44 protein-coding genes and 1 tRNA gene are annotated in these 47,101 nt (G+C 36.2%); 25 read left to right on the forward strand and 20 right to left on the reverse strand.

The genetic code is table 11. From position 1 onward, the window contains the following. Positions 1-849, reverse strand: coding sequence for a pantoate--beta-alanine ligase (gene panC, locus QWT87_RS17110; RefSeq protein WP_302717488.1), 849 nt, complete (start codon positions 847-849; stop codon positions 1-3). 180 nt (positions 850-1,029) lie between these two features. On the opposite strand from panC, the gene QWT87_RS17115 reads away from it, so the two are divergent. From QWT87_RS17115 to QWT87_RS17155, 9 genes are all read left to right on the forward strand, one after another. Continuing rightward, positions 1,030-1,800 (forward strand): glycogen/starch synthase, encoded by a 771-nt coding sequence (locus tag QWT87_RS17115; protein WP_116098756.1) that lies wholly within the window; start codon positions 1,030-1,032, stop codon positions 1,798-1,800. Positions 1,801-1,814: 14 nt separating this feature from the next. Beyond that, positions 1,815-3,407, forward strand: a complete 1,593-nt coding sequence (locus QWT87_RS17120) for a DUF4270 family protein (RefSeq protein ID WP_302717491.1) — start codon at positions 1,815-1,817, stop codon at positions 3,405-3,407. 23 nt (positions 3,408-3,430) lie between these two features. After that, on the forward strand, positions 3,431-5,284 hold the full coding sequence (gene glmS / locus QWT87_RS17125; protein WP_302717492.1) for a glutamine--fructose-6-phosphate transaminase (isomerizing): 1,854 nt from the start codon (positions 3,431-3,433) through the stop codon (positions 5,282-5,284). A 108-nt stretch (positions 5,285-5,392) separates the two neighbouring features. After that, positions 5,393-6,811, forward strand: a complete 1,419-nt coding sequence (gene porK / locus QWT87_RS17130; protein WP_116098753.1) for a T9SS ring complex lipoprotein PorK/GldK — start codon at positions 5,393-5,395, stop codon at positions 6,809-6,811. A gap of 57 nt (positions 6,812-6,868) precedes the next feature. Next, a complete protein-coding gene (porL, locus tag QWT87_RS17135) occupies positions 6,869-7,558 on the forward strand; it encodes a type IX secretion system motor protein PorL/GldL (protein ID WP_087711710.1) in 690 nt (229 codons plus the stop codon). 53 nt (positions 7,559-7,611) lie between these two features. Further along, the gene (gene porM / locus QWT87_RS17140; protein ID WP_116098751.1) at positions 7,612-9,201 is read left to right on the forward strand and encodes a type IX secretion system motor protein PorM/GldM; all 1,590 of its coding nucleotides are present in this window, start codon (positions 7,612-7,614) and stop codon (positions 9,199-9,201) included. A gap of 9 nt (positions 9,202-9,210) precedes the next feature. Further along, positions 9,211-10,149, forward strand: a complete 939-nt coding sequence (gene porN, locus QWT87_RS17145; protein ID WP_087711706.1) for a type IX secretion system ring subunit PorN/GldN — start codon at positions 9,211-9,213, stop codon at positions 10,147-10,149. 55 nt (positions 10,150-10,204) lie between these two features. Continuing rightward, entirely contained in the window at positions 10,205-11,248 is a 1,044-nt protein-coding gene (locus QWT87_RS17150; RefSeq protein ID WP_302717494.1) for an NAD(P)/FAD-dependent oxidoreductase, read from the forward strand. Between the two features lie 174 nt (positions 11,249-11,422). After that, positions 11,423-11,680: a SemiSWEET transporter gene (locus QWT87_RS17155; RefSeq protein ID WP_087711702.1), complete on the forward strand. Its 258-nt coding sequence runs from the start codon at positions 11,423-11,425 to the stop codon at positions 11,678-11,680. Between the two features lie 55 nt (positions 11,681-11,735). On the opposite strand, the gene QWT87_RS17160 is transcribed toward QWT87_RS17155, so the two are convergent. The 3 genes from QWT87_RS17160 to QWT87_RS17170 form a co-directional block, all read right to left on the reverse strand. Next, positions 11,736-12,185, reverse strand: a complete 450-nt coding sequence (locus QWT87_RS17160; protein WP_302717497.1) for an META domain-containing protein — start codon at positions 12,183-12,185, stop codon at positions 11,736-11,738. 18 nt (positions 12,186-12,203) lie between these two features. Next, positions 12,204-12,608, reverse strand: a complete 405-nt coding sequence (locus QWT87_RS17165) for a hypothetical protein (protein ID WP_273073948.1) — start codon at positions 12,606-12,608, stop codon at positions 12,204-12,206. A gap of 258 nt (positions 12,609-12,866) precedes the next feature. Then, positions 12,867-13,739, reverse strand: a complete 873-nt coding sequence (locus QWT87_RS17170) for a hypothetical protein (protein ID WP_302717501.1) — start codon at positions 13,737-13,739, stop codon at positions 12,867-12,869. Positions 13,740-14,151: 412 nt separating this feature from the next. On the opposite strand from QWT87_RS17170, the gene QWT87_RS17175 reads away from it, so the two are divergent. The 9 genes from QWT87_RS17175 to QWT87_RS17215 all read left to right on the forward strand — a co-directional run bounded on the left by QWT87_RS17175 (position 14,152) and on the right by QWT87_RS17215 (position 26,255). Then, on the forward strand, positions 14,152-14,541 hold the full coding sequence (locus QWT87_RS17175; protein WP_273073946.1) for a hypothetical protein: 390 nt from the start codon (positions 14,152-14,154) through the stop codon (positions 14,539-14,541). A gap of 148 nt (positions 14,542-14,689) precedes the next feature. After that, complete coding sequence (locus tag QWT87_RS17180; protein ID WP_185117468.1) at positions 14,690-15,775, forward strand: efflux RND transporter periplasmic adaptor subunit; 1,086 nt, start codon at positions 14,690-14,692, stop codon at positions 15,773-15,775. Positions 15,776-15,862: 87 nt separating this feature from the next. Further along, positions 15,863-19,057, forward strand: coding sequence for an efflux RND transporter permease subunit (locus QWT87_RS17185; protein WP_302717505.1), 3,195 nt, complete (start codon positions 15,863-15,865; stop codon positions 19,055-19,057). Then, the gene (locus QWT87_RS17190; RefSeq protein ID WP_271160593.1) at positions 19,044-20,489 is read left to right on the forward strand and encodes a TolC family protein; all 1,446 of its coding nucleotides are present in this window, start codon (positions 19,044-19,046) and stop codon (positions 20,487-20,489) included. Before QWT87_RS17185 ends, QWT87_RS17190 begins: the two co-directional genes overlap by 14 nt. Positions 20,490-21,110: 621 nt before the next feature. Next, positions 21,111-22,835 (forward strand): helix-turn-helix domain-containing protein, encoded by a 1,725-nt coding sequence (locus QWT87_RS17195; RefSeq protein WP_302717507.1) that lies wholly within the window; start codon positions 21,111-21,113, stop codon positions 22,833-22,835. A 43-nt stretch (positions 22,836-22,878) separates the two neighbouring features. Then, on the forward strand, positions 22,879-23,205 hold the full coding sequence (locus QWT87_RS17200) for a hypothetical protein (RefSeq protein WP_302717509.1): 327 nt from the start codon (positions 22,879-22,881) through the stop codon (positions 23,203-23,205). Positions 23,206-23,257: 52 nt separating this feature from the next. After that, on the forward strand, positions 23,258-24,790 hold the full coding sequence (locus QWT87_RS17205; RefSeq protein ID WP_302717511.1) for a M20/M25/M40 family metallo-hydrolase: 1,533 nt from the start codon (positions 23,258-23,260) through the stop codon (positions 24,788-24,790). A 221-nt stretch (positions 24,791-25,011) separates the two neighbouring features. Further along, the gene (locus QWT87_RS17210; protein WP_302717513.1) at positions 25,012-25,707 is read left to right on the forward strand and encodes a hypothetical protein; all 696 of its coding nucleotides are present in this window, start codon (positions 25,012-25,014) and stop codon (positions 25,705-25,707) included. Positions 25,708-25,862: 155 nt separating this feature from the next. Further along, positions 25,863-26,255 (forward strand): hypothetical protein, encoded by a 393-nt coding sequence (locus tag QWT87_RS17215; RefSeq protein ID WP_302717515.1) that lies wholly within the window; start codon positions 25,863-25,865, stop codon positions 26,253-26,255. Between the two features lie 198 nt (positions 26,256-26,453). Here QWT87_RS17215 and QWT87_RS17220 read toward each other — a convergent pair. After that, positions 26,454-26,540 (reverse strand) — tRNA-Ser (locus tag QWT87_RS17220). Positions 26,541-26,603: 63 nt separating this feature from the next. Beyond that, positions 26,604-27,617 carry an asparaginase gene (locus QWT87_RS17225; RefSeq protein ID WP_185206534.1) on the reverse strand — a complete coding sequence of 338 codons (1,014 nt, stop codon included), beginning with the start codon at positions 27,615-27,617 and terminating at the stop codon, positions 26,604-26,606. 79 nt (positions 27,618-27,696) lie between these two features. On the opposite strand from QWT87_RS17225, the gene QWT87_RS17230 reads away from it, so the two are divergent. Together QWT87_RS17230 and QWT87_RS17235 are read left to right on the forward strand one after the other, a co-directional pair. Continuing rightward, positions 27,697-28,368, forward strand: a complete 672-nt coding sequence (locus tag QWT87_RS17230; RefSeq protein WP_116100087.1) for a TrmH family RNA methyltransferase — start codon at positions 27,697-27,699, stop codon at positions 28,366-28,368. Then, positions 28,365-28,967 (forward strand): XAC2610-related protein, encoded by a 603-nt coding sequence (locus QWT87_RS17235; RefSeq protein WP_302717518.1) that lies wholly within the window; start codon positions 28,365-28,367, stop codon positions 28,965-28,967. The genes QWT87_RS17230 and QWT87_RS17235 overlap by 4 nt, the downstream gene beginning before the upstream one ends. On the opposite strand, the gene QWT87_RS17240 is transcribed toward QWT87_RS17235, so the two are convergent. Genes QWT87_RS17240 through tsaD form a run of 3 tightly spaced genes read right to left on the reverse strand, consistent with a single transcriptional unit; the run spans position 28,964 to position 31,119 of the window. Then, positions 28,964-29,659 (reverse strand): RsmE family RNA methyltransferase, encoded by a 696-nt coding sequence (locus tag QWT87_RS17240; RefSeq protein WP_302717520.1) that lies wholly within the window; start codon positions 29,657-29,659, stop codon positions 28,964-28,966. The two genes, QWT87_RS17235 and QWT87_RS17240, sit on opposite strands and share 4 nt — an antisense overlap. Positions 29,660-29,701: 42 nt before the next feature. Further along, the gene (locus QWT87_RS17245) at positions 29,702-30,106 is read right to left on the reverse strand and encodes a hypothetical protein (RefSeq protein WP_185206526.1); all 405 of its coding nucleotides are present in this window, start codon (positions 30,104-30,106) and stop codon (positions 29,702-29,704) included. Further along, complete coding sequence (gene tsaD, locus QWT87_RS17250; RefSeq protein ID WP_302717522.1) at positions 30,103-31,119, reverse strand: tRNA (adenosine(37)-N6)-threonylcarbamoyltransferase complex transferase subunit TsaD; 1,017 nt, start codon at positions 31,117-31,119, stop codon at positions 30,103-30,105. The genes QWT87_RS17245 and tsaD overlap by 4 nt, the downstream gene beginning before the upstream one ends. Positions 31,120-31,123: 4 nt before the next feature. Between tsaD and QWT87_RS17255 the strand changes: the two genes are divergently transcribed. From QWT87_RS17255 to QWT87_RS17275, 5 genes are all read left to right on the forward strand, one after another. Next, positions 31,124-35,920 carry a translocation/assembly module TamB gene (locus tag QWT87_RS17255; RefSeq protein ID WP_302717523.1) on the forward strand — a complete coding sequence of 1,599 codons (4,797 nt, stop codon included), beginning with the start codon at positions 31,124-31,126 and terminating at the stop codon, positions 35,918-35,920. Between the two features lie 134 nt (positions 35,921-36,054). Beyond that, positions 36,055-36,525, forward strand: a complete 471-nt coding sequence (locus tag QWT87_RS17260) for an Lrp/AsnC family transcriptional regulator (protein WP_029298841.1) — start codon at positions 36,055-36,057, stop codon at positions 36,523-36,525. 67 nt (positions 36,526-36,592) lie between these two features. Then, the gene (locus tag QWT87_RS17265) at positions 36,593-36,970 is read left to right on the forward strand and encodes a hypothetical protein (protein WP_302717528.1); all 378 of its coding nucleotides are present in this window, start codon (positions 36,593-36,595) and stop codon (positions 36,968-36,970) included. Positions 36,971-37,130: 160 nt separating this feature from the next. Then, on the forward strand, positions 37,131-37,658 hold the full coding sequence (locus QWT87_RS17270) for a TetR/AcrR family transcriptional regulator (RefSeq protein WP_302717530.1): 528 nt from the start codon (positions 37,131-37,133) through the stop codon (positions 37,656-37,658). 2 nt (positions 37,659-37,660) lie between these two features. Beyond that, positions 37,661-38,074, forward strand: a complete 414-nt coding sequence (locus tag QWT87_RS17275; RefSeq protein ID WP_302717532.1) for a nuclear transport factor 2 family protein — start codon at positions 37,661-37,663, stop codon at positions 38,072-38,074. Positions 38,075-38,287: 213 nt separating this feature from the next. Here the strand turns inward: QWT87_RS17275 and QWT87_RS17280 are convergent, their stop codons facing one another. The 11 genes from QWT87_RS17280 to QWT87_RS17330 all read right to left on the reverse strand — a co-directional run bounded on the left by QWT87_RS17280 (position 38,288) and on the right by QWT87_RS17330 (position 46,854). Further along, complete coding sequence (locus QWT87_RS17280; RefSeq protein WP_087707565.1) at positions 38,288-39,235, reverse strand: transketolase family protein; 948 nt, start codon at positions 39,233-39,235, stop codon at positions 38,288-38,290. 54 nt (positions 39,236-39,289) lie between these two features. Continuing rightward, complete coding sequence (locus QWT87_RS17285; protein ID WP_302717534.1) at positions 39,290-40,141, reverse strand: transketolase; 852 nt, start codon at positions 40,139-40,141, stop codon at positions 39,290-39,292. Between the two features lie 398 nt (positions 40,142-40,539). Next, positions 40,540-42,099, reverse strand: coding sequence for a sodium:solute symporter (locus tag QWT87_RS17290; RefSeq protein ID WP_302717536.1), 1,560 nt, complete (start codon positions 42,097-42,099; stop codon positions 40,540-40,542). A 153-nt stretch (positions 42,100-42,252) separates the two neighbouring features. Then, positions 42,253-42,552, reverse strand: a complete 300-nt coding sequence (locus QWT87_RS17295) for a GNAT family N-acetyltransferase (RefSeq protein WP_175608849.1) — start codon at positions 42,550-42,552, stop codon at positions 42,253-42,255. A gap of 1 nt (position 42,553) precedes the next feature. Beyond that, a complete protein-coding gene (locus QWT87_RS17300) occupies positions 42,554-42,952 on the reverse strand; it encodes an OsmC family protein (RefSeq protein ID WP_116098983.1) in 399 nt (132 codons plus the stop codon). After that, positions 42,952-43,170 carry a (4Fe-4S)-binding protein gene (locus tag QWT87_RS17305; protein ID WP_076395681.1) on the reverse strand — a complete coding sequence of 73 codons (219 nt, stop codon included), beginning with the start codon at positions 43,168-43,170 and terminating at the stop codon, positions 42,952-42,954. The genes QWT87_RS17300 and QWT87_RS17305 overlap by 1 nt, the downstream gene beginning before the upstream one ends. 1 nt (position 43,171) lies before the next feature. Then, positions 43,172-43,750, reverse strand: coding sequence for a TMEM175 family protein (locus QWT87_RS17310; protein WP_116098985.1), 579 nt, complete (start codon positions 43,748-43,750; stop codon positions 43,172-43,174). Beyond that, positions 43,750-44,283 (reverse strand): NADPH-dependent FMN reductase, encoded by a 534-nt coding sequence (locus tag QWT87_RS17315; RefSeq protein WP_288460391.1) that lies wholly within the window; start codon positions 44,281-44,283, stop codon positions 43,750-43,752. Before QWT87_RS17315 ends, QWT87_RS17310 begins: the two co-directional genes overlap by 1 nt. Positions 44,284-44,302: 19 nt before the next feature. Further along, positions 44,303-45,205, reverse strand: a complete 903-nt coding sequence (locus tag QWT87_RS17320) for a pirin family protein (RefSeq protein ID WP_302717540.1) — start codon at positions 45,203-45,205, stop codon at positions 44,303-44,305. Between the two features lie 75 nt (positions 45,206-45,280). Continuing rightward, positions 45,281-45,865: a hypothetical protein gene (locus QWT87_RS17325; RefSeq protein WP_302717542.1), complete on the reverse strand. Its 585-nt coding sequence runs from the start codon at positions 45,863-45,865 to the stop codon at positions 45,281-45,283. A 113-nt stretch (positions 45,866-45,978) separates the two neighbouring features. Beyond that, positions 45,979-46,854 (reverse strand): pirin family protein, encoded by an 876-nt coding sequence (locus QWT87_RS17330; RefSeq protein ID WP_302717544.1) that lies wholly within the window; start codon positions 46,852-46,854, stop codon positions 45,979-45,981. Positions 46,855-47,101 lie beyond the last annotated feature (247 nt).

The raw sequence follows: 47,101 nt of genomic DNA on the forward strand, positions 1-47,101 counted from the left end.
TTAATCCAGAGGCATATTGTCGATTAGTCTTACTCCATCCACAACAACTACAATAAATGCACGGAATTTTCGGTCTTTGTAAAAAAAGTCTGTTTCTTTCAGTGTTTCTTCATCGGCGATTAGAAAGTATTCTAATTGCATTCCTCTCTGCTGATCAAAAATATCCTGTACTCTGGCTTTGATTTCCGGAACGGTGATGACTCTGAACCAATCGTTTACTTTTTTAAGTGTTTCATAAATAACAGCAGAGGCTACTCTTCGGTCTTCATGAAGTCTTTGGTTTCGGGAACTTAAAGCAAGTCCGTTCTCTGCTCTGTAAATGGGAACACCCTTGATGTTAATCAGAAGTTTTTTCTTTTCAACCATTTTTTTGATAATTGCCAGTTGCTGGAAATCTTTCTCTCCAAAATAAGCATTGTCAGGTTTTACCTGACTGAAAAGCTCTTCTACGACCGTTCCGACACCGTCAAAATGTCCCGGTCGGGATTTTCCTTCCATTTCATTTTCCAGTCCGTCAAAATCATAATGCTGACTTTCTGTTTTTTCAGGATAAATGTCTGTGACTTCAGGAATGTAAACAGCGTCAACCAAACCTGATTTTTCAAGAATAGAAATATCTCTGTTGATATCTTTTGGATATTTTTCAAGATCTTCCGGATTATTAAATTGAGTAGGATTAACAAAAATTGATGATACCACAAGATCGTTCTCTTCTCTGGCTGCTTTATATAGGGATAAATGTCCGTCGTGAAGGGCTCCCATGGTAGGTGCAAAACCTATCTTTTTGCCCATTTCTTTCTGTCTTTCAATGAAATCCTGAAGAACCTTTTTATTTTTTAGAACTTCCATAGCTTATTTAATAGTAATTCAAAAATACTAAAAATATCATATAATTATGATACATGAAGTCTTAGTTTTAATAATTTGACAAAGGGAATTATCGTAAAAAAATGTTAATTAAAATAATAATGAATGTTTTTTCGTAATTTTGCGCATTAAAGCATTTTTACAAAAATTAGATAGAAGTTTATGCCGAATCAAAAAATACTGTACATTACTACAGAGATGTATCCATATCAGGAAGATACAAATATGGCTGCAGTGGTAAACAAAATGGCACTTAAGATGCACCAAGAAGGCAATGATGTAAGAGTTTTTATGCCAAGATTTGGACAGATAAGTGAAAGGAAATTCCAGCTTCATGAGGTGATCCGACTTTCCGGAATGAATATTATTATTAATGATCTGGATCAGCCTCTTATTATTAAAGTAGCGTCTCTTCCGGGGGAAAGACTTCAGGTTTACTTTATTGATAATGAAGAGTATTTCAAAAGAAAACAATATTATTTTGATGATGAAGGACAGCCTTTTGAGGATAATGATGAAAGAGCAATATTCTTTGCCAGAGGAGTAATTGAAACCATTAAGAAACTGAATTGGGTTCCGGATGTTATTCATCTCAACGGATGGATGGCTTCTTTTGTTCCGATTTATCTGAAAACCTATTACGAAACAGATACTTATTTCAAGGATGCCAAAATCGTTCTTTCATTATACAATGAGAAAGATGCATCTTTAGCTTCCAATATCGACGAAAAACTGAAGTTTGATAATATTTCAGGATTAAAAGCGTTAGATAATCCGAGTGTAAAATCTTTTGTGATCGAAAGCATGAACTACGTAGATTTGGTTGTAAAAGGAGATGAATTTTTAGATGAAGACTTAGATAAAGCTTTCAACGAAAGTTCTACTCCCAAATCGGAATATCTTGACGTAGATTCTATAAATCAAATTTATTAAAAAACACATTTTTAATGATTCATACTATTAAAAAAGCAATCACCGTTTTTTCTATGGTGGTTTTCGGAAGTGCATTACTTTATAATTGTGAGCCGGATGCAGATACATTGGGTGAGCAATTATTCTTAGATGGTGCTGCACAGGGAAATGAAAAATCTTTTGAGGTTACGGCATTTAATATAAATAATAATGATAGTATTCGAAGTGATGCCTCAAAATTAACGTATGCTGTCTTAGGTGCTTTCAATGAAGGACAATTCGGAATGCAGAAAGCTTCTTATCTGACGCAGCTTAGACTGTCAACATACGATCCTGATTTTGGGACAAATGCAGTAGTCGACTCAGTAGTTTTGGTTATGAAACCTAGATACGCTACTGACAGTGTTACAACCAATACAGTAGATGATAGTTATACTTACACTACAGCCGCTGACGGGAGTGTTAATGCTAAAAAAGTAGTAAATACATATCCTGTTTTAAAATTTGGGAAGGCGAAAAAAACATTTAATTTAAGAGTTCATGAAGTAAATACATTCTTAAAAGGTGCTTCTGATAGTGCCAAATCTAATCAGACTTTTAATATAGGCGCAGATTTGGGATCAAAGCAGTTTAAAGGATATGTGAGTTCTGTAGCCATTACAAAAGATGATGGTGGTGCTGCTTTATTTACAGCATCAACTCCGGGAATCAGAATTCCGTTGGATAAAAATTTTTTCCAAAGTAAAATTATAGCTAAGAAAGATCAGCCTGAACTTCAGGATGCTTCAAATTTCATAAGATACTTTAAGGGCCTTAGAATTTCTGTTGACGAAGAAGATGGCTATTTATTCCAGATTTCACATAACGATATGGAGCTTATTATGTACTATAAGTATGATAAAACTGAAAACGGTACAACAACAAGACCACAAACTACATATTCATTTGCTTTAGGGTCCGCTAATACCCATATTGGGCAATATCAATATGACAGAACAGGTTCTGCATGGGCGTCGGCTACAATTGGAAATCAAAGTAATGGTGCTCCAAAACTATTTTTACAAGGAATGGGAGGTCCATCAATAGGTATTAAAATTCCAAATGAAACTATTAATCAGCTTAAGCAATTGTATCAAAACGACAAAGCGGCTATAATTAGTGCTAAAGTGAGAATATATACAGATCCTACAGATTGGAATAATAATTTGGCTAAGCCGAGAGAGTTAACATTGTTAAAAAAATATATAGATCCGGCAAAGATTAATCCGACTACAGGTCTGCCGTCTACAATATCTAATTTTACAGATGATATATTAAATTTAGCGGGTTCTAATAATTATAGTATTTACAAGATTTTTGACTATGATAAAAATCCCACATATTACGATTTTATCGTTACTAAATCAGTAAAAGATCTTGTGGAAGATAGTAATTATGACTCTACTAAAAAGGCTACTATATATTTTAAAATTGATATGGGATCATTCCAGACTAATTCTGATGGAACCAGTTTAGCAGGATACAAATTCACTACAACACCATATAATACAAGTAGAGCTGTTTTTGTGGGGTCGCAGGCAGGAAACCCAAACAGGGTTCAATTAAAAGTAATTTACGGTACAAAATAATTTAAAATACATTTGATAAAAATATGTGCGGAATCGTTGGATACACAGGTTTTCAGGACGCTTACGATATTGTAATTAACGGTCTTAGAAGATTAGAATACAGAGGGTACGATAGTGCCGGAATCGTTCTTGAAAATGCAGAAAATAAACTTGAAGTTGAAAAAACCAAAGGTAAAGTAGATGATTTGGTAAGCATTTCCAGTCAGTTAAAAGGAGTTGCGAAAATTGGTATGGGACATACGCGTTGGGCTACACATGGTGTTCCTAGCGACAGAAATTCTCATCCTCATTTATCAAATAACGGAAAAATAGCACTTGTTCATAATGGCATCATTGAAAATTATGATACGATTAAAACGATGCTTACTGAAAAAGGATTTACATTTAAATCTGAAACAGATACAGAAGTTTTAGTAAATTTAGTACAGTATTTCATGGATTTAAATGCTGACATGGATTTTCCTACCGCAGTAAGATATGCCCTTAATGAAGTATATGGAGCCTACGCAATCACAGTAATGCATGAAGATTTTCCTGGCGTATTGGTTGTAGGAAGATTAGGATCTCCTTTGGCGATAGGAATCGGTGAGAAAGAATATTTTATCGCTTCAGACGCATCACCATTCGTAGAATTCACTAAAGAAGCTATTTATCTTGAAGAAGGTCATATGGCAACAATTTCTCTTGAAAATGGAGTGGACATCAGAACCATAAGCGAAAATTCTAAAATTGAACCGGAAATTCAGGAACTCAAATTAAGTTTAGAGCAGATTGAAAAAGGAGGTTATGAACATTTCATGCTAAAAGAAATTTTCGAACAACCTAAATCGGTTCACGATACGATGAGAGGAAGGCTTCTCGTAGATGAAGGAGTTATAAAAATGGCAGGAATCTGGGATCATATCGAGAAATTTAAAAATGCCAATAGAATCATTATTATTGCTTGCGGAACTTCTTGGCACGCAGGACTTATCGGAGAATACCTGATTGAAGAATATGCAAGAATTCCTGTTGAAGTAGAATATGCTTCTGAATTCAGATACAGAAATCCGATTATTACAGATAAAGATGTTGTTATTGCTATTTCTCAGTCAGGAGAGACTGCAGATACAATGGCAGCTTTAAAATTGGCTAAAGAAAGAGGCGCATTTATTTATGGTATTTGTAATGTCGTAGATTCATCTATTGCAAGAATTACAGACGCTGGATCTTACACGCATGCTGGTCCTGAAATCGGGGTAGCTTCTACAAAAGCATTTACCGCACAGTTAACTATTCTCTCTTTAATAGCTCTGAAATTAGGAAAACATAATGGAAATTTAGGAAATGCTGAATTCATGAGCTTAATTGCTGAACTGGATGCCATTCCAAAAAAAATAGAAGATGTTTTGGGAACGACTCACGAGTTGGTACAAAATATTGCCAAGGACTTTGTAAGTGCAACAAATTTCTTATATTTAGGAAGAGGATACAATTATCCTGCAGCACTTGAAGGTGCTTTAAAATTAAAAGAAATCTCTTATATTCATGCTGAAGGATACCCTGCTGCAGAAATGAAGCACGGTCCTATTGCTTTAATTGATGAAAATATGCCTATTGTTATCATTGCTCCTAAAAAAGGACATTATGATAAAATTGTAAGCAACGTTCAGGAAATTAAGGCAAGAAAAGGAAAAGTTATTGCTGTTGTAAATAAAGGAGATACGCAGGTAAGTGCAATGGCAGACTACGTTATTGAAATTCCGGAAACATCAGAATGTTTTTCTCCAATCGTTGCATCAGTGCCTCTACAATTATTAGCATACTACATTGCAGTGTACAGAGGAGCTAACGTAGATCAGCCAAGAAACCTTGCGAAATCTGTAACTGTGGAATAAAAATTACTTGTAAATAAAATAAATTTAGATTTCTTCCGTTATTTCAAAAAAAATCTTAAAAGTTTCTTAAAAAAATTATATATTTACGGCTTAATTATAAAAATTAACATGAAAAGGATATTTCTTTTATTATTGTCTGCGTCGGTAGCATCGGTATCTTGTTCAGGTGGGGGAGCCTCTTCAGTAGGTAAACCGGGAACAAAAGGAGAATTGATACCTAGAGAAAAAACAAAATCATTTGTTGCAGAAAGACCTTACGGAATGGTAGCTATTCCTGCAGGATCGTTTGTTGCAGGATTAACTGATCAGGATTTCACAAACAGTCCTGAAAAAGCTCCGGCAAAAACTGTTACTGTTTCTTCTTTCTTCATGGATGAAGCAGAAACTACTAATGCGGAATACAGGGTATTTATCAATTATGTAAGAGATTCTATTGCAAGAACTTTATTAGCTGAAGCTGCCGGAGAAGGTGGTGAAGGTAAAGGTAAAGGAACAAGCATCGGAGATTATGCATACCTTGCACAGAAAGAAGAAAATTTAACACCATATCAGGAATATTTAGAAGGACAAGGCGGTGGAAACGAAGGAAACTACGATCCAACGAAAAAAATCGACTGGAAAGTTCCTTTGCACTGGAATACATCTAAATATCCGGATGTAGAATATGCGGAAGTTTTAGAATCAATGTATTTACCAGCTTCTTCAAGAATTGGTAATGAAAGAATCCTTGACGTTAGTAAATTAAAATATACTTACAGATGGGGAGATATGGATGTAGCAATGGCTGAAAAAGAAAGAGGTGTCAACTATCTTAGAAGTGAAAGCATTGCTATTTATCCGGATACAACTGTTTGGGTAAAAGATTTCCATTTTGCTTATAACGAGCCATTGTTTGAGCAGTATTTCTGGCACAAAGCTTACAAAGATTATCCTGTAGTTGGGGTAACTTGGGATCAGGCAAGAGCATACTGTAACTTCAGATCTAAATTGAAATCTGATTATAACGAAAGCTTAAAAAGAAGAAAACAAAGACCATTGCAGTTCAGACTGCCTACAGAAATCGAGTGGGAATATGCTGCAAGAGGTGGAATGCAAAATGCTACTTATCCTTGGGGAGGTCCTTATTTAATGGACGACAGAGGTTGCTACCTGGCAAACTTCAAACCTAAGAGAGGTAACTATATGGAAGACGACAAAAAAGGTACTTATACATATACAGCTCCAGTTAAGAAATTTAAGAAAAATGGGTTTGGGTTATTTGATATGGCTGGAAACGTTTCTGAATGGACATCGTCTGATTACAACAACTCTTCATACGGATTCTCATCTACTTTAAATCCTTCTACGAAAGATTTGGCAGATACTAAGAAATCTATCAGAGGAGGATCTTGGAAAGATGTAGGATATATGCTTATGAACGGTGCAAGAGACTGGGAAAGAAAAGACTCTGCAAGAAGTTATATCGGATTCAGAACTGTACAGGATATTCCTGAAGCTGCTGTTAAACCAAGAAAAGTTAACAGATAATTCAATCACCATTATTTTTCGATAAATTTTATTTAACATTAAAAAAAACTAACTTATATGTTTAAGACTAAAGATGCTTGGATGAATTTCTTCTATTCATTCGGTGCTGCAATTGTAATTCTTGGAGCTTGGCTTAAAATTACTCACATTACCTTGGGACCAATTAACGGAAACATGGCCCTTACAGTGGGACTTATTACGGAAGCTATCATCTTCATCATTTTCGCTTTCGACCCGCCAAAATCTGAGGAGTCTTATGCTTGGGAAAACGTTTATCCTGAATTATTAGATAAACACGCAAACCCAAATCCATTACACTCAAATATATCTAAAAGCAACTCTGCTCAATTTGCTGAATTAGAAAATTCTCTTTCAACCAAATTAGACAAAATGCTTCAGGATGCTAAACTTGATGTTCAGTTATTTGAAAGATTAAGAACAGGAATCGATAAATTTTCAAGTTCTGTAGACCAGATCAACCAGACTGTTGACGTTTCTGCTTCTACTCATAAATATAATGAGCAGTTAAATAAAGCAGCACAGCACATGGAAAGCATGAATGCTTTATATGCAATGCAAATGGAAAGCACTAAAAAACAATCTGAGTTTACTAATAAATATGTAGCAGATATGCAAAAATCTGCTGAACAATCAGAAAAATTCAATCAGGAACTACAAGGTTTAACTTCAAACTTAAACAATCTAAACAGAGTTTATGGCGGTATGTTAACTGCTATGAAGTCTTAATTTCCCAAACCATTTTTAATTTAACTACTTAATCAAAAAACAAAGAAAAGAGAATGGCAGCAGGAAAACAGACACCTCGTCAGAAGATGATCAACCTGATGTATTTGGTGTTCATTGCTATGATGGCCCTAAATATTGATGCGGAAATCATCAGGTCATATTATGACTCTACTAAAGCTCTTAATGAAACAAGAACTTTAACTGAAAGAAAAAACGAAAAGATTTTTGAAAAAACTCTTGAAGCGAAAGCTCAACAGGTTCCGGATACTTATGCGCAGCCATGGGCTCAGTATCAGGTTCTTAGAGACAAGATCAACGTTTTGGTAAAATCTGCTCAGGAAATTAAAGACGTTCTTAAAAAGAAATCAGAATTCCACGATAAAGATGCACAGGGAAAAGATGTTGATGTAAGTGAAAACTTTGCAGCGCTTAATAATAATGAAGCTACAACTGAATATTTCTTTAAAGAAGGAGATGAAAACACACCGTCAAAAGGTGCATTGGAATTAAAAGCAAAAATTGATGATGTAAGAAATTACATTAACGCTACTTTCGGAAACAATCCGCAATTGAAGGATTTGGTTGAAAGAGCTAATAAATCTTTAATTGCCGAATATCCAAAAGGAAAATCTCCAAATGACAAAACTTGGTTCCAAAACAAGTTTTATCATCAGCCGCTAATTGCTGCAATTTCTAATTTGGAAATTATTCAGAATGATGCAAGAAACGTTCAGTCTGATGCATTGGCATTAATGCTACAGGAAAAAGTGGATGCAAGTATCAAATTTACAAGCTATGAAGCTATTGTTTCTGCGCCTGTAGATGTTGTTGCAGGAAAACCGGCTGAAGCAGTTGTAATGTTAGGAAACTATTCAAACAGTAATAAGATCAGTATTTCTGGAGTAAGCAGACAGGAAAATGGAAAAGGTTATGCAAATCTTAATACAAGCGGAATCGGACAAAAAACATTTAGCGGAAACATTACATTAACAGATGCGACAGGAAAAGCTCAGAATTTCCCTTTCACACATACTTATAATGTAATTGCTGGACCACAGGAAGTGAAACTTCAGAAAGGATTATTACTTTCTGCAGATAAGATGAACGTAATGTATAGAAACTTAGATAACCCTGTTTCAGGATCTATCTTAGGCGCTGACAATGCTAAGCTTTCATTATCTGCTCCGGGAGCTACTGTTAAGAGCACAGGTCCTGGTAAATGGGATGTTAGACCAGGTGCAGGAAATATTCTTAAAATAACATTATCTGGAACGGATCCTTATGGAAAATCAATTTCTCAAGTATTCGAATACAGAATTAAAAATGTACCTCCGCCACAAGGACAGATCAGAGGTAAGAATATTCTTACACTACCTGCAACTTCTGTTGAAAATCAGCAACTTCAGGCTGTTATTCCAGACTTTGATTTCCCTGTATCATTTAACGTGACTTCGTTCATGGTAAGAGTTCCGGGTAGAGCATCAATGCAGGTTCAGGGTAATTCATTACAAGGAGCAGCAGGTATGTTCAGAAACTTAAGACCTGGGGATGGCGTTTATATCTTTGATATTAAAGCAACAGCTACTGGATTAGGAAATACAATCGTTCCGAATATTTCACCGGTATTAATTAATGTTCAATAACAAATAATTATGAAAAAATATATTAGCAGTCTTTTAGTAGTAGTTTCGGGATTGATGTTTTCCCAAACTATTCTGAACGCTTCTTCGCCTGAAGAATTCAGAAAAATGAGAGCTGAAAACAAAATGAAAGTTGGAGATACTCTTATTGACAAAAAAGTAAAACCATTGGAATACGGATTTGTTGAAGATAAAGATATCTTAAAGAGTATGTTTGTTTGGGAAGTTATAGACATGAATGACAAGATCAATCAGCCGTTCTATTATAACAACCCTGATGGTTTATTAGCTACAGAAACAAAGTCTCTGTATAAATTATTGCTAGACGGTGCATTAAACGGAGATATTAAAGAAGTATATGACGATGAAAATTTCGTTCAAAGACTTACCCCAGAGCAAATCAAGACAAGATTAGTTGATGTGAGAGTTGATGACGAAGCTATTAATATTTTAAATAGCGGTCGTCAGTTAACAGAGCAGGAGAAAAAAGAACTTACTGATATTTACGAAACTACAACTGAAAAAGTTAAAGTTTTAAAAATCTTCGGTATGTGGTTTATTGATAAAAGAGACGGACAATTGAAGTACAGACCTTTAGGAATTGCTGCAATGGGACCAGATCCGAAATTAATTGGCAGAACAACTCCTGATGGACAGCCTTTACCGGGAGCTAATGATTTAATTGATCTTTTCTGGGTTTATTATCCAAATGCAAGAGATATTTTAGCGAATAATTTTGTATTCAACAGAAAAAATTCGTCTGCAGACTTATCTTTTGATGATCTAATCAACGCAAGAAGATTCTCTTCCGTTATCTTTAAATCTTCAACAGGATTAGGTGATGGAGTTATCAAAGACTACATTCCAAGAGATGCTGATGATCAGATTGAAGAAAGCGACAGAATTAAGGCGCAGATCCTTCAAATGGAAAATGATATGTGGAATTACTAAGATTTCACTTGATAATTATAGAAAACCTGAGTATTTTTACTCAGGTTTTTTTATTATGAAGAATGTAGATTATATTATCGTTGGAGACGGATATGCAGGATTTTTTTTTGCACATCAGTTAATCAGAAACAACAAGACTTTCGTGATGTTTTCTGAAAAAAAGAAGAGTGCTTCACAGGTTTCAGCAGGAATTATAAACCCTGTTGTGCTTAAAAAATTTACCACTTTCTGGAAAGCGCAGGAACAAATTGATTTCCTTAAAAACACTTTGAAAGAAATTGAGAATTACACAGGACAAAACTATCTCATCGATGCACCCATCCACAGAATTTTTCATGATGAAAATGAACAGTCACTTTGGTTAAAGAAATCCGGAAATGATGATCTTTTGAATTTTTTAGATAAAAATTTTGATCGTTTAAACGTTGTAAAAAACGACTTTCTTTCAGGAAAGGTTAATCAGTCTGCAAGATTGAATGTTAATGGATTTTTCACAGGTTTATTTGATTTTTTAGATAAAAGTGGAAAATTAATCAGAGAAAAATTTATTTATTCAGACATAGATGTAGAAAGATCCACTTATCAGGATTTTACTTTCAAGAATATTTTGTTTTGTGAAGGAATGGGAGTGGTACAAAATCCTTTTTTTTCCGATGTTCCTGTAAATCCCAATAAAGGTCACCATATCAAAGTAGAACTTTCAGAAAAAATTACGGAAAATATCACCATCAAGAAAAAGCACTTTCTTTTTCCGGTGAATGATCGGTTGTATTTTTATGGTGGTACTTATGACAGAGAACAGCTCCATCATGAAATTGATGAGTCCGCTGTTGAACAGCTTAAAAAAGGTCTGATGGAATTTTATCCTCATCCTTTTGAAATTAAAGACATCAATTTTGGATTCCGCCCAACCGTAAAAGACAGAAGACCAATTATTGGAAGACATCCTGAACATCACAATTTATATGTTTTCAATGGATTGGGAGCAAGAGGAATTTTAAACGGTTGCTATTTCTCCAAAAGTTTATATGATTTTATTGAAAACAATATTCCTTTACATGAAGAAGTTGATCTAAAAAGGTTTATAATAAAAAGTTAGTATTGAAAATATAAACCTATTACATTAAATTTTCACAAAAAATACTATTTATTGTTTATAAGAACAAATAAATACTAATCAAAAAACATTATCATTTCAACCGGGATCTTAGAAATTTTAAAATTCTTTTAACAATTGACATAATTTTTGCTATATCTGATGTAAACAACAGCTATGAATGAAAATGTTTTAGGAATAATTGCCGGTCTTCTTACCTCAGGATCGATGATTCCACAATTGATAAAGGTAATTAAAGAAAAAAATGCCGATGATCTTTCCTCGGGAATGCTTATCGTTCTTATTTCAGGAGTTTCTCTATGGATCTGGTACGGATTTCTTAAAGATGAACTGCCTATTATTTTAACCAATGCATTTTCGGTAGTTGTAAATGTTACATTACTTATTTACTGTCTTATTTACAAAAATAAATAGTCTAAAATAAAAACACTTCCTTTTGACGGAAGTGTTTTTTCTTACAAATAAGAATTTAATTATTTTTTAAAGTAAATTTTGCCAAAGGAGCCATCCTTGCTTTGTTAAGCGTTAAAGTACTTCCATTCACAGAATAATTATCCGCAGAAAGTAACGCTTGCGTGAATGCACGTTCTGTTTCAAGATCATCGCAGGCAATCATCGTAGATATACCCTGATTGAATTTGATGCGCATTACTTCGGGTTTTATCTCAAAAGTACCTCCAACTCCGTTACAGCCGCCATGACCCTCATATCTCATCGTGGAAGTATTTAGCATAAAATGAGGTATTACCTGAGGATTTTTAATCTGAATAGGTTTACCGTTAAGTTCTGTCAGCTCCCATGTTTTTCCGGTGATGTCAGAATTATTTTCAGAAGTACTGGTTGCAGAAGACTTATTCATGCAGGAAACCGTAAGAGCCACAACCAACAACGAGCAAAAGTAAATGATTAGCTTTTTCATAACTTTAAAATTTTGTGATTAATAAGAAGCCATCTTGGTATTAGACGAAGAAGATTTTTTCTTTTTATGATGGAATAGAACCATATTATAATCTTTTTTCAGGAAAGTGATTTCACCGCGCACATCAGAGTATTGATAGTTTGCGTCTCCTGCCGTAAAATCAGGGAGTTCATCGCTTTTTTTAAGTTCGTAAGATTTACCGTCCAGATGAACCACAACAGTATTTTTCGTCTCATTAAAACCTACTTCCAACTGTTCTCCCGATTCATCTGTATAAACTTCTCGGGTAATTTTATCAGGCTCCTGTTGTATAGCGGTATTATTTTCAGGTTCTACAATTTCCTCTTTTACCTGATTCTTACATGCTGTTTGGATGATGAGTACAAAACCTGTTAACGTAATAATCCGTAATAATTTTTTCATAATAATAAGTGATTTTTAGGTGATTAATTTATAATGCAGTATAAATAATGCTGTAAAATTACAATTTTTTATAGTAATAATATGTTAATTTTTTATAAATTAATTAAAATTTAATGCTTTTTGATGCTATTAAATATTTTATGTTAAATTTAGAAATGCTATTTATCATAATCTGCACAGATCTAAAATTGCTATCATCAAAAATAAAAAAGAGACATTCCGGGAACGTCTCTCAAAATCAGTGGTGTTTTTAGAATCCTATGGCGCTTTAATCTGATCGATTGTGAAAAATGCTTTGGTGGTATTACAGGTTCCGGACGGACAGTTTGTTGCGTTTCCGGCATTTCCGGGAGTAGAAGAACCCATCATATAATACATTTTATAAAATGTTTTATCAGATCCGTCAGTAGTAGTCCAAGAGTATAAACGCTGTTCCGGCATACCTCCGGCATAGGTTTCAGGATCTCCCCAATAAGGATTGGTAGATGCGGTTTGTATCCTTGCACCTGTGGTAGCATCAATAAGAGACGCACTGGAAGTTGCATTATCTCCTGCCCATGCACCTACAGGAAGTCTTAACTGGTTTTGCATATAACCGCCGGCTCCGGACCAAAGATAATGTCCGTTGGATATAATTTCCACTACTCCGGTAGTGTTGTTTCTTATTTGCAGATTTACCTGCGAGAAATTTGTATTTGTAGGGATAAAAGTTCTTACCGAAAATCTTCCGTCCGGTGTGGTTATAGACAGTGCATATCCGGCTCTTCCATTGTCTGAAGTAGAAGTAAGAGGTCCCATTACGGCAATACTTTCCACATTGGCAAGAGCCTGAGAAGAGCCGCTTCCCGAAGACGAAGAATTAAAAACCCTCCATTCAGATCCATTCCAGAAGTAATATCCCGGTGTTATTGTGGGGCCCGTATTGTAAATTAAAAGTCCGGCGGCATTAGGAGCCGATCCAAGCTGCATGGTAGCAGAAGTAAGACTTATTCTGGGACCTAAAATCCCTTTGTTTGTAGAACTCACATCTAAGACGGCAGAAGCGTCTGGAGACGTAGTGTTAATGCCAACTTGCGCAAATGTAAAAAAAGAGGCAAGCAGGAATCCTGAAATAAAGATTTTGTTTTTCATGTTGTAATATTAATGTCAGTTTTAAACAAATAAAATGTGAGAATTTTCAGTGGTATTTTACAGTAAATATAATCAATATTATTTTATTTATGAAAAAAAATAAATAAAAATATTAATTTGTTTAATTTTTATCAATAATATGTGAATTTTATAATAATTTAACAAAGTTGCGAGCTGCTTGTACAACGTAGAAATCGTATTAACGAACTTCACAAATGGTTGATAATTTTTTTTATGATGCTAATTATTTGATAATCATTTTGTTTATATGTTTTTAAGTAGATCCTTTTTTTAATATTTAAACAAATTCAGCGAATTTAAAGAAGTGTTAAATATTGTTAATATGAATAACTTGTCACACAATTGTCTTGAAACATAACAAAACTAAAGTCTACATTTGTGCCTTGAAATCATGAGAAACTATATCGTATACTTTTTGACCACTCTTTTTCTGCTTTTTGTAGTAGAAAGCAAGATCAATGTCAAAACTTTACGAAACGATTACACCCATACTTCTCAGAATTTACCCAAAAAAGCAAACCGTCTAAACCAAACTTACGAAAAGCTGTCAATGCAGCAGGCTTCAGACGATGTAAGCAATACATACACGCTCGAACTTGCCGAAGACGACTTCCAGTTGTCAGATACTTTTCAGGCAATCGCTGTATTTGCAAGTGTCTTTACGCTGGTTTATTTTTTTGGTTTAAAAAGTTTCAAAAAACTAAAATCAGCTATTCATGGCTGTATATCAGAATATTCTTCTGTTAAAAAATTCATTCTGATTCGTTCTATCAGAATTTAAAATCCACATTTTCAAACCCGTTTTCTGCCGATTAGCTATTCGGTGGGAAAATCCTGCGTTATAATTGCTGGCAGTCAATTATTCCGTCGATCCTCTTATTGCCATTTTCATATTTAAAACATTAACGATTTACATAAACTCTAGAATTATGATTAAAAGAGTTGTCGCAAGCATTGCGCTAAGCAGTATTTTATTGTTCACAGGTTGTAACAAGAAAAAAGAAGAAAAAGAAGAAGCCGCTGTTTATCCGGTAACCTCACCCGTTGTGATGGATACTGTGATTGATAAAGAATATGTGGCGCAGATCAGATCTGTAAAGAACATCGAAGTTCGTGCACAGGAAAAAGGTTTTCTTGAGAAAATCTTTGTAGACGAAGGACAGTTTGTTCGTCAGGGACAAACCTTATTCAGAATTATGCCGAAATTGTATCAGGCAGAATTGCTGAAAGCTCAGGCAGAAGTTGCTCAGGCAACAATTGAGCTGAAAAATGCAAGTACACTAGCCAACAACAACATCGTTTCAAAAAACGAAAGAGCCATGGCGAAAGCTAAGCTGGATGCAGCCAATGCTGAAGCAAAACTGGCACAGATTCACCTTTCTTTTACAGACATTAAAGCTCCATTTTCAGGAATTATCGACAGAATTCCTTTGAAACTGGGAAGTCTGGTAGATGAAGGAGATTTATTAACCTCCCTTTCCGATAACAACGATATTTATACCTACTTCAATGTTTCGGAGCCGGAATATCTTAACTATCAGAGAAATGTAGCTTCAAGAGGAAGCAATATGGTGGATCTTGTTATGGCAAACGGAGATGTTTTTCCACAGAAAGGACAGGTTCAGACCATTGAAGGGGAATTTGACAGTGAGACAGGAAATATCGCCTTCAGAGCTAAATTCCCGAATCCGGATAAACTTCTGAGAAACGGAGAAACCGGAAAAGTAAGAATGACGTTACCATTGAAAAATGCTTTAATCATTCCTCAGAAAGCTACCTACGAAATTCAGGATCAGAAATATGTTTTCGTGGTAGACAAGAACGGAGTGGCAAAATCTAAAAATATAAAGATCGCTTATGAGCTTCCTGATGTATACGTTGTGGCTTCAGGGCTTTCAACCGGAGATAAAATCTTACTGGAAGGAGTTCAGAAAGTAAAAGACGATCAGAAAGTTCAGACAAAAGTTCAGGATCCGAAAAAAGTTCTTCAGTCATTAAAATTAAAAGCAGAGTAGAATACGATAATCGATACGTGATCGTGATTATGCAAAAACTTCATAATCATCATTTATCATTCATCATTAATAATTCATCATTATTTTATGTTTAAGAAATTTATTCGCAGACCTGTTCTGTCTATCGTAATCTCTTTGATTATCGTATTTATGGGAGTTTTATCCCTTGTGAAATTACCGGTTACCCAGTTTCCGTCCATTTCTCCGCCCAAAGTAAACATTACGGCGGATTATCCCGGAGCCAACAATGAATTGTTGATTAAATCCGTTGTTATTCCTTTAGAAAGAGGTCTGAATGGGGTTCCCGGAATGAAATATATGACTTCCGATGCCGGAAACGACGGGGAAGCTTCCATTCAGGTGGTTTTCGATTTGGGAACCGATCCGAATGTAGCAGCAGTAAACGTGCAGAACCGTGTTTCTTCGGTGGTTAATAAACTTCCGCCGTTGGTTGTTCGTGAAGGGGTGAAAATTACCCGTGAAGAACCCAATATGCTGATGTACATTAACCTGTACAGTGATGATCCGAAAGCTGACCAGAAATTCCTTTTCAACTATGCAGACATCAATGTAATGTCTGAATTGAGAAGAGTAAGCGGGGTCGGTTTCGCAGATATCTTGGGAACAAGAGAATATGCGATGCGTATCTGGCTGAAACCCGACAGATTAACGGCATACAGCATTTCAGCAGATGAAGTAATGGAATCCCTGAATCAGCAGAGTTTAGAAGCTTCTCCGGGAAAGACAGGAGAAAGTTCAGGGAAGAGATCGCAGTCATTTGAATATATTTTAAAATATCCGGGACGTTTTAATAATGAAAAAGATTACGGAAATATCATTCTTAAAGCAAAACCGGACGGAGAATTCATCAGACTGAAAGATGTTGCCGATATAGAATTCGGATCTTCCATGTATGATATTTATTCTACCTTAAACGGAAAGCCTTCTGCGGCAATCACGGTAAAACAATCGTATGGTTCCAACGCAAGCGACGTTATCAAGAATGTAAAATCTTTGATGGAAGAATTGCAGAAAACCACTTTCCCGAAAGGAATGCATTACGACATCAGTTATGACGTATCAAAATTCCTTGATGCTTCTATTGAAAAAGTAGTTCATACGCTTTTTGAAGCCTTTATTTTGGTGGCTATCGTGGTATTCCTATTTCTGGGAGACTGGCGTTCGACCTTAATTCCTGCTTTGGCGGTTCCGGTTTCGTTGGTGGGTACTTTCGCAGTCATGTCCGCCTTCGGAATTACCTTAAACATGATCTCTCTCTTTGCGCTTGTAATGGCGATCGGGGTCGTGGTGGATGATGCGATTGTGGTTATTGAAGCCGTTCACGCCAAGATGGAGGAGAAGCATTTATCTCCGCTAAAAGCCACTGAAGAAGCAATGCATGAAATCAGCGGGGCAATTATCGCAATTACTCTGGTAATGGCATCCGTATTCATTCCGATTGCCTTCATGTCCGGTCCGGTTGGAGTTTTCTACCGTCAGTTTTCCATCACTATGGCTTCTGCAATTATTCTTTCAGGGGTTGTTGCTTTAACATTAACGCCGGCTTTATGTGCTTTAATTTTAAAAAATAACCACGGAAAAGCAAAAAGAAGAACTCCGATTACTATTTTCCTTGATAAATTCAACGGATTATTTACAAAAGGAGCGAACAAATATGAAGGGATGCTTAATAAAACGGTGAAGAAAAAAACAATCACTTTACCTTTATTATTAGCGTTCTGTGCCTGTACATTCTTTTTAAGCAATTCATTGCCTTCAGGATTTATCCCTGCGGAAGATCAGGGAATGATTTATGCCATTATTCAGACTCCTCCGGGTTCTACACTGGAAAGAACCAACCAGATTGCCAAAGAACTATTAAGAGAATCTGAAGATATCGATGGAGTACAGTCTGTTTCTTCACTGGCAGGTTATGAAATTCTGACGGAAGGTACAGGTTCCAACTCCGGTACTTGCCTTATCAATCTTAAAAGCTGGGAAGACCGTAACGAATCTGCGGCGGAAATCATAGAAAAGCTTGAAGAAAAAGCGAAGAATATTCCGGGTGCAAATATAGAATTCTTCCAGCCGCCTTCCATTCCGGGATACGGTGCAGCAGGTGGTTTCGAGCTTCGTCTGCTCGATAAAGCGGGAAGCGGAGATTATCAAAAAATGGAAAAGGTAAGCAACGACTTCGTAAGAGAACTGAAAAAACGTCCGGAACTGGGTTCTGCGTTTACGTTCTATTCCGCGAGTTTCCCTCAGTATATGTTGAGAGTGGATAATGATCTTGCCGAACAAAAAGGAGTAACGATTGAAAATGCAATGGATAATTTATCCACATTAATCGGTTCGAACTATGAAACCAGCTTCATCCGTTTCGACAGACCTTATAAAGTAATCGTTCAGGCGGGACCTCAATATCGTGCGTTACCTAGTGATCTTTTGAAATTGTATGTTAAAAATGATAAGGAACAAATGGTTCCGTATTCAGATTTTATGCATCTGGAAAAAGTGTACGGTCTTTCCGAGATTACCAGACATAATATGTACAATTCTGCCGAGGTAAGTGGTACTCCTGCTCCGGGGTACAGTTCCGGACAGGCGATTGCAGCCATTAAAGAAGTTGCGGATAAAACCCTTCCGAGAGGTTTCGGGATCGATTGGGCGGGTATTTCTAAGGACGAGGTAAGCCGTGGAAACGAAGCAATTTTCATTTTCTTAGTGTGTTTAGGATTTGTTTATCTCATTCTTTCCGCACAGTACGAAAGTTTCATTCTTCCGTTACCGGTAATTCTATCATTACCGACAGGTATTTTCGGAGCTTTCTTATGTCTGAAATTATTAGGACTGGAAAACAATATTTATGCTCAGGTAGCAATGGTGATGCTGATTGGTCTTTTAGGTAAAAATGCCGTACTGATTGTAGAATTTGCCGTACAGAAAAAAGCGGAAGAAGGAATTCCTGTTGCGCAGGCTGCCATCGAAGGAGCTGCGATCCGTTTCCGTCCGATTCTGATGACTTCATTTGCATTCATCGCTGGTTTAATTCCATTGGTTCTGGCAACAGGACCGGGAGCAATCGGTAACCGTACCATCGGAACCGCTGCAGCAGGAGGGATGCTGATCGGAACTATTTTCGGACTGATGATTATCCCAGGATTGTATTACATCTTCGGAACAATTGCGGAAAAATCGAAACTGGCAAAATATGAAGAGGAAAATCCTTTAACAGAACAAACAGAACCGTACCAACACGATGACAAACATGAAGATTTATAATAAAAGATATATAGCTGCCATTGCCTTATCGCTTGTTTTAGCAGGCTGTAAGGCGCCCATGGCGACCGTGGTAAAAGATGAGGTGAAAGAAAATATTCCTCAGAATTTTAATCAGCAGGATCAGGGTGATGCCAATAATAACAGCGGAACAACACCTTGGAGACAGTTTTTTACAGATCCTAATTTAGTAGCCTTAATAGAAACTGCTTTAAAAAATAATCAGGAGTTAATGATTACTTTGCAGGAAATTGAGATTGCAAAAAGCGGTGTCTTGGCAAAAAAAGGAAGATTAACGCCTACTGTTTCCGCAGGAATCGGCGCGGGTGTGAAAAAAGCAGGACGGTACACCAGCGAAGGAGCAGGTGATGCCACCACAGAAATAGAACCCGGAAAAGAAATGCCGGATCCGTTGGGTAATTTTGAGGGTGGACTGATGGCAAACTGGGAAGTGGATATCTGGAAAAAGCTGAGAACGGAAAAAGAATCTGCGGTAGCACATTATCTTTCAACCGTGGAAGGGAAGAATTTCGTTCTTTCGAACTTAATTGAGGAAGTTGCTGATAATTATTATGAATTATTGGCTCTGGATAATCAGTTGGATATCATTCAGCAGTATACGAAATTGCAGCAGAGAGCTCTGGAAATATCAAAAATTCAGAAGGAAGCTGCGGCAGCTACAGAACTGGCGGTAAAAAAATTCGAGGCGGAACTGGCAAAATCTAAAGCTTCGGAATTTACCATCCGTCAGGAAATTACGGAAAAAGAAAACGAAATCAATGCGCTTTGCGGACGTTTTCCACAGCCGATTGTAAGATCAAAAGGAGATTTCATGTCGATGATTCCTCAGACGGTTTATACGGGAATTCCGTCACAGTTACTGGCAAACCGTCCTGACATCAAACAGGCTGAGCTTGAATTAAAATCATCAAAACTGGATGTGGAAGCAGCCAGAAAAGAGTTTTATCCAAGTCTGGAAATTTCTGCAACGTTAGGATTGGAAGCTTTCAAACCTTCTTATCTGGTTAAATTGCCGGAATCTATGGCAGCAAGTCTGGTAGGAGAATTGGCAGGTCCGCTGATTAATAAAAGTGCCATTAAAGCGAACTTTCAGACAGCGGATGCAAGACAGATTCAGGCGTTGTACGAATATGATAAAACCATTCTGAATGCGTATCTGGATGTTGCCAATTTAATGTCTAAAGTGAAAAACATCGATCAGTATTACAAACTGAAGTCTGAAGAAACACAGGCTTTGGAAAAATCAATAGATATAGCCAATCAGTTATTTAAAAATTCAAGAGCCGATTATCTGGAAGTTCTTCTGAACCAGAGAGATGCTTTGGATGCCAAAATGGAACTGGTGGAAGCTAAACAAAAACAGCTGAGTACAGTTGTTGATATTTACAAGAGCTTAGGCGGAGGCTGGAAGTGATTTGTAAATCCTTAATGTTTTAAAAAGAAAAGAGGCTGCCCATAAGGAACAGTCTCTTTTCGATTAAAACTGAAAACTTTAATAAAAAGGTTCATATTTCAGAACCTCCTTCCCAATTTACCTGTAGGATACAGGACTAATTTATTTCTTCGCGGTTATTGTATTTCAAAAAATGGTTATTAGCTTTTTTTTGAAAAATTAAATTTTAAAAAAACCAGCCTTCCAAAAAAGTAATTTCTCCTGTTAAGGAAGGTGGTAAGATTTATGAATAGAATCATGTTTTTTTATTAGCTTTCAAAATTTATCTGCATGTGCTTTTTTAGGGCTTCTTTTCTATTCAATAGTATATAAAACGGCTTTAATTAATTTTTTTCTATTGTTTTGATTTCCGGTTTCGAAATTATAACCTTGTGGTGAAATAAAAAAACAATTGCGGTCATTATTCATAAATTGAGACAGCGGAATATTTCTGTACTTATTATTTAATTGGTTGATTTTCAATTGATATATTTGTAAAGTAGAAATAATTCTATACCACATTTTAATTCAATAATCTTTGATAAAAAATGATCTATTTTCTGTACTTTTGACGAAGTTTACACATAGGATTATTAAACAGGGGTGAAAAAAAATCTATTTTTTATTCTTTTTATCGGAATTGTTAATTTATTCTTCTCGCAGGAAGGATACAGCGAATATTATAAACTCAGGTTGAAGTATGAAGATTTTCCGGAAAATGACATGAAGGCATTTCCTTTTATAAAGCCATATCTCAATTTGGCAAAAAAGGAAAAGAATTACGAAAAACTGGTTCAGGGATATAAAGATGCGGTATTTTTTTCTTCTTTAAATGAAAATAAACTGAAGTATGCAGACAGCATGATCTGGGCAGCCAACCAGACCAATGAGGATGATCTTAAAATTGTTGCCCATATTGATAAAGGCGTTATTTATTATTACCATTATAAAAAGTTTCAACTTGCTCTTAACGAATATCTTGAGGCTTATAAATATTCAAGAAATACCAGAAATGAATATTTGAAATATCAGAATTTGTATCATATCGGAGTGGTAAAAAGCTATCTCGGCTATTACGAAGATGCTTCACAGGTCTTTACGAAATGCCTTGTTTATTACAGAGAAAAGGCGAAATCCATTACCAAACTTCATCCTAATGAAATTTATAACAATAAAAAAGGCTATCTCAACAGTCTTCATCAGCTTATTATCTGCAACAGGCATCTTGGAAAGTATAAAGAAGTGGATGCTGGTATACAGACCGGACTTTCTGAGGTAGGAGATAATCCAGAATATGCTCTGGAAAAAGGTTATTTCCTTTTGTCGAAAGGAATTTCCGAATACAAGAGAAATCAATTCAAGGAAGCATTAGAAGACTTTAATCAGTCTCTGCCCGTGATCAGAGAAAGCCGCGATTTTGCAAGGCTTTCGGTAAGTTATTTCTACATCGGGAAAACTTATTCCGATCTTAAAAAGACCAAACAATCTATTATTTATTTTAAAAAGATAGATTCCATTTTTCAGAAACATCAGTTTATCCTTCCGGAACTGAGGGAAAATTATGAAATCCTGATCGATTATTCCAAAAAAGAGAAAAACGAGAAGAACCAGCTCTATTACACAAGCCAGTTGCTTCGGGCAGACAGTATTATGTCTAGAGATTTTATTTATCTCTCCCCGAAAATTCATAAAGATTACGATACCGATACTTTACTGGACGAAAAAAATAAACTTCAGAAAATAAATTATCTCGGGACTATTATTATCATTGTATTAATTATCTGGGCAATCGGTCTGGTTGTTCTGCTGACGCGAAGGCATAAAAAATCCAAAGAAATTCAGAAAAAATATATTTTGGTGGAAGAGAAGTTCACGGCAAACCATCAGAAAGAAGAGAAGCCCGAAACCAAAGAACTTCTTCCGCAGATCGAAGAAAAAAAGCTTACGATTACAGAAAATAAGGTAGAAGAACTTCTGAAAAAGCTTAAAACGTTTGAAGATAAAAAGGGGTTTACACAAAAAGGATTAACAATTAGCAAATTAGCCGCCCAACTGGGTACTAATTCCAACTATCTTTCTCAGGTTATTAATGAATATAAAAAAGCGAATTTCAATAAATATTTAAGCGAACTCAGAATCAATTACATCACCAATCTGCTTTTTGAGGATAAAAAATACTTAAAGTACAGCATCGAAACCCTCGCAAAAGAATGCGGAATCGCTTCCCGACAGAATTTTTCAGATCTTTTTTACGAAATCAACGGAATTCGCCCGACAGATTTCATTAAAAAGAGAAAGGAGGAGCTGGAGAATAACAGAGAAGATTAATGCATTGTTTTTATGAAATTCCTGAAACAAAATTTCACTCAAATTGTACTGGGATTCTTTGGGGGCAGTTTTCTGTTTTGGTATTTTAAAACAAATCTTAGATCCCAATTTTTCTAAATACAAATATTTTGAACAGCATTTTAATGGAATTGTAGTGTATGATAAATATGATTATATGAGTCATGCTTATTTGGTCAAAACTTCAGATTACAAAAAGATATATTTAGATGATTTGAATATCATCACGTTAATTGATACCGGAGACTCAATCGTAAAAAATAAAAATGTTACGTATTTTATGCTTTACAAAAAAGACCGCCGCAAAATCTTTTATGATATGTACCTGAAAAAACTGAAAGTTTTAAACTGAAACGCTATTTTAGAAGTAAAATCTTCATTATATTTATATAAAATTAATAATCATGAAGAAGTTTCTTTTAGTCTTTTTGAGTATTATCATCATTCTCATTGCCTTTGTTTTAATCAGAACATTCACCTATCCTTTCAAAAAAACAGATCAGGCAGATTCCGGAGTATGGAAATTTGTAAAGAACGATTCGGTTGTTAAACGTTTTTCCGACGGATTAAAGATCCCAACCGTTTCCACCGGAGAATTAGGGGATTTCGATTATTCTCCTTTTGTAACATTTAAAGAATATCTGAAAAAAGCATATCCTGAAGTTTATAAAAATACAGAATATGTTGAGGTGAATACTTATGGTCTGGTTTTCAGGCTGAAAGGAAGCAATCCAGGTCTCGCTCCCATTATGTTTCTGTCCCATATTGATGTGGTTCCTCCCGGAGATGCGGAGGTGAAAAATACAGCAGAAAATGTTTTCAGACCCAATGATAAACCTTTTCCAGCCATTACAAAAGTTGCTGAAGACTGGGATTTTGCTCCGTTTTCAGGAGCCGTTGCCAATGGAAGAATTTACGGACGCGGAGCAATTGACATGAAAGGAATGCTCTTTTCTCTGATGGAATCCATGAATAATTTAATTAAAAATAAACATACGCCGAAACGCGATATCTATCTGGCTTTCGGATTCGATGAAGAAGTAGGAGGGAAGAAGGGAGCAACACAGATTGCCTCTTATTTTAAGAAAAAAAACATACAGTTTGATGCTGTTTATGATGAAGGCGGGTTAATTTTAGAAAAAGGAAGCATTTCCGGAATCGATTCGGATGTAGCGGTAATCGGCTGTGCCGAAAAAGGTTTTCTTTCTGCCAAAATAAAAGTGAAAGGTTTAGGCGGACATTCGTCGACACCGCCTATGGAAAGTGCGATCGGAAAAGCTGCCGTTATTATGCAGCGACTGGAAGACGATCAGATGAAACCGGTAATTACCCCTTTAATCCAACAGTTTTTTGATAATATAGGAAGTTCCATGTCTTTCCCGAGCAGAATGGCAATCTCCAATCAATGGCTTTTGAAACCGCTTCTTCTTTCTCAGCTTACCAAAAATAATTCTACCAATGCTTTAGTTCGTACGACAACGGCACTTACCATGATGAAAGGAAGTGACGGAACCAATGTACTTTCTCCTGAAGTGGAATTTGTGGTTAATTTCAGGCTGCTTCCTGGAAATACCGTAAAAGATGTAAAAGCGCATATTGCCAAAGCAACCGAAGGTTTTGAGGTGGAAGTGGAAGAAATTGACAATACCAGAGAAGCTTCTGCAGTTTCATCAAGCAATACAAAAGCGTATCAGCTAATTGAACAAGGAGTAAAACAGCTTTATCCGGCAGCTATTGTAACGCCGTATCTTACACTGGGCGGAACGGATGCCTACAAATATCAGATGGTAAGCAAAAACATTTACAGATTTATGCCTGTTAAAATCAATAATTCTGAGCAACAGAGCATTCACAGCACCAATGAATATCTCAGCATCGAAAATTATATGAAGATGATTCATTATTTTGAATTCATTATGACGAATTATGATAAATGATGAATGATGAATGATGAATGATGAATTTTACAATTAAATTTCAGGCAATTGGCATTTGCAATGTTTTCCTGAGCGCGAATCAGTGGAAATATTTTAGATCATATTCGCTTTATAACATCAATCCAAAATCATCAATTCAAAAAAATTTCAAAACTAAAAAATAACACGTCGAGTTTTGTCGCATTACAGCAATAGCTTTGTCTTATCAAAATTACGAAGCTATGGAACTGCCATTATATCTAAGTTTTAAAGAGTTTGAAAATACCTATTACGACAACCTTGAAAAATGGTTTGAAGAATATAAGAATACAAGCGAAACCGACTATCTGAAAGCACTTTCGGATCTGTACAGCCCTTATCTGTATTACAACTTTGCCAACGACAGACTTCAGGCAGATGCTTCCATACAGATTAAAGACTGCTTTTTTCCTTATTACGACAAAATCGGGATTTCTTTCTGTACAACCTGTGAAAACGGAAAGCCTGCCAGAAATTCAAAAAAAATCAATCATCAGTTCGAATGGAAAACCGTTACGATGATGGAATATGCACAGCATATTTTGGATAAAATCAACAGATACTTGTCGAAAAATAACAATAAGGAAGATAAAAGTGTGCTGGATTTTATCAATGATTTTGAGATCATCACTTCGCGTGAAGGAGCGGGATACTGTGTAAACTACAATCAGCATCAGGCGACAATTCCTTTTCTGAAAGCCTATCTTCCGGTTCACGGACAAACGGTAAATATTGCGGTATACAGAGAGTTTCTGTTTTCCGTTGTTCAGATCGCAGAATATATTGATCAGAAATTAAAAGAAGTACAGGCTTTTGAAAGCATGATCTATTCTAAGCTGAAATCAGACGCGAGATTCAAAGTACAGATGAGCCATCAGTTTTTAACGATGTGCAATTAACCAAAACACCAAAACATTCATATAGCTAAATTGTAGTTTGAAATTAGTTGGTACTTTTTCAAACAGAAAATCCCGGTTGAAAAACTGGGATTTTTTTATGATTTCACGTAAAATTTGATTTTTTCTTTTTCCTATATTTGAAAAAAAACTAAACTATGAAAAAACTACTCTTCATTCTTCTTTTTATTCCCTTATTTTCTTATGCACAGACCGAATGGGAATACGTAGGAAACGACATGGATAACAGCGAGTACTATGTAAAGGATTATAAAAAACGAAATCATACAGATTACATTGAAACTTGGTTAAAAATTGTGAGAACCGATAAAATTGTGAAAACAAAAAAAGGAACTATTAAAAAAAGTGGTATCGTTTCACTTGAAAAATATAAATTTAAGTGCGAAGAAAAAACGATGGCTTTAGAAAGTTATGCAGATTATCGAAATGGTATTTTAATAAAATCAGGTAATGGTTTTGGTATTGAAAATGATATTGTTCCGGATTCCATCGGTGAAAGTTTGTTAGATTATCTATGTTCAAAATTTTAATGATTGTCCGCAATTTGTCGTCATTGAAAAACCTTTGAGTTCTTTGCTGAGTAGAACGCCTTTGCGAACTTAAAAATATCCAGTAAGTTTTTAAAAGAAAATCTTCGCGCTCTTCGCGTTAAAAAGAAGTATCATACTAAAACCATAAACTTGAAAAAATAAAAAAGTCTCAGGTAAAACCTAAGACTTTTTATATTGCAGAGAGGAAGGGATTCGAACCCTCGATACAGTTACCCGTATACTACCTTTCCAGGGTAGCTCCTTCAACCACTCGGACACCTCTCTTTGTATTTGAGATTGCAAAAATAGACTATTTTCCGGAATCTGCAAACTCAAAATGCAATTTTATCAGGAAATTTCTCCACAAAGGCTTTGGGAGAAGTTTTCTGCGAAGTTTCCTGTGTAATTCGGGTTGTCTATTAAATGCATTGCTTTGGTAATCGCACTTTCCGCCGTAATATCCGTTCCGCTGATGGCTCCGATTCTTGAAAAAATATTGCTGTTTTCATACTTTCCAAATGAGATTCCGCCTGAAATACACTGACTTACCACCACGATTTCAGTCCCGTTATCTCGGATCTGCTGCAAAGTTTCCACCGTTTTTTCGCTGCTGAAAATGGTTCCCGAACCAAAAACCTGAAGAATAAGAACCTTCATGGTCGGGATTTCTTTAAAGTGATTCAGGTTCATCCCCGGAAAAATTCTCCAGAAAATAACATCTTCCGAAATATAATCGTCTACATGAAATTCTGTATCAGGATTACAGCGGTAAAGATTATCTTTGATAATATTTAAATGTACTCCGGATTGCCCGAGAATAGGGTAGTTTGGACTTGCATAGGCATCAAAATACTCCGCAGAATATTTCAAAGTGCGGTTTCCTCTCAACAGTTTATATTCAAAATAAATCGCCACTTCCTGAATAACCGCTTCGTCATTTTCATACAGACTTGCATAATACAGACTCGTGAGAAGATTTTCTTTCGCGTCGGTCCGTAAATCCCCGATCGGTAGTTGTGAACCCGTTAAAATAACCGGTTTTTTCAGCCCTTTCAGCATAAAACTCAATGCAGAAGCGGTGTAAGACATCGTGTCTGTTCCGTGTAGAATTAAAAATCCGTCGAACTGATGATAATTTTTCTGAATATAATGAGCAATAATTTTCCATTCTTCAGGTCCCATGTCGGAAGAATCCAGCGGTTTTTCAAAAGGATGTACAAAAACTTCGCATTCCATCAGCTTCATTTCTGGCATTTTTTCAAAAATATTTCCGAAATCAAATGCACGGAGACTTCCGCTTTCATAATCTTTTTCCATTCCGATCGTTCCACCGGTATAAATCAACAGGACTTTTCTTTTCATACAGGACTTTTCTTAGATTTTGATCCTCCATTCGCAGGATTCCTCAAATTTACGTTAATTTGCAAAGATTTGAAAATGAATGAAAGATTTACAGCAAACTTTTGAGTATTTAAAGCAGTTTTTAACGGAAGAAAGATTACAGAAGATAGAGCATTTTGCGCCGGAAAGTTCAGATTTTATTCTTCCGGTGGTGGAAGATGTCTATCAGTTCAGGAATGCAGCCGCAATTGTACGTTCTGTGGAAGCGTGCGGTTTTCATAAAGTGGTGGCTTTGCAGGAAGAATACAGTTTTGAACCCAATCTTCGCGTTACAAAAGGCGCAGATACATGGGTGGAAGTGGAAAAAATGCCGAGAAGCATGGAATCTTTTCAGAATATAAAAGACAGAGGCTATAAAATTGTTGCAGTTTCTCTGGAAAATAATGCCAAAATGCTGCCCGAATACGAAATTACAGAACCCATTGCTTTGGTTTTCGGAACTGAAATGGAAGGCGTTTCTCAGGAAATTCTGGATTTTGCCGACGAAACGCTGGCAATTCCGATGTATGGTTTTACCCGAAGTTTTAATGTTTCCGTAGCAGCTTCTATTTGTATGTATGAACTGAAGCAGAAATTATTAAAATCTGATATCGATTATAAACTGAATGAAGAAAAACTCCTGAGGATGAAAATCCGTTGGGCAGTAAACTCCATCAGAAGCGGACAGCAGATTTTTGATAAATATTTAAAAGATAATGGTCTTGAATTATGAGATTAACGGTGCTTTTCATAGTTCTGATAGTGATAGGCTGCAATAAAAAGACTGATAATATACCTCAAGCTAAAATTGCTGTTGATACTTTTTCACAAAATCTCATTGAAAAAGAACCTGAAGATACCACAACGGTTTCCTTTGCAAAAACCTTAACAGGAAACGGATATTCTTATATATTAAAAGGAAGACAGAATATTAATGATGGAATCAATTTTAAATCAATTGATATTTTTCATCAGAAGAAACTTCATCAGAGAATTATTTTTGATACGGTTTCTGTTTTAAATGAATCTGAAGCTTATTTTAATGTAAGTCAGGATGTAAATTTTGACGGATTTAAGGATTTGGAAGTAATAAATCAGGTGGGAAATTACTGGTCTTCATCAAGTTTCTGGCTGTACAATAACAAAACTAAAAAGTACGATTATTACAAGCCAATGGATACGATCGTTAATCCTGTAGTTGATAAAAAAAATAAAACAATTACATCGACTTATCATGTCGGTCCGGTAAACTATTACTATAAAGTATATGAGTGGAAGCATAAAAAGCTAACCATGACGCATTATCAGGAAGGTGAAGATAATGGTTTCTAAATCATCTGATTATAATTCCACGCGGCAACAAAAATTCCAGCGGTTTCTGTTCTCAGTCTCTGATTTCCCAAAGAAACTGCTTTGATATTATTTTCAGCTAAAAAAGAAATCTCTTTTTCAGAAAAGTCTCCTTCCGGACCTATCAAAAAAGTAATCGACTCAAAATGGGGGATGTTTTTAAGTTCAGCGCGCTCCAGATTCTCATGGCAATGCGCAACAAACGTATGTTCGGGATCAATATTTTTAAGAAAATCCTGAATCTTCATTACATCATTAATTATGGGGAAATGAAATCTCAAACTCTGTTTGGATGCGGCAATTGCCTGTTTTTTAATTTTATCCAGATTGATATTTTTCCGTTCAGTTTTTTCTGTCTGAAGAAAAGTAATTTCTGAAATTCCCATCTCCACCGCTTTTTCAACGAAGAATTCAATGCGGTCAATATTTTTCGTCGGAGCAATTGCAATATGAAGTTTCGGACTGAAATCAGGAAGATTATTTTTAATCTCATCCACTTCAATATGGGCTTTTTTACCTTCAATCATCAGTTTTCCGGAAGCAAGGTTTCCTTTTCCGTCTGTTACATGAATGGCTTCACCGTTTTTCATCCGAAGAACTTTTACAATGTGTTGTTGTTCTTCATCGTTAATCGTTACCGCATTTCCCTCAATTTCGCCGTAAAAAAGTTTCATATTTAAATATTTAGAATCTGCCTGAATTTTTCTAACTAATTATTAAAAGTAAGTTTCATTTTCGCTTAAAAATGCCACTCCTGTTTTTATCGTTGTATAAATATCGCCTTCACAATCTCGGTAAGAACAGGTGTAAATTTCCTCAATCCATTTATTGTTCAAGAAAATCAAATTCAGATATTCATTTTTTCGTAAATTATTTTTGATGGATAAATAATCTCCTTCTTTCGGTTCATATTCAAAACTGAAAACATTTTCTGCATTGATCTGTTCAATAATTTCTTCCTTAATATTCTGAACATATCCCGTTTCTGAACTTGCCGGAAAATAATCGGCGAAATCCTCCGATGCTTCATTCTTACCCGTCACCGTTTCTAAGATCCAGTAATATTTTGAATTCTTCTTAGAATGTTTGCCAAGTATTTTTTCCTCTAACAGTATTTTCATAAATCGTATTTTGCCGTTGCTGAAGTTCTCAGATCAGTAAATTCTCCACGCTCAAATTTTAACTGAGCAACCATCGCAATCATCGCCGCGTTATCCGTTGTATATTCAAATTTCGGAATGTAAATATTCCAGCCCAGTTTTTCATGATTGTCCTGCATCGCCGTTCTCAAAGCCGAATTTGCCGAAACTCCTCCCGCAATCGCCACTTCATTAATGTTTAAATCTTTCGCTACCTTTTCCAGTTTGTTCATTAGAATTTCAATAATCGTTTTCTGTACCGAAGCACAAAGATCATTCATGTTATTTTTAATAAAATCGGGATCTTTTTTTACCTCTTTCTGAATAAAATACAGCACCGAAGTCTTAATTCCGCTGAACGAATAATCGTAATTTTCCAGTTTAGGTTTATTGAAGGTAAAAGCATCCGGATTTCCTTCTTTAGCCAGTCTGTCTATAATAGGACCTGCCGGATAATCGAGATCAAATATTTTCCCAATTTTATCAAATGCTTCTCCTGCGGCATCATCAATGGTTTTCCCGATAATTTCCATGTCGAAATAATCTTTCACCAGAACAATCATCGTGTGTCCTCCGCTCACCGTAAGACACAAAAAAGGGAACTTTGGCGGCACAGGATTTGCATCCTCGATGAAATGGGCTAAAATGTGCGCCTGGAGATGGTTTACCTCGATAAGCGGAATATCTAAACTCATTGCCAAAGACTTAGCAAATGAAGTTCCCACAAGAAGAGAACCTAAAAGTCCCGGTCCGCGTGTAAATCCTATCGCAGAAATTGCATTTTGTTGTATATTTGCTTTTGTTAAGGATTTTTCAACAACGGGGATAATATTTTGCTGATGCGCACGCGAAGCCAGCTCAGGAACCACACCGCCATATTCTTTATGGATCGCCTGATTCGCTGCAATATTCGAAAGAATAGAATTTCCCTTGATGATAGCTGCTGATGTATCGTCGCAGGACGATTCAATACCTAAAATTATAGAGTCGCTCATAATAATGGCAAAGTTAGAGAATAATAACGAGAATGAGAACAAAAAATCAGTAGCTGGTAACTTAGGTAATCAGGTACAGAAAGCTGTTGAAAATGCAGAAGGTGTTGTAAAAGAAACAGTTAAGGAAGCGTCTGAACTTGCTTCAGATGCTATTAATCATCCCATTGAGACGGCTGAAGAATTTGGAAAACAAGCGGTAAAAGACGTTACCAGTTATTCATGGTGGGCAAAACTTCTATTGATTCTCTTTTGGCTGGGTTTAGCTTTGGTGGCAGCCATTTTTGTAATTATTAATCTTCCTTCCACAAAACAATGGGCTGCAGATCAGGCGTTACAAATTGTTAATCGCGACTTTAAAGCACAGATGTCAACCGAAAGTGTTGAGGTGAATTTTTTCGGAAATGTAAAAATCAAAGGATTAAAGATCAAAGATTATAAAGGATATGATTTTATCCAGTCCAAAGAATTTATTGCCAATTCCAACTGGCTTTCTTTAGCCTCCAATATTACCAAAAATAATTCTTTAAGCTTCAATTCACTTACTTTAAAGAATGCGGATGTAAAAGTGATAACCTATAAAGGCGACAGTATTTCAAACTTTATCCGTTTTACACAACTATTCGACAGCGGTAAAAAAAGAGATCCCAATAAACCTCCGTTTCAGCTCGATTCCCGATTGCAGATTCTGGATTCTAAAGTTTCCATCGTCAATCTGAATTCTCCGGGTGAAAAAGGAAAATGGTTAACCGCAACCAACTTTAACCTGATTGCCCCGAATGTAAAAGTAAACGGAAGAAATATTTCAGGATCAATCAATAATATGTCTTTCACCACAACAAGATGGGGGAAATCTCATTTTGTGGATACTTTTTCTACCGAGCTTTCCATGACGCCGGAATATCTTTTCCTGAAAGACCTTACTTTAAACACAGATCACTCGCTTTTACAGGTAGATATTAAATTCAACCTTCATGATGACGGTTCGTGGGCAGATTTTGCAGACAAAGTAAAATGGGACATGAACCTAAAACTGGGAAGCCAGTTAAGCGGTTACGATATCAGTTATTTTGTAACGAACTGGGATAATTTTAAACCTTTCAATGTTTCAGGAAAAATGACAGGTCCGCTGAATGATTTTAAGCTGGATAATTTTCTCATTCGAAATCCTGATGTGAATATTGCCACTAAAAAAATGAAGGTCAATAAATTGCTTAAAGGTAATTTTTTAATTGAAACCAACGATCTTTCCGCTGATTTCACCTATAAAGATCTCAAAGCGATGATGCCTTCATTTATCGCTAAAAAAATGAAAAACTTTGCAGATGATTTCGGAAAATTAAAATACAACGGAACCGCAAGTGTAAGTCCTAACCGTGTCTATGTTTCCAACGGAAATCTTATGACGGGAATCGGGCAGGCAAAAATCACGAATTTTTCTTTAACGGAATACAGCTCTTCAATGCCGAAATATGCCGGAATAGCCGAAGTGAAAGATCTTAATACTTCCGTGATTACAAAAAACAAATCGGTAGGATTAATTTCTGGGAAGTTCAATATCAACGGACAGAGTTTCGATGTGAATACAATGAAACTGACAACGAAATCCCAGATTTCGAGCATCGAAATTATGAATAAGGAGATCAATAATCTGTATCTCGACGGATTATTGGATCATAAGAAATACAACGGACTCATCACCGTGAATGATGAACAGGCAAAAGCAACCATAAAAGGATTAATTGATTTCAGCACTTCAAGAATTTCGATGAATGTGAATGCGGATGTTAATTATCTGAACATGAATTATTTTACCAACAAACCCGGAAACCAGATTGTAAGCGGGAAGGTAAATGGTAAAATGGCAATGTCGTCCATCAACGATTTAACACTGGATGTGGAAGCCAGCGGAATTAATTTTGCAACGGCAACTCAGAAATATTCCATTCCGAATGCAAAGCTGAAAACTTTTGTGGAAAACGGAGGTCGTGTAATTGATGTGGATGCCCCGGGAGCTGTTAACGGAAAAATTTCAGGAAGATATAATTTAGGAGATCTTGCCGGAATGGTGGAAAACGGACTCAATAAAATTCTTGTGGGTCCTGCACCGAGAAAAATGTACAGAGGACAGACTTTTGCCATGAATTTTGATGTGCAGCAAGGTTTGGTAAGCTATTTCTTGCCGGATCTTAAAATTCCGCAGGGCGCAAAAGTGGAAGGACAGTACGACGGAAATTCCAATAACCTGATTCTGAATGTAGATGCGGCTTCACTGAAATATATCATGACGAAAACTCAGGAGATTACAGAAGCGGATAAAGCTCTGGCTGCTGCAAATCCTGATTATCAGATCAACGAAAGAGATAATATTACCAGAGACAGCGCGATGGTAGACAGCGTCATGGTAAGAATTAATACGGCAAATCTCAATGAGCAGATTTATGCTAAAATCAACAGGGTTCTGTACAATAAAAATGTTCTTAAAGATATTACCTTAAGTGGAAGAAACGAGAACAATACCATTCTTCATCTGGCAACGAAATTTAAGCACGGAAGTCCGGAAGATGAGCTGGATGATAATCTTAAAGAATATGCCATCAACGTTAACCAGTCTACCAACGCAGGAGGAGATTTTGTGTTCAGGTTCGAGCCTACTGAGGTGAAGTTTAATGACGTAACGTGGGCAATAGATACCAGTCCGGAACTCAACCATTCCATTACCTACCGTAAAAAAGAAGGCGATTTTGATATTCAGAATCTCAGGATTTTTTCAGACAACAGTGCATTGTTTATTAAAGATGCCCAGTTTAAGTCGGCAAAGGATTTTTATGTAGATGCAGAAGTGGATAATTTTGCCATCGAAAAGCTGCTGGATATGCAGGCCGGAGGAAATTCTATGAACATTAAAGGTCTTGCAAACGGAAGTGTGAAGATTAAAATGGATAAAAACACATTGCAGCCTTTGGTGGATATGACGATTGATGATATCATGATGAATGGGAATGATATGGGGGATATTACCATTTCTGCTACCAACAGTTATTCCCTGAATGTATACGATGTAGATATCAAAGTAAATTCCGCAGGAATTATAGGCAATAACAGCCTTCATGTAACAGGAACGGTAAACAACAATACAGCTTCTCCAACTATTGATCTTACCGCAGAAATGCGTGATTTTGATGTTGCTTTTGCGCAGCAGTTCGTGACTTCAGTTTTTGGAAATCTGAGAGGGAAAGCAACCGGAGATCTTAAAATTTCAGGAAAATTCAGCAATCTGGATTACAGCGGCGATATTGCGCTTAAGGGATTCGGGTTAAAACTTTTGTTTACCGGTGTAGATTATTCTTTTGATGATACTGTAATTCCTTTAACCAAAGGTTTGGCGATTCTGAACAGCGTTGAGGTGCATGACGGAAGAACCAATTCTAAAGGGAATATTTCCGGAGCGATACAGTTTGAAACCCTCTCATCGATGGGAGTCAACCTCGTAATGAGAGCCGATAATTTATTAATGCTTAATACCACACAGAAAGATCTGGATTTATTCTGGGGGAGAGTTTACGGACAGGGTGATCTTTATGTAGACGGACCTGTTTCTGGGTTGAGTATTTCCACGCCTAATATGAAAGCTTTAAGCGGAAGTACATTTACTTTCAACTCGGGTTCTACCTCCAACGTTGAAGAATTCAAAATGCTGAAATTTTTAAAAGAAGGAAAAGACGGTCTGGTTACTTTGGATGAAAAGAAAAAATCCGGAGCGAATATGAATATTGATTTTGCTTTGGATGTAGATAAAGGAACCACCGTAAATGTTCTTATTGGAGATGGGGTAGGAAATATCATGGTAAAAGGAGCAGCGGAAAAACTTCGTTTCCAGATGAGCCGACAGGGAAATATTGCCATGAACGGAGCCTATAAAGTAGACAACGGAACTTTTGTTTCTAAAGCGATTCTTAATAAAACCTTCCAGATCGAGAAGGGAAGTAGCATCCGATGGGACGGAGATGCAATGAAACCTGCTTTAGACATCACAGCGAACTATGTAAGAATGGTTTCCAATGCCGGAGAATATCTTAATATGGGAAGTCTTCAGCCGATCAGTGTTCTGCTTCAGGCAAATATTACCCAATCGCTGATTGATCCTAAAATTGATCTTAACGTAACTGCTTTGGATGTTTCCAGCCAGATTAAAGAAACTTTGGCGGCAAAAATGAGTCAGGAAGGAGAAAAAGTACTTCAGTTTGGATCAGTCTTATTGTTGAGTACCTTTAATGTTTCAGAGACAGGAGGAGTGAATGTAAATGTGGGAGATGTAGCACAAAATCAAGGGTATAATTTATTGCTGAAACAATTGGGATCTGTATTGAATACGATGAGCAGCGAATTCCAGATCGACCTGAATTACGTAAAAGGAGACCAGTATTCCAATGTAGGAGACAGAGCGAATGCAGGAGTTAGTTTTGCACTTTCTCCAAGAGTTAAAGTAAAGACAGGACTGGGGATTCCGCTTACGAAAACTGAAAATACAGACGTTAATTATCTTTCCGGAGAAGGAACGATAGAATATGATATTTCCAAGAAGAACGACGGAAGCCTTTTATTAAGAGGATATTCCAAGCCTTCCAATATCGGAATGGTGAACGGAGCAGGATCAAACGGAACAGCGAACCAAGCGTATGGAGCGGGTATTGTTTGGTCTAAGAGTTTTAATTCTATATTTAAAAAGAAGAAAAAAGATAAAAAACAAACGGCTGAGCAAACTGAAATAAAAACAGATTCTGTAAAATCAGGTAGTAAATAATCAGAATATTTTAATGATTTTTGTCATATGTGTTAATTATTGTTAATCTTTGTTATAATTTTTTTTGTTAATTTATTTTTTATAAATTTGCAAAAAATATGTAGATTTTTTAAAGAAATTGTAATTTAACTAATATGAACTATCAACTGGACGAAATAGACAAGAAAATTCTTGATTTCTTAGTAGAGAACACAAGAATGCCTTTTACAGAAATTGCTAAGCAGATGGATGTTTCTGCGGGTACAATTCACGTAAGAGTGAAAAAGATGGAGGATGCAGGTATTATTTTGGGATCATCTCTTAATATAGATTACGGAAAGTTAGACTATCACTTCACTGCTTTTATCGGAATCTTATTAACCAAATCCAACAGAACTCAGGAAGTTCTGAAAGAACTATCTACTATTCCAAACGTAATTGAAGCGAGTGTAATTTCCGGAAAATATAACATTTTCTGCAAAGTGAGAGCTAAGAATACAGACGACGCAAAGAGAATCATCTATCAAATCGATGATATTCAGGATGTAATGAGAACAGAAAGTATGATTTCTATGGAAGAATACTTAAGTGATAAAAACAGACTGATTAACGCGATCTCTGTATAATCAAATTTTAAACGAATTATATAAAAGAACTTATGAAATCTCTCATAAGTTCTTTATTTTTGTAGTTATGGAAGAATACAGCTATTTTGACGAAGATCCGAAGAAAGGGTGGGGTTTAATCCTTGCTCTTGCAGCATTGCTCTTATTTACGGTTATGGGATTCGGGATCGATCTTGATGAATATTTGCAACACGAAACCCTTAATATCCCGGCTTGGTATGCTTACACTATTTTTGCGATTGATGCCTTAATGGTTATAAGTATTGTGTTGATATTTTTTTACAGAAAAATAGGCATCTTTGCCTTTCCTGCCTTGCTGGTTTTGCATTTCTTTATGCACAACTATTACCTTTCCACATTTTTATATACCGACGTTACCAATCTTTTCCTTTTTACAGGTTTTGGGATGTTGGCGATAATTCCGAAATGGAAGTTTTTTAGGTAATTTAACAATGTAATAAATTGAGAGCGGGCTTTGTCCGCTTTTTTTATGGATGTAAAAGGCTTCTTTTTTGTGATAGATAAATCTTTATCACAATTATAGACAGAACAGTCTGTCTGTTTTTAAAATTTTGTATTACCTTTGACTTATCAAAAACAAAAGAATGTTATTACCTAAAGAAAGAATCATAGAAACCACGTTTGAACTGTTTGCTAAACAAGGATATAATTCCACGGGAATAAATCAGATTATTGCCGAAGCAAAAGTGGCAAAGGCAAGTTTTTATCAGTATTTTAAATCGAAAGAAGATTTGTGTGTAGAATTTCTGAACGTAAGACATGAATATTGGTTTGGTGAACTCAATAAATTTGTATCGGGGGAAAAAGATGTAAAATCAAAACTGATCGCTTCTTTTGACTTTTTAGTAGAAATGAATCGGAAAGAAAATTTCAGAGGATGCAGTTTTCTTAATATTTTATCTGAGATACCGACGGATAACCTAAAAATACTGTCTGTTATACAAAGTCATAAACAGGATTTGAGAGATCATTTTTCATCATTACTGGAAGATGCAGATCTTTCTGATCATGTCTATTTGCTTTTTGAAAGCTCAATTGTCGAAAGTCAGGTTTTCAGATCAAATGAATTAATAGAAAAATCAAAAAAAATAGTTAACAATCTAATACATTAAAAATGGAACAGAAACACCCACTTCCACCGTTCACTTTAGAGACAGCCCTTGAAAAAATTCAGCTTGCAGAAGATGCATGGAACAGTCAGGATCCTAAAAGAGTTTCCAAAGCCTACACTTTAGACAGTGAATGGAGAAACAGAGATCAATTTGTAAATGGCAGAGAAGAAATTGTAAAATTCCTCAGCAGCAAATGGCAGAAAGAATTTAATTATAAACTGAAAAAAGAATATTGGGCGCATACAGATAACCGTATTGCTGTACGTTTCGAGTATGAATATCAGAATAAAGAAGGAAACTGGTTCCGGGCTTACGGAAACGAAAACTGGGAATTTGACGAAAATGGTTTGATGAGAAAAAGATTTGCAAGCATTAATGATTTAGCGATAAAAGAAGAAGATAGAAAGCTAAAATAATTTTCTTGGAATTTTGCAAGAAGTAAAGTTCTTTAAATTTTGACTCTGCTTTTAAGGTAAGAAAATTAGATTTTACTCAATCAGTTTTATCGAAGATGAAAATCCTTCTGCCTTAAAATGTATGGATTACGATAAGGCTTCGCTCCCTTGCGAAGATATTAACAAACGAAAAAGCATCCAAAAAGGATGCTTTTTTATTTATTTTTAAAAGAATTATTTATCTAAAATTCTTTTCACCGCTTCTTTCACGGCAGTAGAATCAATTTTATATTTCTTCATCAGTTCAGCAGGCGTTGCAGATTCTCCGAAAGTATCGTTCACTGCTACAAATTCCTGTCTTGTCGGTCTTTTTCTTGCCAACATTCCCGCAACAGATTCTCCCAGACCACCGATGTAGTTGTGTTCTTCAGCCGTTACGATTTTTCCTGTCTTTTCAACAGATTTTAAGATGATTTCTTCGTCCAAAGGTTTAATCGTGTGGATATTGATCACTTCACAGGAAATACCTTCTTTTTCAAGCTCATCTGCAGCAAGCAAAGATTCCCAAACCAAATGACCGGTTGCAACAATCGTTACATCCGTTCCTTCCTGAAGCATAATCCCTTTTCCGATCTCGAAAGGCATATCTTCCGGAATGAAAACCGGAACTACAGGTCTTCCGAATCTTAAATAAACAGGACCTTCAAAATCAGCAATCGCTAAAGTAGCTGCTTTTGTCTGGTTGTAATCACAAGGATTAATCACCGTCATTCCCGGAAGCATTTTCATCATTCCGATGTCTTCCAAAACCTGGTGTGTTGCACCGTCTTCACCCAAAGTAAGACCCGCGTGAGAAGCACAGATTTTTACATTTTTATTGGAATAGGCAATAGACTGACGAATCTGGTCGTACACTCTTGAAGTGGAAAAGTTAGCGAAAGTTCCCGTAAAAGGAATTTTTCCTGTAATGCTCAGACCGGCTGCAAGACCCATCATATTCGCTTCTGCAATACCTACCTGAAAAAATCTTTCAGGAGCCTTTTCAATGAATTTTTCCATCTTCAAAGAACCGATAAGGTCTGCACAAAGCGCCACAACATTAGGATTTTTATCTGCAAGTTCAGCCAATCCGGCTCCGAATCCTGAACGTGTATCTTTTTTTTCTGTATATGTAAATTTCATTTTTTTCTAATCATTAATTAAGATTACTTATTACCAATTACTCATTACTAATAATTAATAATCAGCCGGAGCCTCTAAGTATAACTGTTTGAATGCTGTTTCCAGTTGTTCATCATTCGGAGCTTTTCCGTGCCAAGCGTGAGTTCCCATCATATAATCTACACCGTAACCCATTTCTGTATGAAGAATAATGGCTACCGGTTTTTCTTTTCCGGTTTCTGTTTTTGCTTTTTCAAGAATGGCAATTACCGCCTCAAGGTCGTTACCGTTTTTCTCTTCCAGAACTGCCCATCCGAAGGCTTCCAGTTTTGCATGAAGATTTCCTAAAGAAAGTACGTTATCCGTACTTCCGTCGATCTGTTGTCCGTTATAATCGATGGTAGAAATAATATTGTCTACTTTTTTGGCTGCTGCATACATAAATGCTTCCCAAACCTGACCTTCCTGCAATTCGCCATCGCCATGAAGAGAGTAAACCAAAGAGCTGTCTCCGTCCAGTTTTTTACCCTGAGCAACACCCAAAGCTACAGAAAGCCCCTGTCCTAAAGAACCTGAAGCTACTCTTACGCCCGGAAGACCTTCGTGAGTCGTCGGGTGACCCTGTAATCTTGAATCTAATTTTCTGAATGTACTAAGCTCCTGAACCGGAAAAAATCCGAATCTTGCCAAAGTAGAATAGAATACCGGAGAAATATGTCCGTTAGAAAGATAGAAATGATCTTCATTTTTACCTTCCATCGTGAAAGGAAGATGATAGTTCATTACCTTTCCGTAAAGGGCTGTGAAATATTCAGTACAACCTAAACTTCCTCCCGGGTGACCGGAATTTACAGCATGAACCATTCTTAAAATGTCTCTTCTGATTTGTGTAGTAAGAGATTTTAACTCTTCAATACTTTTACTCATTATATAAGATTTATTTGTATGCGAATTTACAATTTTTTAATGGCTTACGGAAATGGAAAAATCCGCGCTGAAAAGTGCGGATTTTTATTATTTAAAAAGAAGTCTGTTTAAAGTTTTTAATAGAATTCTAAATTTAAGTTTCAAACGCAAAGTCTTTATTTTCAGAGTTAATATTTTAAGATAAGCAAAGTGAAGCAGATTTCATCTGTCATTAAGCGAACGCTTCATCATCCGTCTCTGACGGAAATATCTTTGCTCAACTTCTCAAAAAAAACAACAAGGTTTCTTTGCGTTTAATAATTATATATACTGCACTTTTTACTAACCACAAAAAGAACTGTATTCGTCTGAAAATTATTTTTTAATTTGTTTCAACAGGTTTAAGACATTGATTATTTCTAAACAATCTTCAGATAAGATTTATGTCTTACGATCCACAGTCCAATGAAAGTTAGTAACCCGTTCAGAACAATTAATTCTACCCCGATTCTGTAATCCGTATATGTTGTTACCAGATAGTTGATGATATACGTTGCAACCGGAGCTAAAATCGTTACCGCCAAAATTGAATATTTCCTTGAAATCTGAAACTTTGTGAAAATTCCGAAGGCGAAAAGTCCTAAAAGCGGTCCGTAAGTATATCCTGCAATCTCCATGATGAGGTAAACAATCGATTTGTCATTCAAAGCTTTAAAGACCATGATCAGAATAAAGAAAATGATCGTAAACGTTAAATGAACCTTCATACGAAGTTGTTTTTTCTCTTTCTCCGTTTTGTTTTTATCTTCATTAAGATTCAAAAGATCTACGCAATATGAACTTGTAACAGCAGTTAAAGCGCCATCCGCAGAAGGAAATAGAGCGGAAATTAATCCGATAATGAAAATAACGGAAATAATCATCGGGAAATGTCCCTGAAGCGATAAAGCGGGAAACAGATCGTCTCCCATGATATTTTTAATGTTACCCGCAGAATCTTTGAACCCGAAGATGTTGGTAACGGATTCTCCGTCTATTTTTCCATATTCTGCACCGTTCTGCAAAGCAAAAAGATAAAGAAGACCTCCTAAAAACAGGAATGCCAGATTCACAAAAAGCAGTGTTCCTGCGAAAGTGAGCATATTTTTCTTTGAATTTTTAAGATTATCCACAGAGATATTTTTCTGCATCATTTCCTGATCCAGTCCTGTCATTGCAATTGTAATGAAAATTCCCCCTAAAATCGTTTTCAGAAAAAATGTTTTAGAATTCGGATCAAAATTGATGAAGTGAGTATAATTTTTCTGCTCTAAAATAGTATACGCTTCGCCTAATGATAAATTTAAATGCGATAAAATATAAACGATACACGCAATGAGACTGATAATCATGAATGACGTCTGCAAAGTATCGGTAATCACAATTGTTTTTACACCGCCTTCAAACGTATATAAAAGCACCATTAAAAGGAGAACTAAAGCGGTAACCCAGAAAGGAACGCCCAAACCTTCTAGAAGAAAAATCTGAAGAACGTTGACCACTAAATATAACCTTGCCGTTGCACCAATTGCCCTTGAAATAATAAAAAATATAGAGCCGATCTTATGCGCTTCGACATTGAATCTTTTGCCTAAATACGTATAAATCGAGGTGAGGTTCATTTTGTAATACAGCGGAAGAAGAATTGCGGCAACAATAAAATATCCGATGAAAAAGCCGATCACCATCATATAATATTCGAATCCGCCGTAGATGTATTCACTTCCGGTCATTTTTCCGACTGTTCCGGGAACGGAAATAAATGTTACTCCGCTTAAGCTGGTTCCGATCATTCCGAAAGCAACGAGCCACCATTTACTTTTTTTATTCCCGATAAAAAACGACTGATTATCAGAATTTCGGCTTGTAAAATAAGAAATAACCAAAAGTCCGATGAAATAGACAAAAACAAACAGCAAAAGAACAGTTCCGGAATTCATGCTTTAATTTAAATTTTAGCAAATATAGTTTTTTTCTGTTCTGCCTAAAAAGAAAAAACCTTCAGGATATATTTCCGGAAGGTTTTATATGTAATGTTGAAGTTAAGGCCGAGAACTCAGAAGCTCAAACTTAACGTCAACCTTAGCCTAAAACTAAGCCTGAGTCTTATTTACCAGAACATCCTGAAGTTCTTCATGCTTCTGGAAAGTAGCCTTGGCAAAAGGACAAAGCGGAATAATTGTTTTTCCGTTCTTTCTTGCAAAATCTACTGCTGCAAGAAGCATTTCTTTCCCAACGCCTTTTCCGTTGTATGCTTCTTCAACTTCGGTGTGATCGATGATGAATCTTTCTTCTCCAGCCCAGGTGTATGTCATTAATCCTGCATGGTTTCCGTCTATGAATGCTTCAAAATTTCCGTGTTTCGGATCGTTGGTTTGTTTTACTTCAATCATATTATGAAAATTTGGTTAGTATTTCTATATCGTTTGTAAGAATTTTATGAATCGGACACGCATCCGCTATGGCATGAAGTCTTTTCAGTTGTTCATCATCAAGATTTGTGCCTTCAAAGCTGATGTCTCTTTTGAAAATGGCTCTTTTCGTTAAAGGAAAATTTTCCAGTTCCACTTCAACGTTTATTTTTTCTACGCTCCATTCTTTTCGGTCGATGTACATTCTCAAGGTTGCCGCTGTGCAGCTTGCTAGGGAAGTGGCAAGAATTTCAAAAGGATTGAAGCCTTTATTTCCGCCGCCTTTGTCTACGGGTTCATCTGTAATCAGCGTGTTTTCTCCCGCAACAACTTCGGTGTAGTATTTTTCTGTTCCCAGACTTGCTTTTACTGTGATTGCCATTATTTTTTGGTATTGAATTGATAACTCAGTGCTCCTGAAGGACACAGGTCGATTTGGTTTTTAAGTTCTTCTGCGGTTGCATTTTCAGGTTTCAGCCACGGTCTTTCTTTCGGGTTATACACTTTCGGAAGTGTTTTTACACAAACGGCGGCGTGGATGCACTTTTTGGGTTGCCAGAGCACGGTAATCTCTCCGTTTACATATTCGTGTGTTTCCATATCAATTTTCGTTTAAAGTTTTTTCTATTCGTCTGTCCGGAATCAGCCAGAGCAAAGCAACCGTATAATATAGTGCTACAGCAATATAAGGATAAATAAATGAAACAATAATTCCTGAAACATAAAGCACTATGGATGCGTTTTCCTTAAAACGGGAAGCAATGGCCTGTTTCAGCTTAGAGCTTTCCCCTTCGGATTTTATGATGGCATTTTCCAGAATCGTATAGGCAATCGCACAAAGTCCCAGTCCGAATCCGTAAGTGGCTACCGGATTTTTGGCAAAATGTGTTTCTCCGATCCATTCCGTTGCAAAAGGCATTAATGAAAGCCAGAACAGCAGATGGAGGTTTGCCCAGAGAACTTTTCCATTTACTTTTTTCACTGTCTGAAAAAGGTGATGATGATTGTTCCAGTAAATTCCTACATACAGAAAGCTGAAAATATACGCCAGAAATTTAGGAATAAGCGGTTTAAGGCTTTGCCAGTCATTTCCTTCCGGAACTTTCAGTTCCAATACCATAATCGTGATGATGATCGCAAGAACCCCATCACTGAAGGCTTCTAATCTTCCTTTGGTCATTATTTGCGGATCGTATTTTTGAAATTTTCCACTTTACTGTTCAGCTCTTTCAGCATTTCAGGGTTGATAACGCCGCTTTCCAGATCAAAATTTTCATAAAATTTAGGAAGCGAAAAAGTTTCTTTGATATCCGCTCCGAAATTCGGGAAAAATATTTTTGCTGTATTCATCACATTTCCGCCGCCGTAACCTCCCGGAGAAGTGGACATCAGAAACATCGGTTTTTCCTGAAAAACCTTCACGTTGATTCTTGAAGCCCAGTCGAAAACGTTTTTAAAAGCAGCACTGTAAGATCTGTTGTGTTCCGCAAGCGAACAGATAATCACGTCGCATTCTTCTATCGCTTTCAGAAAATGGTGTGCTTCTTCCGGAAAACCTTTCTTTTCACGGTCTACGGAAAAAACAGGCATATCAAAATCATTCAGATCAATCAGATTGATTTCTTCATCCTGAAAATCTTTTAGAACGAATTTTACAAGTTCCCTGTTGATGGAAGTGGAAGACGTACTTCCTGCAAATGCTAATATTTTCATCAAGTATGATTTTAAATTGTTACGGTTTTCTGTTTAAAATAGCTTTTGGAAGCGGGACATATTCATTTTCATCTCCAGGAACCAAAGGAAAAGCATCGTGGTTCTGGTCGTGCCAGTTCACTTTTGCCTGATCGATCAGTTCTTTTTCGGAATTTACAAAATTCCAGAATATAAACCGCTCTTCTTCAAATGGTTCGCCACCGAAAAGATAAACCGTTCCGTTTTCGCTCATGTCAAATTCGCAGAGTTGGGTGTTTTTGGCAATCATCAGTTGTTTAGATCCGTAAGAATTTCCGTCAGTAGAAACAGTTCCGTCCAGAACGTACATGGCAGCTTCTCCGTAAAGATCTTTCCCAATGCTGATCTTTTTTGCCTCTTTGGTTTTAATTTCAATATAAAACAGCTTGCTGTGAACCGGAACCGGCGATTTTTTTCCAAAAGCTTCTCCTGCAATTAATTTATACTGAATTCCGTCTTCCTCCCAAACCGGAATTTCATCTGCTTCAATGTGGTGGAATGTGGGTTCAGACTGTTCCAGATGTTTCGGAAGTCCTACCCAGATCTGGAATCCGTGAAGTCTTTTATCAGAATGCCGCAGGTATTCCGGAGTTCTTTCAGAGTGTACCACACCTTTTCCGGCAGTCATCCAGTTTACGGCTCCCGGTTTTATTTCCAGAGCACTTCCGATGCTGTCTCTGTGAAAAATAGATCCTTCCAGAAGATACGTTAATGTTGAAAGCCCGATGTGCGGATGCGGCGGAACATCCAGATTCTGATAATCTTTTAAGTCGGATGGTCCCATATGATCGATAAAAACGAAAGGTCCGACTGCTCTTTTTTCACGGAAAGGCAATAATCTTCCGACCAGAAAGTTTCCGATGTCCGCAGATTTTTCTTCTATAATAAGTCCGATGTTTGACATGATGTGCGTGATTTATTTGTATTAATTTTTAATTTAATTTTGAATTCTTAAATGAGGATTTTGCAAGTTGAATGTTTATAGATTCCCATACACTACGATTTCTTCTGCGAATCTCAGTTTGGAATTGAACCATTTAATCAGATTTCGTAAAAATAATTCTTCATCCGCTGTTTCTACAGGTAATCTTGCGATCTGATTTACAATTTTTCTCATCGTTTCATTTTTATATCTGTTATGACTTGTGATGTCAAACGTTTCAGAATTGGCAGCTTTAAAAATGTCAATTACATAATCAAAATCTTTAGATTGAATAAAGATGCCCCTGTCTGTTGGGATGTAATATTTTTCCAGACTGCTGTTTTCAGCCCATAATATAAATCCTATTTTATGAATTTGCTGATTTGGTGTTGCTGTAAGATATAAGATTTTTTCCTGAATTTTTTTCATGGCTTTCTCTTCATCATGCTTACAGATATGGTAATATTTTTTTGCAGTTTTATCATCACATTCAGTTAATCTGCATATCGTATTAATTTTGTTGCGATGAAATTCCTGTATGCTTAATTCTACATCATTATTGTTTCTCTTCAGGAGTTTTTGGGCTGAATGTAAAGGAATGTTTATTCTGTTTCTCAGTTCTTTAATCGTATTAGTTTCCATGTTTTATTTAATGGCTTGAAATAATTAGTAAATTATCCGGGTATTTTCCGAACCATCGTCTAAATATATAAAATTAATAAAAAGAACAGCTTGATGATGATTTTTAATTAAAATTAATCTGCAAGATAACCGAATCTCCCTAAATTGAAATCTTCAAAAGCCTGCATAATTTCTTCTCTGGAATTCATTACAAAAGGTCCGTGAGGAAAGATAGGCTCATTTAAAGGCATTCCGCTGATGATTAAAACGATTGAGTCTTCTTTTGCTTCTATAGTGAAATCCTCTCCTTCATTTTGAAACAAAACGAGATGATTGAGTGGTGTTTTTTCTTCATTATTAATGACAATACTTCCTTCTATCACCAATGCAGCAGTATTGAAATTTTCAGGAAAGCTGAATGCTGCTTTTCCACCATTTTTCAGTTTTGCATTCATCATGTGAACCGGACTGAAGGTAAAAGCGGGACCTTTCTGATTTTGATATTCTCCGGCAATCACTTCAATATGTCCGTTTTCTCCAAGATCCACTTTTGTCATATCCGAATTTTTAATTGCCTGATATTTCGGACAGCTCATTTTATAAACCGACGGAAGGTTTACCCAAAGCTGTACCATCTGGAAAATTCCGCCATCTTTTGCCCATTCTTTTTCATGATATTCTTTGTGAAGAACACCTTTTGCGGCAGTCATCCACTGTACATCGCCCTCACCGATAATCCCGCCACCTCCTGCGCTGTCATGGTGCTGCACTTTTCCTTTATACGCTATGGTTACAGTCTCAAAACCTCGGTGCGGATGAACGCCCACTCCGCGAGGCTGATCTGTTCCGTTAAAGTGAAATTTTGAATTGTAATCGAGCATAATGAACGGATCCATCCTTTTCATATTCATTCCCTGAACGCCCGGAATAAAATTATGAACCCTAAAACCGTCGCCCACAAAATGCGCAGGTTTCGGAGATACTATCTTTTCTATTTTTTTAGTTGCCATAATATGGTTGTATTATGAAGCAAAGGTATCTTAAGCAAAAATCCTGTACATTGATCTGTGTTAATAAGGGTGATTGATTGATGATTAATGATTGATGATTGCGCTGAGCGGATGTTTTCCAGTTTTTTATTTGGGATTTAAAAAATTCCACTCCTTTGGAGGGGTGGCGAAAATTTCGAAGAAATTTTTGACGGGGTGGTTCCAGAAATAAAGCTGTAATTTCCTGTTGAATAATGTTCTCCACAAT

Origin of the sequence: Chryseobacterium urinae, from assembly GCF_030518295.1 — a bacterium.
Classification (GTDB): domain Bacteria; phylum Bacteroidota; class Bacteroidia; order Flavobacteriales; family Weeksellaceae; genus Chryseobacterium; species Chryseobacterium mucoviscidosis.

What these genes read in the sequence shown, in the direction of transcription:
- QWT87_RS17315 (WP_288460391.1), bottom strand. Translation starts at nt 44,283, where the DNA reads ATGAAAATATTAGCATTTGCAGGAAGTACGTCTTCCACTTCCATCAAC.
- QWT87_RS17320 (WP_302717540.1), bottom strand. Translation starts at nt 45,205, where the DNA reads ATGTCAAACATCGGACTTATTATAGAAGAAAAATCTGCGGACATCGGA.
- QWT87_RS17270 (WP_302717530.1), top strand. Translation starts at nt 37,131, where the DNA reads ATGTTATTACCTAAAGAAAGAATCATAGAAACCACGTTTGAACTGTTT.
- QWT87_RS17325 (WP_302717542.1), bottom strand. Translation starts at nt 45,865, where the DNA reads ATGGAAACTAATACGATTAAAGAACTGAGAAACAGAATAAACATTCCT.
- QWT87_RS17330 (WP_302717544.1), bottom strand. Translation starts at nt 46,854, where the DNA reads ATGGCAACTAAAAAAATAGAAAAGATAGTATCTCCGAAACCTGCGCAT.
- QWT87_RS17295 (WP_175608849.1), bottom strand. Translation starts at nt 42,552, where the DNA reads ATGATTGAAGTAAAACAAACCAACGATCCGAAACACGGAAATTTTGAA.
- QWT87_RS17215 (WP_302717515.1), top strand. Translation starts at nt 25,863, where the DNA reads ATGAAAAAACTACTCTTCATTCTTCTTTTTATTCCCTTATTTTCTTAT.
- glmS (WP_302717492.1), top strand. Translation starts at nt 3,431, where the DNA reads ATGTGCGGAATCGTTGGATACACAGGTTTTCAGGACGCTTACGATATT.
- QWT87_RS17290 (WP_302717536.1), bottom strand. Translation starts at nt 42,099, where the DNA reads ATGAATTCCGGAACTGTTCTTTTGCTGTTTGTTTTTGTCTATTTCATC.
- QWT87_RS17170 (WP_302717501.1), bottom strand. Translation starts at nt 13,739, where the DNA reads ATGAAAAACAAAATCTTTATTTCAGGATTCCTGCTTGCCTCTTTTTTT.
- QWT87_RS17210 (WP_302717513.1), top strand. Translation starts at nt 25,012, where the DNA reads ATGGAACTGCCATTATATCTAAGTTTTAAAGAGTTTGAAAATACCTAT.
- QWT87_RS17300 (WP_116098983.1), bottom strand. Translation starts at nt 42,952, where the DNA reads ATGGCAATCACAGTAAAAGCAAGTCTGGGAACAGAAAAATACTACACC.
- porK (WP_116098753.1), top strand. Translation starts at nt 5,393, where the DNA reads ATGAAAAGGATATTTCTTTTATTATTGTCTGCGTCGGTAGCATCGGTA.
- tsaD (WP_302717522.1), bottom strand. Translation starts at nt 31,119, where the DNA reads ATGAGCGACTCTATAATTTTAGGTATTGAATCGTCCTGCGACGATACA.
- QWT87_RS17285 (WP_302717534.1), bottom strand. Translation starts at nt 40,141, where the DNA reads ATGAGTAAAAGTATTGAAGAGTTAAAATCTCTTACTACACAAATCAGA.
- porL (WP_087711710.1), top strand. Translation starts at nt 6,869, where the DNA reads ATGTTTAAGACTAAAGATGCTTGGATGAATTTCTTCTATTCATTCGGT.
- QWT87_RS17245 (WP_185206526.1), bottom strand. Translation starts at nt 30,106, where the DNA reads ATGAAAATACTGTTAGAGGAAAAAATACTTGGCAAACATTCTAAGAAG.
- QWT87_RS17155 (WP_087711702.1), top strand. Translation starts at nt 11,423, where the DNA reads ATGAATGAAAATGTTTTAGGAATAATTGCCGGTCTTCTTACCTCAGGA.
- QWT87_RS17165 (WP_273073948.1), bottom strand. Translation starts at nt 12,608, where the DNA reads ATGAAAAAATTATTACGGATTATTACGTTAACAGGTTTTGTACTCATC.
- QWT87_RS17115 (WP_116098756.1), top strand. Translation starts at nt 1,030, where the DNA reads ATGCCGAATCAAAAAATACTGTACATTACTACAGAGATGTATCCATAT.
- porN (WP_087711706.1), top strand. Translation starts at nt 9,211, where the DNA reads ATGAAAAAATATATTAGCAGTCTTTTAGTAGTAGTTTCGGGATTGATG.
- QWT87_RS17280 (WP_087707565.1), bottom strand. Translation starts at nt 39,235, where the DNA reads ATGAAATTTACATATACAGAAAAAAAAGATACACGTTCAGGATTCGGA.
- QWT87_RS17150 (WP_302717494.1), top strand. Translation starts at nt 10,205, where the DNA reads ATGAAGAATGTAGATTATATTATCGTTGGAGACGGATATGCAGGATTT.
- QWT87_RS17225 (WP_185206534.1), bottom strand. Translation starts at nt 27,617, where the DNA reads ATGAAAAGAAAAGTCCTGTTGATTTATACCGGTGGAACGATCGGAATG.
- QWT87_RS17120 (WP_302717491.1), top strand. Translation starts at nt 1,815, where the DNA reads ATGATTCATACTATTAAAAAAGCAATCACCGTTTTTTCTATGGTGGTT.
- QWT87_RS17180 (WP_185117468.1), top strand. Translation starts at nt 14,690, where the DNA reads ATGATTAAAAGAGTTGTCGCAAGCATTGCGCTAAGCAGTATTTTATTG.
- QWT87_RS17205 (WP_302717511.1), top strand. Translation starts at nt 23,258, where the DNA reads ATGAAGAAGTTTCTTTTAGTCTTTTTGAGTATTATCATCATTCTCATT.
- QWT87_RS17175 (WP_273073946.1), top strand. Translation starts at nt 14,152, where the DNA reads ATGAGAAACTATATCGTATACTTTTTGACCACTCTTTTTCTGCTTTTT.
- QWT87_RS17275 (WP_302717532.1), top strand. Translation starts at nt 37,661, where the DNA reads ATGGAACAGAAACACCCACTTCCACCGTTCACTTTAGAGACAGCCCTT.
- QWT87_RS17230 (WP_116100087.1), top strand. Translation starts at nt 27,697, where the DNA reads ATGAAAGATTTACAGCAAACTTTTGAGTATTTAAAGCAGTTTTTAACG.
- panC (WP_302717488.1), bottom strand. Translation starts at nt 849, where the DNA reads ATGGAAGTTCTAAAAAATAAAAAGGTTCTTCAGGATTTCATTGAAAGA.
- QWT87_RS17260 (WP_029298841.1), top strand. Translation starts at nt 36,055, where the DNA reads ATGAACTATCAACTGGACGAAATAGACAAGAAAATTCTTGATTTCTTA.
- QWT87_RS17255 (WP_302717523.1), top strand. Translation starts at nt 31,124, where the DNA reads ATGGCAAAGTTAGAGAATAATAACGAGAATGAGAACAAAAAATCAGTA.
- QWT87_RS17310 (WP_116098985.1), bottom strand. Translation starts at nt 43,750, where the DNA reads ATGACCAAAGGAAGATTAGAAGCCTTCAGTGATGGGGTTCTTGCGATC.
- QWT87_RS17160 (WP_302717497.1), bottom strand. Translation starts at nt 12,185, where the DNA reads ATGAAAAAGCTAATCATTTACTTTTGCTCGTTGTTGGTTGTGGCTCTT.
- QWT87_RS17185 (WP_302717505.1), top strand. Translation starts at nt 15,863, where the DNA reads ATGTTTAAGAAATTTATTCGCAGACCTGTTCTGTCTATCGTAATCTCT.
- QWT87_RS17240 (WP_302717520.1), bottom strand. Translation starts at nt 29,659, where the DNA reads ATGAAACTTTTTTACGGCGAAATTGAGGGAAATGCGGTAACGATTAAC.
- QWT87_RS17265 (WP_302717528.1), top strand. Translation starts at nt 36,593, where the DNA reads ATGGAAGAATACAGCTATTTTGACGAAGATCCGAAGAAAGGGTGGGGT.
- QWT87_RS17190 (WP_271160593.1), top strand. Translation starts at nt 19,044, where the DNA reads ATGAAGATTTATAATAAAAGATATATAGCTGCCATTGCCTTATCGCTT.
- porM (WP_116098751.1), top strand. Translation starts at nt 7,612, where the DNA reads ATGGCAGCAGGAAAACAGACACCTCGTCAGAAGATGATCAACCTGATG.
- QWT87_RS17305 (WP_076395681.1), bottom strand. Translation starts at nt 43,170, where the DNA reads ATGGAAACACACGAATATGTAAACGGAGAGATTACCGTGCTCTGGCAA.
- QWT87_RS17235 (WP_302717518.1), top strand. Translation starts at nt 28,365, where the DNA reads ATGAGATTAACGGTGCTTTTCATAGTTCTGATAGTGATAGGCTGCAAT.